This window comes from Clostridium sardiniense (genome assembly GCF_016907995.1).
Lineage (GTDB): Bacteria > Bacillota > Clostridia > Clostridiales > Clostridiaceae > Clostridium > Clostridium sardiniense.
In genome coordinates this window covers 1-57,671 of the sequence record NZ_JAFBDA010000010.1, presented here as the reverse complement: position 1 = coordinate 57,671, position 57,671 = coordinate 1, and the positions used below count along the sequence as shown (strand labels likewise).

The window sequence follows — 57,671 nt, the reverse complement described above, 5'->3', positions numbered from 1 at the left end:
TCATTTGAGCATTTATTCTATTTAATGCATCATTATTACTTAATTTATCTCTAGATTTTAATCTTTGAAGTTGAGTTGAATTATCTGCTGTAACCAGTATAACATAATCCATCTCATCATGAAGCTTTGTCTCTATCAATGTAGGAGCATCTACAATTACTATTTTTTCCCCTTCACTTTGAAGCTTTTCTATATTATTCATTATTTCACTTTTTATATAAGGAAGTATTATGTTTTCATACTTTATTCTTTGCTTTGGAAATCTAAATATATGATTACCAAATTCCTTCCTTCTAAAGTCTCCTCTCCAATCAAAGAAACCTTCCCCAAATTCTACTCTAACTTTATCTAATATCTCAGGATATTTTACTAAAACATCCTTTGCAACAATATCGGCATCAATCACTTTAAATTTAGCTTCTTTAAGCATTAAAGATATTGTGCTTTTTCCTGTACCAATTCCACCAGTAAGCCCAATTCTTATCATGTTAAACCATGTCCTCCTTTACTTAGTGCTATACCATGTATCACCGAAATTCACATCTACATCTAGTGGAACACTAAGTTTATAAACATTTTCCATCTCTTCTTTTACTAATTTTTCCACTATATCAAATTCATCTTCTTCTACATTTAGTATAAGTTCATCGTGTACTTGAAGTATTAATGTACTTCTTAGATTTTCTTTCTTAAGCCTATTGAATACATTAATCATTGCTATTTTTATTATATCTGCTGCACTCCCTTGAATTGGTGCATTCATAGCAAGTCTTTCCCCTAATGCTTTAACAATCTTATTTGATGATTTAATTTCTGGTATAAATCTTTTTCTATTTAAGATTGTAGTTACATAACCAGTTTCCTTAGAGTCTTTTATTATGTTGTCTAAGTATTCCTTTATTTTAGGATATCTATCAAAATAAATACTCATATATTCTGAAGCTTCTTTTTTAGTAATTCCAAGATCTTGTGCAAGTGAAAAATCACTTATTCCATATACAATCCCAAAGTTAACTGCCTTTGCACTTGAACGCATTAAAGGTGTTACTTCATCTATTGGAACATTGAATACTTCTGAAGCTGTTTTTGTGTGGATATCGCTATGATGTTTGAAGGCATTTATCATATTTTCATCTCCACTTATATGAGCTAAAACTCTAAGTTCTATTTGTGAATAATCGGCAGATAAAAGTTTATCTGACTTTTCTTTAGTTATGAAAATCTTTCTTATTTCTCTTCCCATTTCATATCTAATAGGAATATTTTGAAGATTTGGCTCTGTACTTGATAATCTCCCTGTAGTTGTTACAGTTTGATTAAAGCTACTATGAATTGAACCATCTACATCTATTAAAGCTTTCATTCCTTCTACATAAGTAGAATTAATTTTAGTCATCTGTCTATAATAAGTTATTTTATCTATTATAGGATGCTTATCTCTTAATTTATCTAAAACATCTACGTTAGTTGAATATCCTGTTTTAGTTTTCTTTATAACAGGAAGGTCTAACTTTTCAAATAAAATTTTACCAAGTTGCTTTGGTGAATTTATATTAAACTCTTCATCTGCAAGAGCATAGATCTCACTTTGAACTACTTCAATTTCCTTTTTGAATTTTACTGCAAGTTCATCTAAAACATTCTCATCAACTTTAAATCCTTCTTCTTCCATATCTGCAAGTACAGTTATCAACGGATGTTCTACATTATAATAAAGTTCTTCCATATCTTCATTCTTAATTTTATCCTTAAGAACTTTATATAAGGCGTGCATATAGCTTACCCCTTCTATTAATCCTTCTTCACCTTTTTTAATTTCATCACCAATATATGTTGCTATAACTTCATTTAATGGATATTGTCCCTTTGAAGAATCTATAATGTATGCAGCTATTGCTGTATCAAAATCAAAATTTTCAATTGTTATATCCATTCTACTTAATATTTTAATTAATGTTTTAGCATCATGTATTACTTTTTTCTTATTTTTATCTTCAAAGAAAGACTTTAATATTACTAAAGTTTCCTTTTCATCCCTTTTTATACTTTCTTCAAAATCAAATGATACTCCATTATTATCTTCACCAAAGTATATTTTTTTTAACTTTCTTTTTGAGTTTAAGGCAGCTTCCTCTATTAAATAAGCTATGTAGTAAGTTTTATCTTCTTTTAATAATTCTTTTATACTCTCTAAAGACTCTATCTCTTTAGTATTTACTTCTACTCTTTCTTCTTCCCCTATAAATTTTACAAGAGAAGATTTCATTTGAAGCTTTATTAATAGCTCTTTTAATCCTTCTTTATTAATTATATTTTCATTGCTTATATCTTCTATCAGATTATCTATTGGAACTTCAGTCATTATTGTAGCAAGTTTTTTACTAAATATTGCTTGTTCACTATAGGTTTCAAGATTTTCTTTTATCTTCTTACCGCTTATATTATCAATATTTTTAAGCACTTCCTCAACTGAACCATACTCTTTTATTAATTTATATGCAGTCTTTTCTCCAACCCCTGGAACACCTGGTATATTATCTGATTTATCTCCCATTAGCCCCTTAACATCAATAAATTGTGTTGGAGTAACTCCAAACTCTTCAATGAATGATTCTTTATTGTACTCAGCTGTTTCTGATACTCCTTTTTTAGTAATAACAACATTTATATTTTCATCTGCAAGTTGAAGTGCATCTTTATCTCCTGTAACAACATACACTTCCATACCTTCATCGGCTGCTACCTTAGCAGTTGTACCAATTATATCATCAGCTTCGAATCCATCTAATTCATATATCTTTATGCCAAGTAAAGCTAATAATTCTTTAACTAATGGGAATTGCTCTGCAAGTTCTTCTGGCATTTTCTTTCTTCCAGCTTTATAATCCCCATATTCTTTATGTCTAAAAGTTGGTGCTTTTTTATCAAAAGCTGCAACTATATAATCTGGATTTATATCATCCTTCATTTTTAATAACATATTTGTAAAACCATATATTGCATTAGTGTGAACCCCTTCACTGTTTGTAAGAGGGGGTAATGCATAAAAGGCTCTATTCATAAGTGAGTTTGAATCTAATATAAGTAACTTTTTCATAGTTCCTCCCTATCTAAGCCTTAAGCTCATTTCTGTGATTATATTTATAATTATATCCTAGATGCTCCATTATAACACTTCAAATTATAACAAAAGTAACATAGATATTAAAAAATACTAAGATCTAGTTCTCTAGATAGATCTTGTAATACTTTTAGTCCAGCTATACTGTTTCCCTTTTCATCTAAGGCCGGACCATATACTCCAATTCCCATATTCTTAGGAACTGACGCAATAATTCCTCCACCAACTCCACTTTTAGCTGGTATTCCTATTCTTACTGCAAATTCTCCTGAAGCATCATACATACCACAAGTAACCATTATAGACTTGACTATTTTGCAGATTTCTTTATCAATTAATCTTTCGCCACTCCATGGTATAATACCATCATTTGCAAGAACTGCTCCAAGTCTAGCTAAATCCTTTGCATTTGCTTCTATAGAGCACTGTCTAAAGTAAAGATCTAAAACTTCTTCAATATTCCCATCTAGTATTCCGCTACTTTTCATAAAATACGCTAATGCTCTATTTCTATTTCCTGTCAACTTTTCTGATATATAAACTTCTTCATTTATAGTTATATTAGGATTATTTGTAGCCTTTTTCATAAACCCTATAAGTTTTTTTAGTTTTTCCTCTTCTGTTCTTCCTTTTATAAGAGAAGTTGTAACTATTGCGCCTGCATTAATCATAGGATTATATGGTCTACCTGTTTCAGTTGTTTCTAATTTAACTATTGAATTAAACCCTTCACCTGTTGGTTCAACATTAACCTTCTTAAAAACATTTTCTTTTCCATTATCCTGTAACGCAAGCATTAAACCTACTATTTTTGAAATACTTTGTATTGTAAATTTTTTATCACAATTTCCCGCGAAATATTCATCTCCATCTAAATTTACTATTGCAATGCCTAAATCATTTACATCTGCCTTTAATAATGCCGGAATATATGAAGCTAGCTTCCCTTCTTTGCCGTAGACTTTATTTTTATCTACTAATCGTTGTAGTATATCAAACATGTTAAAGCACTCCATTCTTCTTACTTAATTAAACAAATTCAAGTAAATATATTATATTACTTATTAAGTTTACTTACAAGAAATATACTTCTTATTTATTTACACATTATTTTGCATATTCTTTACTTTATATGGTAAAATAATATTTAAAATTTAGGAGGTGTTCTTAAAATGAATAACTTTGAAAACTTATTAAAAAAATATGCTAATTTAGTTGTATCTAAAGGTGTTAATCTTCAAAAAGATAGACTATTATTTATTAGCTCACCAATAGAATGTTCTAACTTTGCAAGACTTCTATCAGAAGAAGCATTTAAAATTGGTGCAAAAGATGTATATATAAATTATTCTGATGAACTATTTACAAGAATAAGATTTGAGAATGCAACAGTTGAGACACTATCAAATGTCCCTCAATATGAAATCGATAAATACAATTACTTCGTCGATAATGGAGCTTCTTTTATCTCTATTTCAGCAAGCGACCCTTCATTATTTAAGGGAATAGATTCTAAAAAAATAAGTAGTTCAAGTAAAGCTAAAAATATAGCTCTTAGAAATTATTCCAATAAATTAATGAATAATGAAAATGCTTGGTGCGTTATTTCACTTCCTACTAAGGCATGGGCTACTAAGGTATTTAAAGATGTCTCTGAAGATGAAGCTATAAATAAATTATGGGATGCTATTTTCTCTGTTATGAGATTAAACTCTGAAGATCCAAATAAAGCATGGCAAGATCATTGTAATAAATTAAAAGAAAATATAAAAACTCTTCAAGATTACAATTTTGAAAAGCTAATATTTAAAAATTCTTTAGGTACTAATTTAGAACTAGAACTTGCTCCAAATCATATATGGTCAGGTGGTTCAGAATTTACTAAAGGATCAGTTGAATTTATTGCAAACATGCCAACCGAAGAAATATTTACAACGCCAAAAAGAAATGGAATAAATGGAATAGTACATTCTACAAAGCCTCTTAATTATGGTGGTAATCTAATAAATAATTTCTCTTTCACTTTTAAAGATGGTAAAATTATAGATTTCACTGCTGAAGAAGGTTACGATTCATTAAAAGAACTTTTAGATACTGACGATGGTGCTAGATATTTAGGCGAAGTTGCTCTTGTACCATACGATTCACCAATTTCAAATTCAAATATCCTATTCTATAATACTTTATTTGATGAAAATGCATCATGTCATTTAGCTGTTGGTAAAGCTTATCCATCATGCATAAAAGGTGGCGAAGATATGAATGATGAAGAACTTATTAAAGCTTCATCAAACGTATCATTAACGCATGTAGATTTTATGATTGGTTCAAAAGATTTAGATATATTGGGTATAACTGCAGATGGAAAAGAAGTTCAAGTATTTAAGGGTGGTAACTTCACTTTCTAAAATCAACTCATTATTCCTATAAAATTAAAAAGCTGTAAGACTTGTGTTCTTACAGCTTTCTCTTTAATATATTATAATTTTTATATACTCTATTAAGTAAGTCTTTTAAATTGTTTGAAGTTTCTTCAATAATTTCCCCGTTTGGTATCTTTCCACCTTCTAATTTAACATTATAAGCTTTATCACCAGAACCATTAAGCTTAAATGTGACGTTGGTTTTATCCTTTTTAAGATTTTCTATCATCTTATAATACTTCAAATAATTTTTTATATCCATACTACCTCTCTAGAGAATTTTTATACTATTTTAATTTTATTCTACGCTAATCTTATCTTTATCTTCTTTTGGCTTTGAATGAGATTCTACCTTTTCTCTAAAGTTTTTTATCTCATTTTCAAGCCCATCAACCAAGAAAGAAAATCTTTTCTTTATTCTCTTTTTAAATAAGAAGTTTTGCATAAATGCGTTTATACTTCCAAATATTCCTGTTGTATTATCACTTTCTTCTAATGAAAATAAAGTTTTATTATCTTCTGTTTTCTCAAAAGTATATGTTGAAACAAACATCATTTTATCTCTAACAGATGTTATTTGATAAAGTTCATTTTTTTTAAAATCTGTTATCTCAACTCTTATATCAACTTTCTTATTAGAATATGCACCTGTCTTTTTTGTAACTGCACATCCTATTGGATTCTTCTCATTAAATTTTGGAAAATCCCTTTTAGCTGTCTTTATAAATATATTGAATACTTCCTCTACTGGATAATTTAACTCTACTGTATTTTTAAAACTCATAATTTTCCTCCCAAGTTAAAGTCTAAAATTATACTACAATACTCCTTTATTTATAATATTATATAATATCGTTATAATCTTCAATAAGAGTTTTTTTAACTTTATAATTTAAAGAAGGCATAAGCTTAAAGCTTATGCACTTCTCATTAAATTAATTTTATTATTCATTATTTCCAATTTTATTTGCGGCTATAACAAATGGAGCCCATATTACTAGTGCAAGTATAAATAGTAATAATGCTAAAAGTGTAGCTCTAAAATCTCCATTAGTTGCTAAGAATGCTGACAGTATTGGTGGACAAGTCCATGGAATAAATGCACTTATCTTAGATACCAGTCCAGCTTGCGTTGCAAAATATGCTATAGTACATAATATACCTGGTATTATAGCAAATGGAATGAAGTAAATTGGATTTAATACTATTGGTAAACCAAATATAACAGGTTCATTAATTTGGAATACACCTGGTACAATTGCTAATTTAGCCAGTTCTCTACTTTCTTGTCTCTTAGAGAATATAAATATAGCTAAAAGTAATGCTAAAGTACCACCTGATCCGCCTGGCATAGCGTATACGTCAACAAAGTTTCTAGTAAATATGTGTATAGCCTCTTTACCCTGGTTAACTGCTTCTATATTAGCATTTAATGTTGGTAAATACATAGTATTAAGAGCTGGTTCTACCATGTTTAGACCATGTAATCCGAAGAACCAGAAGAATTGTGATAATGTAATTAATCCGATATAAGCGAATGGTGATTGTCCAAACTTAGTTAAAGGTTCTTGTATTGTTTTATCAATCCAAGTTTTGTAATCTACTCCAATAAATGAAATAAACAACATTGAAATAAGTGCAAATACAAATACAGTTACTATAGCTGGTATAACAGCTGAAAATGCTCTTGAAACAGCTGGTGGTACTTGATCAGGCATTTTAATAACCCAGCCTTTTTTAGTAAGATAACAGAATAATTGTGCTGATAATAGAGCAACAACAAGTCCTGCAAACATAGCAGTTGAGTTAAATGATGCCCAGGATATATTCCCCCAAATGTCTACAGCATGTTCAACATCATCAATCTTTACAATAACACCTTTTAAAGTATCTGGTACCATAGCTAAGTATGCAGCAACTGCTACAGTAGCCCCAGCTAATGGATCAACATCTTGTGATCTACAATATGCATAAGCAACAGTTATAAGTAAGAAAATTGTTGTCATTGCAAGCGTTCCCCACCACATACCAGTAAATACAGGTGATATATACTTATCAATAACAGGTTGTACTGAAGATGCCCATGCATCCATTTCATTTAATTTTTTTCCAACTAATGAGTCCGGTTTTAGTAAAACGTTTAGGAACATAGTTCCAAAAGCTCCAATTAAAGAAATTGGTAAGTAAGCAATAAATCCATCTCTTAGCGCAGCTAAGTGTTTTTGGCTACCTAACTTTGATGCAATCGGCATCATAACTTTTTCAAGCCAAGTAGCAAATCTGTCCATAAATCCCATTTCGGTTCCCCCTTAAAAATTAATAATATTTATATGAATATTTCCTTTCTTACTGATTAGAGTGTCGTCAAATCATTTAAGCATTAGAAAATATACATAACTACTTTAATTTTTAAACCCTTTATGTGTAAAAGATCATTTGTAATCTTTTACATTGCTTATATAATAAATTTATTATATAAGCCTAAATATAATTCCTATAATTTTCACCCTATAAAATTTTATTACTTTATATATATAATAAAGTCTTTGCAAATAAATTTAACAAAGATCTCTTAATCTAATTTTTACTAAAACTTAATTAAAATATGGCTCTAATAATGGTAATACCTTTTCTACTCTTTTTAGCCCAAAATCAACTGGTTTTAAAACTATATATGGTAAACTTTTACTATCCAATTCTGCCTTTAATTTATCCTCCACAAGCATCATCTCTGGTGATATTAGAGTAACTGCTATATCTTCATCCTTTAGGTAATCTTTCATATTAGAATCATTTGTAAATATCCATTCGATTAATAAATTTTCTTTTCTAGTATGCTCAACTATAACTCTTTCAAATGATTTTGATTGACTTGTCCCTTTTGATAAAACTAACACCTTATTCATATTTCCATCCCCATTCTATTTATAAACTTAAGTATTGCTTAATAAATAAACCATATTAGATAATTTTGTTATTATTTACAATTTTATCATAATATTAATAAGGTGTATATGTTTTTGTTAATTTTTAACATTATTTATTAACAACTTTTTTAATTTTATCTTTTTAAATTTTTTACTTATTTCTAAGAGCCTTTGTCCTTATATTTATAATTTTACATAATTCACCCTATTTTGTAAATGCTTTATTGAACAAATTGTAAATCTTTGTTCATTTTTGTAAACTTTTTATATGCATCATATAGAATCTCTGTATATTTTTATGCTTATCTATATAATTTATCACTATTTTTAATAATATTTTTAGTCTAACCTACAATTTATAGGTTAGACTATAATAAACTAAAGTTCTTTTTCTAATCTTTCTCTAATACTTTTTATAAAATCAAAACTATTAACAACTTTTATATCTTTATTTTTTGTAATTAGTGCAAGATCTTTAGTCATTGTTCCTTCTCTAATTGTATCTAAAGTCACTTTTTCTAGAATATTTGAAAATCTTATAAGATCATTTATGGAATCAAGTTCTCCTCTTTTTCTTAAAGCTCCTGTCCAAGCAAATATAGTTGCAATTGAATTAGTTGATGTCTCTTCTCCTCTTAAATGTCTATAATAATGTCTTTGAACAGTTCCATGTGCTGCTTCATATTCATAATTCCCATCTGGCGAAACTAAAACAGAGGTCATCATAGCAAGAGATCCAAATGCTGTTGCTACCATATCGCTCATTACATCTCCATCATAATTTTTGCAAGCCCAAATCATGCCCCCTTCTGATTTTATTATCCTTGCTACTGCATCATCAATTAAAGTATAAAAGTATTCTATTCCTTCTTCTTCAAACTTATTTTTATATTCATTTTCATATATTTCTTTGAAAATATCCTTAAATGTATGATCATATGTTTTTGAAATAGTATCTTTACTTGAAAACCATAAATCTTGTTTTGTATCTAATGCAAAATTAAAACAACTTCTTGCGAAACTTTCTATAGATGACTTTAAATTATACATTCCAAGAACTATTCCATCTCCATCAAAGTTATGAATTAATTGTCTTTTTTCATTTCCTATATCATCAGTGAATACTAATTCACACCTACCCTTTTCTTCAATCTTCATCTCTGAATCTTTATAAATGTCTCCATAAGCATGTCTAGCTATTGTTATAGGCTTTATCCAATTCCTAACGCAAGGTTCTATTGAATCTACACATATTGGAGCTCTAAAGACTGTTCCATCAAGAATTGATCTTATTGTTCCATTTGGACTTTTCCACATCTCTTTTAGGTTGTATTCTTTTACTCTATCACTATTTGGAGTTATTGTTGCACACTTAACTCCTACTCCATATTTTTTAATAGCTTCCGCTGCCTCAATTGTTACCTTATCATCTGTTTCGTCCCTAACTTCTAACCCCAAATCATAATAATCGCTTTTTAATTCAACAAAAGGATTGATTAATTCCTCTTTAATATAGCCCCATAGAATCCTTGTCATTTCATCTCCATTCATTTCAACTAATGGAGTTTTCATTTTTATTTTTGTCATAAACTTGCCCCCTTTTATTAGCTTTTATAACCATTTTTAGGATAATTATACATTACAGAAAATATTAAATCAATTTTATGAAATAAAAAATAGTATGGAAGTAAGTCTACTTAACTTACTCTCATACTATTTTTGTTTAACATTCAAACTTTTGAGCTTCTTCTATAAATTCTTTCATATTATTACTTATAAATTTATCTTTATGTACAATAAGCAATAAATCTCTCTTTATTCTATCTTCATTAAATGTTACCTTGCTAATCTTATCCATCTTTATTTCTTCTCTAATACACTGATTAGATACACATCCAATTCCAAGACCTGCCTCTACACTTCTTTTAATAGCTTCTGTACTACCAAGTTCCATAAATACTTCATATTCTATTCCTTTATCTTTTAAGTACCCTTCAACTATTTCTCTAGTTCCACTGCCATTTTCTCTCATAATAAATTTTTCTTTTGACACATCTTCTTTATTTATAAAAGTTTTATTAGTCCATTCATGTGCATATGGCTCTATAAACACAAGTTCATCTTCCCATATCTTCTCATATATTATTTCTTCAGAATGTACTTTTCCTTCAACAAAAGCAAAGTCAATTTTGTTTTGAAGAATCATCTTCTCGATATTCTTTGTATTCTCTATTATAAGAGATATTTCTATACCTTTATTTACTGATACAAAATCTTTAATTATATCAGGTAATATATATATACCTATAGTTGTACTAGCTCCTATTACTATTCTACCTTGCTCTTTATTATTAATTTTTTTAATATTCTCGATACCTTCATCGTATAAATTAAGTATTCTTCTAACATAATTAAAATAAACTTCACCCTCATATGTAAGACTTAGTCTTTTACCTATTCTATCAAAAACCTTTACGCCAAGTTCCTCCTCTAATTCTTGAATTGCTTGACTTACAGATGGCTGACTTATGTAAAGAGATTTTGCAACCTTTGTCATATTCAAATTAATAGCCGTCTCATAAAATATTCTTAACTTTCTAAAATTCATACCTTCACCTCAAAGTCAAATAAGCCATGGTAATACCATAGCCTATTTTTTATCTTTATCTACTTCTTCGTAATCAACATCAATTGCTTTTGATGTATCAAAATCATCATCATTACTTTCATATTGTCTAGCCTCATCACTTTCATATTTGCTAGTCTCATCATTTGAGCTTCTATAAGTATATGTTTCACTATAATTTTCGTTATCTTTTTTATATTTATTTTTATTAAAATATCCTCTAATTTTGAATATACCCCATAGTACTACTGCTGCTATGATTACATAAGGTAATATCACTATGAATGCTGAAGCAACTAATCCAATTATTACTATAGTTATTATAAGGTACATTGCTATCTTAAAATTTCTATTCATATCCTCATTCCTTTTTAAAGTATCATTTTGTACTATTATACAATTTAATTGTTAAGTTATAAAGATATTTATCTTGCAATTTTATTAACAATAGAAATATATCCTACTATATTTACCTTAAATGTGAAAAGTAGCACTTACTAAGTAAGTGCTACTTTAAATATTTTAAGCTGATTTTTTTTCTTTCTTTGCTATCTTTGGAAGTATAAATCCAAGACCAATTAGTATAAATGGTGTTGCAACATTAAGTATTAGTTGGAACCACCATCCACCAGTGAAGGTATCAACACCTTGTGGTGCCATTCCTAAGATACAGGCTATCGCTGTAAATGCAAAACACCATACACCTACACCTAATGCAAGTTTATCGTTCTTTAAGAACTTGTAATCAGCTTTAAATTTATCTCCAGCTTTCTTAAGTAAGATAAATGCTAAGAATACCCAAAGATATCTAAGTGGCATTACAACCGCATTTAATCTTAATAACCAGTTATATATCTCATTAACATTACCAATTCCTAGTGCTGGAACAATAATTAATATACTAACTAGTATAGCTGTCATTAAATATCCCTTAATTGGTGCACCATGTGAATTTGTTTTTGTTAATCCTCTAGGTACAAAGTTATCATCAGTATCTGCAAGTAGCACTTTAAGTGGAGCATCAATTGAGAATATTAATGCTGAAATTTGTGCTAATGCATTTGCTAATGCATATATAAATAAGAATGTATTTCCTATTCCATAATACTCACCAAGTTTTTGGAATGCATAATATTGACCATTCATCATAAGATCTTTTGGTATATCATTTGCATTAAACATCATTCCCATTGCAAAAGATCCTAATATTGCTGATATTGTAACCATAATTGCAAGTATTATCATTCCTAATGGGAACTCTTTACTAGCATTTTTAGTATTATTTACATATGGTGAAATCTTTTCTGCTCCACCAACTGAGAATACTAGCATTGCAATAGTTGTAAAATATGTGAAATTAAAGTTTGGAACTATTGTATCCCAACTTATATTAGTAGTTGCTATATGAACTCCTCTTATTGCTGGTGCAGCTATCATTAATACTATATAAAGTAATGACATTACAAATGTTGCGACCCCTGCAACTGTTCCTATAGTTTTAAGTGAAGTCATTCCTCTTGATGCTACCCATAAGAAGAATAAGAATATTGCTAAAGTAATAAGCTGTGCATATAATGGATCCATTGATTTTACAAAATCTCCATTTCCTTGTACCGCCCATCCTAAAGCTACTAATAAAGTTTGTGGCTTTTGAGCTAAATAAGGGATATGAACAACCCAATAAGTCCAACCCGCAAAGTATGCTAATGTTGTTCCTTTAGTTTCTCTAATCCATGTACTAACTCCCGCTTTACCATCTTTGAAAACTGATCCCAGTTCTCCAACCATTAAAGCATATGGTACAAAGTATAATCCTATGATAAGGACCCATGATACAATAACTTGTAATCCTTGGTTAGCAAAGTTGTTAACAACATTACCAAATCCCCAAACTGATACAAAGGCCATCATCGCAAGGTTATACCACCTTAATTTTTTACTATCATCTGCCATAGTTATCCCGCTCTCTTTCTGTCATTTCTTAGCTTATTAAGTATAAAAATACTTATACATTATATCAAACTTCTAATAATACGACAAATTTCATAACTCACTTCAATATTTTATAATTTTCTTCATCGTATTTATTTATTACAATCAAAGATTTTTTATTAATAAATCAACAGTTGTTATTATATATTTTTAATAAACAATCAATTATATAAAGGTATGAATAATATATTTTTTAAATAAAAAAGCTATTTTATTAACTTGTGGTTACAAATATTTTATTAAATATTTCTTATGACCCTTAAGTAAATAAAATAGCAATTTATTTTATATTATATTAAAAATTTCAGCATAAATATAACTCCAATAACTACTGTAGTTATACTTATTTCTTTCACTTTACCCGTGAATAATTTAAGTAATATGTATGAAATTACACCAAATATAATACCATCTGAAATACTGTATGAAAATGGCATCATTATCATAGTTAAAAATGCTGGTATAGATTCTGTATAATCTTCTAAGTTTATTTCTCTAATTGGCTCAATCATAAATAATCCAACTAAAATTAATGCAGATGCAGTAACTGCTGGTGTAATTGATGCAAATATTGGTGCAAAGAATAGTGATAATGCAAACATTATTGCAGTTGAAACAGCCGTTAATCCTGTTCTTCCACCTTCTGCTACACCTGAAGCACTTTCTACGAAAGTACTTACTGTACTTGTTCCAACGCAAGCTCCAAAAGTTGTACCTATAGCATCTGATAATAATGCCTTCTTTATGTTTGGAACCTTTCCGTTTTCATCAAGCATCTTTGCTTTAGTTGCAACTCCAACTAAAGTTCCTATTGTATCAAATAGATCCATAAATAATAGTGTAAATAATACTATTAGCATATCCATTGAGAATATATTGTGCCATTCAAAATTAAAAAGAACTGAACTAATTGATGGTGGTGCACTCATTAGTGAAGTTGGCATTGGAGTTATTCCAAATGGAATACCAATTATTGCAGTAATAACCATACCAAAGAAAAGTGCTCCTTTAACTTTTCTAGCTAAAAGAATTGCTGTTATAATTAATCCTATTATAGCAAGTAATCCTTGGCCACTAGTTAACTTACCTAGTGATAATATAGTTCCACCATCAGCTGGATGAACTACAATACCCGCTCCTTCTAGACCTATAAGTGCTATTAAAAGTCCAATACCAACTGATATCCCCTTTTTTATACAATCTGGTATTGAATCAACAATTGCTTCTCTAACATTAAATAATGTTAGTAATATAAATATAATACCTTCTAAGAATACGGCAGTTAATGCAAATTGAAATGAATATCCCATTTGAAGCACTATTGTATATGCAAAGAATGCATTTAATCCCATCCCTGGTGCTTGAGCAAATGGAAGCTTAGCATAAATTCCTGTAAGTAATGTTGCTACAAATGCTGAAAGTGCTGTCGCAGTAAAAACTGCTCCTTGATCCATTCCAGCGGCTGCTAGTATTGATGGGTTAACGATTAATATGTACGCCATTGTCATAAATGTTGTAAGCCCTGCAACAATTTCTCTCTTTGGATTAGAACCATTTTTTGTTATTTCAAAATAGTTATCAAGTAATCCATCTTTTTTGAAGAAGTTTCTCATTTTATCACTCTTTCATTAATATTTTTCGTCCGAGAACTATAATATATTATTTTTCGCCAAATTTCTACCCTTTATACGAATATTTTTAAAACTTTTTGAATTTTTCTATGTATTTTTATTTAAAACACGAATTTTATGACGTTGTGATCACCCTTATATTTCGTATATTTGCAATAAAAAAGGTTAATCTAGATAATTAACTCTAGATTAACCAAATCTTCTAAATATTTATTTTTATCTATTTACTAATGTAACTTCAATATCTTCAATTCTTCTATCCATGATTTTAATTACTTTAAGTTTAAGATTTCCAATAGTAAAATCAAATTTTAAATCCTCTTTCGGTATCTCACCAATTTGAGTAATTATATATCCACCTAATGTATCACAATCATCCTCTTCTATATTAGCATCAAATTCTTCATTAAAGTCATCAATATTAATTGTACCCTTAACTAGATATTTATTATTATCTAGTTTTTTAACCTCTGGTTCAGATATATCATACTCATCATCTATATCTCCCATAACCTCTTCAATTAAATCTTCCATAGTTACAATACCTGAAAATCCACCATACTCATCAATTAAAATTGCCATATGATTTCTATTGGCTTGTAACTCTTTGAAAAGTTCATTAATTCTCTTAGTTTCTGGAACAAAATATGGCTTATGAAGAATCTCTCGTACATTAACATTTTCAAAGCCAACTTTTCTTGCCTCAACAAAAAAGTCTTTAATATAAAGCACTCCTATTACATTATCTACTTCATCTTCATATACAGGAATTCTTGAATATGGGCAATTTACTAAATCATCTAAATATTCGTCTATATTATCTGATATATCTATAAGATAGGTATCCTTTCTAGATGTCATTATCTCTTTAGATAATCTGTCATTAAATTCAAAAATACCATTAAGCATGTCCTTTTCATCTTCATCTATAGCACCTTCAGCTTCTCCTTCTGAAATCAAGGCTTGTATCTCTTCTTTAGATACCTTATCTTCAATTCCATTTTCATTAAATCTTATAAGTTTTAATATAAGTGAAGTTGATATAGATAAAATTTTTATGAATGGTTTTGCTATTATTGAAGTTAAATAAATTATTTTAACAGATGATAATGCTATTTTTTCCTTTCTTTGAAGGGCTATTCTTTTTGGAACAAGCTCTCCTAAAACAAGTGTTAAATAAGAAATTGCTATTGTTACAAGAATTAGTGATATCTGCTTTGTATATGGTAAATTAAAAGAACTTAATTTTTCTGAAACTACAACAGAAATACCTGTTGCTGCAGATGCACTTGAGAAGAATCCTGCAAGAGTTATTCCAACTTGTATAGTTGCTAAAAAATTACTTTGATCCTTCATTACTTTTTCTAATAATTTTGCTTTCTTATTTTCTTCTTCAGCAAGCATCTTTATCCTATTCTTATTTACTGATACTATTGCCATCTCTGCTGATGAGAAAAATGCATTTACTCCTGTCAAAATAAGTACTAATATTAACTGGGGTATAATACTTCCCGGCTCGGGTTCTAACATGTTTGTATTCCTCCTAAAAATGTATAATAAATTGATATTATCATAAATTTTTATAAATTACAATTGTTTATTTTTAGCACTTAACTAATGTATTCTATCCATTTAAATAATCATTCCTGTAAAGTATAGAATTAACCTTTTAGTCCATACTTCAATACTAATTTGATATTAATTGTGAATAAATACTTTCATATTTATACATAATTATTCTTTCTATCGCTTCATATATACATCAAAATTTTTCATGATTTTTTTAGCTTATTTTTTGTATTTTTAGTAACAATGTTCTATTAAAATTAACATATACAAACGTTATTTTCCTTTAATATTAATAGACAAATAATTATAATAAAAATTATAATTAAATTATATTTTTTATTAAATTAATTTTTAGGGGGACATAAAAATGAAAACAAAAAAGATACTTTTCACTCTAATGGTAGCAATGGTTATATCATCTGCTACACCTATAAACAAAGCATTCGCCTCAACTAATACTTCACTTAATTCGTCTAATGCTTCAATTGACATATCTGTAAATAAAGTAAATATGACAGATTCCTTTTCTAAACAATTAACTGAGACAAATGAAGCCTTAAATCAAATAATAGAAAAAACTTCTGACTCTGATTTAGATTCCATTATAAATAATGATATTGTTAAAAGTTATTTACCGTTAAGAGAATTTATATCAAGAGTAGGTGCATCAGAATTAACTAATTTTTATAATGAAAACCAAGATCAACAAAACTTTATAAACTGGCTTATAGGAAGTCCTAAATCATTAACCTTATACCTTCAAGGTGGAGAACCTACTTCTGGGAAAAATATAGATGCTCTTAGGATTTGGTCAAAAATATGGAATAATGATAAAACTTCAAGAGATGGATTTAATCTTAAGCTAGCAATAGCAACATCATTAGAACATTCTAAGCCAATAACTTTCTGGCTAGATAGCACTCAAAAGATTGATCCAGTTAAACGTTATGAATTATTTAAATCATTAAATGATAAAGATGAAATGTTTCCTGTATTTAAAACTCTTGATGTAACACATTTAAGAAAAGTTATTGATGCAAAAATAACTGATTCTGATATACTTTGGGTTAGAAAATATGTAAAAGAGGAACATCCTGACCTATTAAGTCAAGATAAAATTTCAAGCATTGTTTGGAGTATTAAATATACTGACAAAAATCCAGAAGGTAAAAGCATATTTGGACCTGATTTTTATGGAAAACACCCTACATTTAAAACAGTTTTAGATTATGGCGGTGTTTGTGGATCTATTTCTTATTTTGGATCAATGACTTCTAAATCATTTGGTGTACCCTCAAGTCCTGTAGGACAGCCTGGCCATTGCGCAATGATATACCTAAATTCAAATGATAAATGGCAAATAACATATAATATTTCAGGATGGCCTAAATCAAGTGGTGCTACATTAAATGATTGGTCTAATGGTTCTAAAGGATATAATACTTCTTATAATATTTTATTTGAAGATGCTGATAAGAATCAAGAATCTCTTTCTAAAGCAGAGGAATTTAGATGGCTTGCAAATATTTCTACTTCTAAAACATCCTCTATGAAATTACTTAATGAAGCAATAAAAATTTCACCTCTTGATTATGCTGCATGGAAAGATAAAATAGCTGCTATGTTAAATGACCCTAATACTACAACTGATGATTATAGAAACGTAAATGCAAATATATTGAAGACATTTAGTAATTACCCAAAACCAATGGTTGATCTTCTATCTAAAATTAAGGATAAGGTAATTAATAATGATAGAAAAGAACTTAATGAATATATAGTATCTTATAAAGCCGCTTTAGAGTCTTCTACAAATAATGATGCAAAAGCAATTGCTAAAGATTTTTTAAACGATATGAGAAATAACGGTTTATCCTTAGCTTCATTTAGTTTTGATGGCAAAAACGCTGGAAAACTTGAGGGTATAGAGGTAGATACAGAGTATAGCTTAGATGGAGGTAGAACTTATAAAACACCTACTGAACCATCTATGAAATTAAGTAAATCTGAACTTGATTCTATAACATCAGAAAATGGAATTCTTCTAAAAGTTAAAGGTGCAAAAACACCTGTTTTAATTCCTATTCAAAAGGGAGATAAAATAAACGTTTCTGAAAATGATGATGAAAATTTAATTTTTGGCATAGATAAAAATATTGAGTTTTCAATAGATAATGGAACTACTTGGACTAAGTACGATGGTAGTAACCTACCTGATTTAAGTAAAAACTTAACTTTATTAGTACGTATGGCTGCAACTGGCACAAAACTTCCAAGTGAACCTACTAAATTAGTTTATACTGAAAATAAAATGATAGCTGGATTTATTCCTCATTCTGAAATGGAACTTGTTTCATATTCAAGCGAACAAGATAATGGAGGCCAAGCCGCTAAAAATGCTATTGATGGTAATACGAAGTCTTTCTGGCACACAAAATGGGACAGAAGCGATAAGGTACCTTATTTAACTATAAAACTTAATAAAGAATATGATATTTCAAAATTAACGTATCTTCCAAGACAAGATACTGGAGTTAATGGTAATGTTAAAGAATATAACATATATACAAGCCTAGACGGAGTTAATTTTACAAAAGTAGCTAGTGGTACATGGAACTATAACGATAAAAAAGCTCAATCAGTAACTTTCGATAAAACTAAAGCTAAATATATAAAATTTGAAGTAGTTAATGGCGTTGGTGGCTTTGCTTCAGGGGCTGAACTTAATTTATATACAAATTAATATTAATCTAATATAAATAAAAGCAGATAGTTAGAATACTATCTGCTTTTATTTTTTAAACTTCCTTATATATAAAATTTTAAAGAGAACTGTATAAATCAATCTTCTTTAAATATATCTATATAAATGACGCTAGGAATTTCCTATTACGCTTTATTATAGATTTTATTATTAATTATCTCTAATTTTACATTATTTATACTAACACTTTATTTAAAATATGAAAATTATATGTAAATCTTTAAAGCAAAAAGCCTAATAGGAATTAAATCCTATTAGGCTCTAATCAAAACCATTTATAATCTAAATAAGTCTTAAAACTATTTGCTCATTGCTTCTTCTACAGCAACAGCTACAGCAACAGTAGCTCCTACCATTGGGTTGTTACCCATTCCGATAAGACCCATCATTTCAACGTGAGCTGGAACTGATGATGATCCTGCGAATTGTGCATCTGAGTGCATTCTTCCCATAGTATCAGTCATACCGTATGAAGCTGGACCTGCAGCCATGTTATCTGGGTGAAGAGTTCTTCCAGTACCACCACCTGATGCAACTGAGAAATACTTCTTACCAGCATTTACACATTCTTTCTTGTATGTTCCAGCAACTGGGTGTTGGAATCTTGTTGGGTTAGTTGAGTTACCAGTGATTGATACGTCAACACCTTCTGAGTGCATTATAGCAACACCTTCTCTAACATCGTTAGCACCGTAACATCTAACCTTTGCTCTTGGTCCGTTTGAGTAAGCTTTTTCTCTTACTACTTTTAATTCTGAAGTGTAGAAATCAAATGCTGTTTCAACATAAGTGAATCCATTGATTCTTGAGATTACCATAGCAGCGTCTTTTCCAAGACCGTTTAAGATAACTCTTAATGGTTGCTTTCTTACTTTGTTAGCTTTTTCAGCTATTTTGATAGCACCTTCTGCAGCAGCGAATGATTCGTGACCTGCTAAGAAAGCGAAACATTCAGTTTCTTCTCTTAAAAGCATAGCTCCTAAGTTTCCGTGTCCTAATCCAACTTTTCTGTCATCAGCAACTGAACCCGGGATACAGAAAGCTTGTAATCCTTCTCCGATTGCTTCAGCAGCATCAGCAGCTTTTACGCAACCTTTCTTTATAGCTATAGCAGCTCCTAAAGTGTAAGCCCATCCAGCATTTTCGAATGCGATTGGTTGAGTTTCCTTTACGATTGTATATGGATCTATTCCTGCTTCGTCACATATAGCCTTAGCATCTTCTATTTTTTGCATTCCGTACTTATTAAGAACTGGAACGATTTGATCTATTCTTCTTTCATAACTTTCAAATAATGCCATGATTAAATTCCTCCTTACAAATTAATTTAAATTATGCGTGTCTTGGATCTATTAATTTAACAGCGTCTTCTACTCTTCCGTATTGTCCTGCTGCTTTTTCCATTGCTTCGTTAGCGCTCATTCCCTTAGCAACGAATTCCATCATTTTACCTAAGTGAACGAATTTGTATCCGATAATTTCATTATCTTCATCTAAAGCAACTTCTGTTACATAACCTTCTGCCATTTCAAGGTATCTTGGTCCTTTAGCAACTGTTCCGTACATAGTACCAACTTGTGATCTAAGACCTTTTCCTAAATCTTCAAGTCCAGCTCCTATAGGTAGTCCACCTTCTGAGAATGCAGTTTGAGATCTTCCGTATACGATTTGTAAGAATAATTCTCTCATTGCAGTGTTTATAGCATCACAAACTAAGTCTGTGTTTAATGCTTCTAATATAGTCTTTCCTGGTAATATTTCTGAAGCCATAGCAGCTGAATGAGTCATTCCTGAACATCCTATTGTTTCTACTAATGCCTCTTCTATTATTCCATCTTTAACATTTAAAGTAAGCTTACATGCTCCTTGTTGAGGTGCACACCAACCTACTCCATGAGTAAGACCTGAGATATCTTTTACTTCTTTAGCTAAAACCCATTTTCCTTCTACAGGAATTGGTGCTGGTCCATGATTAGGTCCTTTAGCGATTACACACATTTCTTGAACTTCTGTTGAATACATCATATTCTAATTTCTCCTCCCTAATTATTAGATTATAAACCGTTTTTATGTACAAAAACTTAGTTTACATTTCTAGCTAGGTCAAAAACTGCCCCGGTGGGTTAGTTTTATCCTACATACATTTTAGCAAATGTACATCCATCTAACAACTAAAATATTAACTTTTTTCATATTTTTGATAAATTTATTTATATAATTGATATTTCTTTCCACATCTGATATAATATTTAACGTTGGTAACAATTATTTTACTGAGTAAAACATTATACTTTGCCACCATGGCGGAACTGGCAGACGCACATGACTCAAAATCATGCGGTTTTACCGTGTGGGTTCGATTCCCACTGGTGGCACCAAATCAAAATACCAAACTCGTAAAGCATTGAAAATACTTACTTTCAAAGTTTTACGAGTTTATTTTTCATTAAAAGTAGTGCAACAGTAGTGCAACCTAAATTTTTTTAAAATTTTCAAATAAAAAAGAAAGGCAAAACCTTTCTTTTCTTAATCTTCATTTTCATTATAATTTTCGTTTACTAACTTTGTGAATCTAGTTCCTACTGTTCCATTGTTCGATAATCCTCTTGTCTCAAGCGCAGTATATTGATCAAATAGACCACTTGATTCTGCATTAGATGAACTATCATCAAATAAACCGCTTTTTTCTTCATCTGACATTTAGTTTCCTCCTTTTAAAATAAAATCAATAATTTAATACTTAAAAATATAAAAAATGATATTATTAATAATATTATTCCTATATTATTTAACATAATTTTTTTATTATTTACTTTCTGATTATGTTCATATGCCTGCAAATAAGCTCTTAGTATATCAAAAGCTATTAATCCCTCATCTTTAGCTTGTACATCTATTTTTGAAAAATTTTTTAATTCTATCCTTCTATATTCCTTAGATAATAATAAATATATAAAAATAATTATTGACAAAACTAAAAATAAAGAACTTAATGTTTGTAATCCTATAAAAATATAAATTTTATTTTGTGCATTCTCTAACATAGATTTAAAGTCAATTCCACTATTTGTAAATAAAAATCCACATAAAAATATAGCTACAGTCATTAATATAGGTATTCTATTTTCAACGGTTTTCATTCTATCATTTTCTCTATCGTATTCCGATTTAATTGTTTCTAATAATACCTTAGATGATTTATATTTTTCATTATTCATATTTTTTGCATTATTTTCTTCTTTTTCTTTATTATTCAAAAATATCACTCCCACTGGAATTTTATCATATAATTACCTAAGGAACAATATTATATATACATTAAAGAACATAATTTTATATGTATATTACAATATACATTTTTATAATATGAAACCCACTCAAATGAATGGGCTTCTTTTAAATTATATACTTCCAAGTACATCTCCTATATTAATTATAGAAAGTTGTAATCCATATTTGCTACTTAATAGCTCTAATTCAACCTCCATTTTACTCATTGGAGAAAACTTCTTTAAATCCTCTATATCTTTATGAAGTATTTTGTACATATTCCCACTAGTAAGCTCCAATAGGTCTACTAAAATATATGCTTTTTCCTTTCCTTTTCTTAATTCTACTTTTGCTACTAAAAATTCACCTTTAAATTTCATAATCAAATACTCCTTAATTTAATTCTTATAACCAAACTTATTAAGTTGAATTAAAAGGCCAATTATATTTCAATTGGTACTATTTTTAAATATTTTCATTATTAACCTCCATATCAAAATAAGTTACATTTCCACTCCTATATAACCCATCTTTTGTATATCCAATAGAATAATTATTATTGTATCTTACCTTATACCCTTTAAATTCTTCTAATATATTCTCTAAAGGTCTTTTATCTAAATACGTTTCTATAATAGGCTTATGCAATGTTTTATTACTATACCCAAATACCCTATATCCTTCTAAGTCTTTATCTTCTAAGCTCTTTACAATATAGGTTGCTACATATAATGCTATATTTGTATTTCCTTCTTGATCCAGTGCTCTTATATCTACAAATCCGTATTTCCAATACTTCTTACTAAACTCTTTCTCTAATTGCTTATGCTCTTCTGATTTTCTTTCCTTGCTGCTGCATAAATTTATTTCTATTGGAATATTGCAAAGCAAATGATAATGTAATCTATTGTTTTTATCTCCATATTCTAATACCCAAAGATATTTGATCTCCTTGTACTTTTTTCTTAATTTATTGAAAAGGTTATTTAAATACTTCTTACTTTGCTTATAATCAGTTTCTTTAGCAAATGTTAAAGTAATGAAGGTTCTCATATCACTATTACACTTTATTAACCTTATAATCTTATTCCTAGAGTTATTTAAATTATCTATCCTATTTTGTTTTTTACTTTTCTTATTTTCCAATATATCATCAGTTGTTAACTGATCTTGCTCTTCTCCTCGCTCTATAAACCTATAAAACTCCTCTTCCTTACCTCTTTCACCAACTGTATAATGGTTGAATTTATATATCTCCACTCTGTTACCACACTTTATAACCTTTAAGTTATACATAAACCTCAAGCCTTTATAATTACTTAATTTACACCCCTGATAAAATTACTTTTGTATGAATTATTCCACTACTAACAAGTTATATATTATTTAATATTATGATTTGTTACTCAATCTTCACTTTTATTATTTAAGAGCTCCATAATTTAAAGCATTATAGTACTTCTCTAAATCTTATCACTATAGTTATTTATACTTCTACTTTAAATTGGCTTTATAATCCTTTATATTTCAAGCAATCTAACGCCTTCCATAACTAAAAACGTCTTTCCTCTTCCTCTCGCTAAACCCAAGGGTTGAGCTGATCGTCAATCGTCAAGAAGTTTTTAGTTATTCCAGTTGTTGATATTCTAAAACTGAAAAGCTTATAAATACAACTAGAAGAAGAAAGATAAATAACCTCAAATTAAAGATTAGAAAGGTAAATCAAACTTTAATTATTTCACTCTTAAATAATAAATGTTTTCCCATAGTACAAATCATCACTAAATAATGCAAATTCTTGTTTTTTTAATTTCTTTTCTATGTTTGTTCCTAATACTACTTGAATAGAGCTAGTATCAATTTGCCTAAAAGTACACCTTGCGTTAAATAAAGATTTAAACTTACAATTTTCCTTTGTTGCTTCTTGGATTATTCCTATAATAAAGATGTTATAATGCCTTCCTACAGATAATATCTTTTTTAATATATCTGATATTACTTTATCCTGTAGTGTTTGCATTTCTTCTATAACTACATATAAAGGTTTTTCATGGTATTGTATGTCAGTATATAAGTTAACCAAGAATTTTATTATATCTTCACCTATAATAAATCGTCCTTTAAAGTTCGGATAATCTTCCCTATATCCATTTAGAATTATTACATTAGCTCCACTATATTCTAATTGGTCTATAGCCATGCTTACACAACAGCTTTTACCTGTTCCAGATAGACCAGATATTATAAGATGACACGTTTTTCTCATATCAACAGTTATATCACCTTCATAGTTATGTCCTAATATGCATGTATAAGGCTCATATTCAAGCCTAGAATAACCCCTATCCTGTAATTCATCAGTATATATACATAACCTACAGATTCCCTTTACAACCTTTAAATTAACCTCATAAGCCTTGAAAATTGTTTGTATATACTCTATTTCTTTTTCTAGTTCTGAATAACTACATATTCCTACTAAATCAATATCAATAGTAAACCCATATTTAGCAAATGTTATATTTTTAACTTTTGGTGCTGCTCCATCATTATCAATTAAGTTTTTCCTCTTAAATATTTCTGTAAAAGTTTTCTTTATTAACCTCTTTAGTTGGTACTCTTGTAATTTTTTAATATTAATCATATAAACACTCACACACTCCACCATTTTAACTACCTATTAACCCAAATATCAAAAAATTTGCTCTAAGCATAAAATATAATTTCGGTCTTTGTAGTTGCTTTATAATTCATTTATATGCATTTAACAGTTAAAAGTTTCTTAATGAATATAAAAAATTCAAAAAAATAAAGGGTATTTATTTACCCTTTGTTCTCTCCTTATATTCTTTATAAAGCAAAGATTTTATAAAAGCACTGTCTCCACCAACTGCTCCATTTTCTTTTACCCACTCATAAAGCTTCTGCTCCTCTTCCGAAAGTAGCCTAAAGTTTACCGTTATCCTCTTTTGTTTATTTTGATCACTTTTATTTATATCTGACATAAGAACACCTCAATATACAACTTTTATCTGTTAATAATATTATATGCTCTCAAGGCTATTTATACAATATTTGGAACTTAATTAACTCAAAAAAAATACTCGTACATTTAATACGAGTATTTTCTTTATAACCTTCGTCAGCTTTATAAGTTGCTTAATAGCAACAACGTTATTTTAATTTTTCTATTAACCTAATTATACCATACCACCTAATATTATACCATAACTTCCATTAGCTAATATGTTTTATATTATTATATAACTTAACTAAACACTTATTAAATAACTCTTTTCTACAATAATCTGAAGAATAACCTAATATAGTACCTATTTCTCTCCACATTTTTGGATTTCTATCTAAATATCTTAGTTTTAATACTTGCTGTTCTTGTTGGTTCATTTCCCGGTATGCCCTCTCTATATTAGTTATTAAACTTTCCTTGTATGTTTTTATATCTTTTAATCTCTCTATTCTTTGATTATCCTCTTCATATTTTAACTCTATATCTATACATTTTATTTGAGCTTTTAACATATTATAGTCTTTTAAAATAACTTTGATACTTTCTCTATTCTCCTTAGTCAATTTCATACTTAATACTATTCTCCTTATAATACTTAACTATTAACTGCTCTACCTCTTCCATACTGTAATATCTCTTATTCTTATCTCTAAATACTACTCCTAGATTTATATAAAACTTAAATACTGTATATATACTTATCTTCTCACGTACAGGCTTCTTTATTATTTGCCTTCTCTTTTCTAGGACCTTACATTGAAATAATCCTAACTTTTCTATATCTATTAAGTAATCTTTATACCTTTCTCCTCTTACAGCCTTCATATAAGCTCTTTCCCTTTTATACACTTCCTCTAATTCAAGATTCATTGTCTTAGCCCTATTTAACATTACTTCTCTATGTGATATAACATTCCCTCCTATAACAAAAGGATAAGAACTTAATTCCTATCCCCATATTCTAGACTTATTTAGTTCACTCTCATAATCTACTTCCCTTATAACATTATTATAAGTTCTATTCGACCTTAAGCGTTCTCTTATCCTAACCCTTCCCCAAGTGCTATTTCTCATTTTTCTTATAGCTCTATCTTTAGACTGCCTTATTTTATCAGAAGAGGTTTCTAATATATCTGCTATACCTTCCATAGTTAATGGATCAGTTTCCCAGCCATAATATAATTTCAATACTTCTCTTTCATGTAATGTATTAGTATTATTCATAACTCCCTCCAATTCGTCTCTTAACTCCTGTAAATATATTTTCTCTTGTATATTCTCTATATCATTCCTATTGCTCTCTAACAAGTCAATTAATTCGCTCTCTTCTTCACCAACTGGTTTATTAAGACTTGTTTCCTCATTTGTATCTCTATTAGTTATAAACCTATGCATTTTTGAATATACCCAATGGAAAGCATATGTTATAAAGGTTGCCTTTTTCTCATTATTAATATCATATCTATCACAGACCATTATAAAACCTATATTCCCCTCCTGGATTAAATCATCTTTATCTACTGAACTTATACCATCAGTATAAAATTTATTTGCTATCTTATATATTAAATTTTTATTTTTATCCAACAATTTCTCTAATGCCTGTCTATTCCCTTGCTGATACAATACTACTAGCTCCTCATTATTCATCTTTCCACCTCTCTTATTGGAAATACACTATTTAAATCAATGTATATTTATTAATTAACTCTATCATTTTTATTATTTTATCTTCATTACTCCAATATGATTCAAATTCTTTTGATATCTCTCTTTTTAAATCTTCCATATTTATACTTACTTTTTCTTTTTTGGGTAAGCATTTGTCAGCATAAACGTTACTTTTAATCCTAACATTTCCTAACAGCCATCTTAGTATTTCTTAGTATAAATGCTCCTTTTGATACTATCATTCTCCATCATTAAATCTTAGGGTGCGTTACTCTTAATGTCAACATTTGTCAACATTTTATACTAGCATTTACTAGCATTAACGTTCCTTTTAAACAAGGTTTTACAAGGTTCTAATCCTACCCTATATAAGACTTTAAGTCTTGTAATTCCATTGTAGTACTCCATTACTTTTTAATGTTGTACTACATAAACTTGTATGCAACGTTCGTTATTTTTGTATGCAACGTTCACTATATTTAATCTTGCTATTATGAGCTATATTCTTAAAGTTAGACTTTAAGTACTTCATTGACCGCGTTTTTTAAATTGCAAAATTCAATAGCAACGCTCCTTTTGAATTGCATTTTTTATTTTTAATAAAACTGACTTAATTACATATTAAATTTACTCAACATATCATCTATTCTTTTAAGTAACTTTTTATAATCAACCATTATTCCAATATCAATATTTAGATTTCTTATTACACCATATTTATTTTCTCTAGCCTCTAAAACATCATATAAATATTGTGTAATAACAGATTCATAAAATTTAATAGTTTCTAACTCTTTAAAAGTACTCTCTATAGAAATAAGTTTGTCTTTCATTTCTTCCAACTTATTTTTTAAGCACTCGCTATAATGCAAATTTATCTTATTATTAATATTCTCATACTGATCTCTTTCCATTACTTTATCTTGCTTAATGTTATTAATTGTTATTTCTGTTGTCTTGTTTAATGATGAATCAATTTCTTTCTTAATTAAATTATTAAATTCATTTTGCTCTTTCATTGTTTACTCCTTTTCTTTCTCTAATATATTTACCTTACGTTCCCAATAAGTATCATTATATTTTTTAACCTTATCCTTATTTTTCTTACGCCATTCTCTATAATAAGCATTTCTTTTTTCTCTTGCCTTATCTTCCATTCTTAATGCTCCTTTATATAATTTTAGATAAATAAAAAAACCACGAGAATAATACCAGTACTTACTGATAATTATTTCCCGTGGCCTATATAACGCCTTCCACTTTTATTAAGTGGGGTACTTAACATATTCTTTAATCTTTTTCTTTATCTTAATTATACCATTTATGTTAATACTACTCAATATGAATTATATATAATTTAAGGTCAGGTTTTGTTAGGTTCTATATAGTTTTTAATGTTAGCTTTTATTAATCTCTTTATAATTTTTAATGTCTAGTTTTGACAAGTATCTATTTTATAAAATCTCCTCTAACTTTTCTTTAATACTATTTATTACTTTCATTTTTTCCTCACTATCTTTTGCTATATCAGGATGATATTTCTTAGCCATAGCTCTAAAACCTAATTTTATAAATTCTTTTGCTACATCTTTTGTAGTGTCATCAAAATTTACTGAACTCATACCACTACTATAACTACTTGAATATGAGCCATAGTATTTTTTATAATCTTCGTATGCTTCTTGAAACTCTTCATATGCTGTTCGATTTTCCTGATGCTCCTTCTCTAATAAATCTATTTTAATATTCAAATATTTATTATAAATTAAGTTAACTATTTCTTCATTGCCTATATCTTTATCCTCTAAAGTATTGTTTATAGTTTTATATATAACCTCCTGCTTAATTATATTAATATCTTCTTCTTGTAGTGTCATTATATATTTATCACTACTTTTTACTTTACCTGTTTCTTTATCTCTATATCTATTACATAAATAAAACTTATAAGTTTTTCCGTATTTATCTTTACCTCTTTTTACTGAACAAAACATACTATATCACTCCTTTTGTAGTATCAATAAATCTTTACCACTACATTTAATTTAAAAGAAGAGGGTCCAACATAATGCAGAACCCTTTTAAACTTACTCTATATCAATATATATTCTTTTATATTTGCCCTTGTCATATTGTTTACTAATATTATTTATTTTGACTCCTGTTGATAGAGCTACTATAATTCTGTTTCTCTCTTCTAAAGTTTCATAACTTACCATTATTTTCACTATTTAATTTCCCCTTTTACTTTTTCTGCTTTTTCAAAAAATACTACTGCTCTAATTCAGTTGTAAAAAATCCAATATCTAACTCATTATCTTTTGCCGCTTGCTTTAAATCCTCTTCTGTATATATGCCATAAGAATTTAACGCTTCCCAAATCTTCTTTTGGTCCAATACTCTCATCCCTTTCTTTCTTTAGTTTTTCCCATCCTAGTAGTGTGTTAGGATCTACTTCTAACGCTATGCAAAGTTTTATTATTACTTCTTCTGTAGCTTCATGCCTTCCATTTTCTAGTTCTGAAATATAATTTTGACTTATTCCAGATCTATCCGCTAATTCATATTGACTTAGTTTCTTTTCTACTCTTATCTCTTTAAGTTTCATCATAATTCCTTTTATTATCTGGCAATATTTCACAAACATAAGCCTTATCTGTTAGCTTTACTCCCTATATTACAGCTTGCAGAATATACTACCTTTTCACCTATTGTTATTTTAACAATTCCCTCTAATAAACTTAATAGATCCTTTTGACCTGATATATCTTTTTTTAACCCTTTTTCCATCACTTTATCCCCCTCAAATATTTCCTATTGATTTATATAAGGTTACTGTGATAATCTTAAATTGCCGTAAAGAGTGTTCACAGTAACACTTGAGCTAATGGTTTTAAACCATTGGCTCTTTTATTTATTCAATCTATAATTATTTTCCATCCCTTTAATTTCATATATATGAACTTTTGATTTTTCTCTAATTCTTCCACCTAAAGCCTTATCTATTTTAATCAGATCATCAATAAAGAACTCACTGCTAACCATAATAGGCATTTTAGAGCTATATCTATAATTTATAATTTCTAGCATTATTCTTATATCCGAATCAGTATATCCTCCTTTAAATAAATCATCTATAACAAGCATTTGAGCCCTTTTATATCTATTTACCTTTCTTTGATACACTTCTGAATTTAACATATTTTGTTTTAACTCTATTACTGCATCTATATATGACATATAAGCTATATCAAGGCCTTTATTAGATATAAAGTTATTTATTAGTGCTGATATTAAATGTGTTTTGCCACTTCCACTCTCACCTAATAAGGCTAATGAATCATTATCAGAACCTTTTATCTTTTCAAAACTTAAATAATAGCTTGTAGCGATATCCTTCATTTTCTTTGCTTCCTCATTCCATGGAATAAAATCTTTAAATGATTTTCTTAGTTGTTCTCCACTTAATCCTGTTTTAGCTAATGCTCTTATTAATTTTTCATCCTCTTGGCACTTACATTTTGAATACATGTTTTTTTCTTTGTCATAGATAAAACCCAACCCATTACATAAAGGGCACCTATTTAAGTCCTGCTCTTGAGATTTCTTCTTCTGTGTAACTTCTGACATTTGTTGATATTTCTTTGAATTTAAAGTTTTCTGTACCCTCTGTAAAACGTCCTCTATCTTTGGCGATACGTCCTTTGGTATATTCATTTTTATCCTCTCCTCTCTTCCAATCATCATAATTAGCTTTATTTGAGCCTTCTTCCATAAATGTACTTATACCATTCTTTCTATTTAAAAAATCATTTAGACTCCATTTATAATTGAAATAGAATGTACTATTCAATATGTCACTATAAACATTAATAGCTTGTACTATATCTTTTGTTAAGTAAACTTTTAAAGCTTTTTCTATTGCTTTTTCAATTACTAAGGTTAAGCTCCTATGCTTTATTATTTCTTTAGAGTTCCAATAATCAAATATTAATTTAACATTTTCATTATTCTTTGCACTATATATATTATTAGACATATCTTTAGATATATCTTTAGAAGGTGGGTCCTCTAAAGGCTCCTTAATCGGTTCCTTTAATGGTTCCTTACCATTTATAATTTTAGTATTTTCAACGCTTTTGAATGGTTCTTTTAATGGTTCTTTTAATGGTTCCTCTAACGGTTCCATTCTTTTAATACTTTCAGCATAAATCATTTTATATTTACTTGGCGTTTTAGGTGGTTTTCCCTTGCTAATTAGCTTTATATAGCCTTTTTCTTCTAACGATTTCAATGTAGATAATACTTTCTTATCTCCTATGCCTGTATCATTGCTTAAAGTTCTTTTGCTGCAAAAACATTCAAATTTTTCTCTACCTTCATATTTATCTTTAGTAAAATTTGTACTTTTACATAAATGGAAATATACAAGAACTTCATCATTACTTAGTGATGATGATATATTAAAATAATTTCTTAGCACCTCCTTTTCATACACTTTAATACCCCCTTTATCTTTCTTATGCAAATATCCACTTGAAGGCTTTTAAATCCTTCCAGTTAGGCTCTTTATTTAACTCTGTACATAACTCTATATACTTCTTAAAAAGCTTTAAATCCATCTATATACCTCCTAAAACGTCCTGCCAATGTTATTTATTATCCATTCATCAATGCGTGAACTTACAACCATACACTTTTTTCCAAACCTTATACAAGGAAATCCAGCTACGTGAGTTAATTCTCTTAACTTTCTTTCTCCTATACCTGTTAGCTCTGAACAATGTTTTACTGTTATTAACTTCTTTTCTTCTGTAACGTTTCTTATATGCTCTTCTTGAATTGCACTTACATCTACCATTTTCATACCTCCCTATTGCATTATTCTTCCTCTGAAAAGAATAATTCTTGTATTGTTGAATCTAATGCTGCTGCTAATTTTTCTAATATATAAACCGGTGTTGTTTTTATTCCTTTTCTCTCAATATTAGAAATAGTAATCCTTCCTACACCAGATTTTTTTGAAAGATTTTCTTGAGTTAATCCTTTTTTGACTCTTTCTATTTTAAGCTTTAACATTTTACCCCTCCTTAAGACTAACCTTTTGTTAGTTCTTGATTTTATATTACACTTTCATTAAGTTAGTGTCAATAACTTTTTTAATATTTTTATATACATTTTGTTAGTGTTAATATAAAATATAAACGAGGTGATATTTTGAATATAGGTGAAAATATAAAAAAAATCAGAAAAGAAAAAGGTCTAACTCAAAAAGATTTAGCAACTTCTCTCGATGTAAGTACTATAACAATTCAAAATTATGAAAATAATAGAAGAGAGCCTAGATTAGAAACACTAAATAAAATTGCTTCTATACTTGAATGTGATTTATACGAATTAATGGGTTTAACTGAAACTCTTGCTAAAATAGATGCAGAAATTGATAAATATGAAAAACTTGCAGTTTTGCATGAAAAAGACAGACCTATAGAAACTGCATCTTTAAAGAACTTTGATAAAAATAGCATAAAAGAGTTATTAACTTCTACTGTAATTGACATGATGTTTTTATCTAAGGATAGCTCTTGTTTATATTATGATATAGATAGCTTTTCCAATTCTGAATTAGAGGAAATAGGAAACTTTATTTATATTGCTTATGATTTAAAAGTAGCTGAAATATTAGATAGGCATAAATCTAAAAACACTATTGTAAATTCAAATAAAAAACCAGTAACCTCAAAAAAAGAAGAGAAGTAATTCCCCTACTTTGCAACAACATATAAAGTATTTATAAATGAGGTGATAATATGGCAAGAAAAAAAGGAAATGGTGAAGGATCTATTTATAAATATAAAAAGAATGGTGTAACTTACTATAAAGGTTTATTGACTATTGGTAGAAATGAAGAAGGTAAATTAATAAGAAAATCATTCAATGCTAAGAAAAGAGAAGATGTAGTTAATGCTATGACTAACTATAAAAGCCAAATGTTAAACGGTGAACTTTCAACTAACGATAAAATAACTTTAGCTGAATGGTACCACACTTATATATTTGAATTTAGAAAGAATGATTTAAAACCTTCAACATTTGAAAGGTATTATAGTATATATAAAAACTATATTTTAAACTCTCCATTAGCTAATATTAAGTTAGTGGATCTTAGAACCGTAGATATACAAAAATACTATAATAAGCTTTTATCAGTAGATCATAAGACACCTTCTATAGTTAGTACAGTAAATAGATATGTTACTACGGTCTTACTTGAGGCAGTAAAACAAGGAATAATTAAAAAGGCTTATTCTACCTTAGTAAAAATACCTAAAGTAGAATACAATAGTGATTATTCAGTTTTATCTCTTGAGGATCAGCGTAAATTTATTGCAGCAATACAGAATCATAAATTTAAAGTATTATTTTTAACTGCCCTTGGTACTGGGTTACGTGAAGGTGAATTACTAGCTTTAAAATGGAATGATATTGATTTTATAGAGAATACTGTATCAGTAAGCAAGACTATAAAAAAAGTGCCTATAATTGAAAAGGATGGTTCTAGGAAGTATAAAATAATAGAACAGGAACCTAAAACAAAAAGCTCTATAAGAATTGTTCCTCTTCCTAATAATATAGTTACTGAATTAGAAAAACATAAATCAAATCAAAACATAGAAAAAATGAAAAATAGAGATATTTACAATGATATGAACTATGTATTTGCTGATAAATTCGGTAATCCATTAGAAAGTAAACGCCCAAACAGGAATTTTCAGAGTGTTTTAAAGAGTATAGATATAACACCTATAAAATTCCATTCTCTTCGCCATACTTATGCTACGCGTTTATTTGAACAGAATGTACCAATTAAAACAGTGCAAAAATTAATGGGTCATAAAGATAGTAGTACTACTTTAGATATTTATACTCACGTTATGCCTAGTGAAAAAATCAAAGCAGTCGAAAAAATAAATAATTTATTAAGTATGTAAGCCCAGTAATAATGGGCTTTTTCTTTGTTTTAAAAGTAGTGCAACGGTAGTGCAACCTAAGGTAAAAAGCTTGTCCTAAAAATCAATTTTATTGTTTTTCTTAAATTTAAAAATGGCTTATTTACTGACTTTATTAACATATGCAAAATTATTGCTACCCCCTAGACCATTTCCCACTGGTGGCACCAGAGTAAAAAAGAGCTATAAAATAGTTTTAAAACTATTTTATAGCTCTTTTTCATTTAATTATCTTTTTTAACTCTATATCAGTACACTTAATTTTAGCTTTAATACAACTGAAGAATTATAAAATTCCCTTTAAAAGAAAATCTATAATTCTAAATTAATTCTGTTACAACTTTATACATTAAAAATAATATTCCACATCCAACAGCTACCCATGCTACTTGAGTAATCATAGTATATAAAGATTTCTTTTCATCACCCTTATTTTTCATATAAGCAAATCCCCTTTATTCTTTATACCTCTCAATAAGTTTTGATAAGAATTTTACAGTTTTTATTGGTGCCTTTCCAATCGATGTTTCCCCTGATAATAAGAAACCATCTGCCCCCTTTGCTATTGAATTATATATACTATCAACTTCAGCAAGATCTGCTGTTTTTCCACGCTTCATACTGTTTAAAATATGAGTTCCTATTATTATTTCACCATCATAATCCTTCAACTTTTCAAAAACCATATTTTGATATATAGGTACATCTATTATACTTCCCTCCGGTACCAAATCTCCTCTTCCTATCAATATTCCTCCCACATCTTTAGATATTGACACTATATCATCTATCCCTTTAGGCGTCTCAACTTTAGCCCATATAGTTGGCATGTACCAATTTGACTCTTGCTCTCTTATAAAATCTTTCACCCTACATATATCAGATACACATTCAACGAAAGATTGGCATATTATATCTACTTTATTTTTAACTCCCCAGGCAATTGCAGTTTTATCTTTCGATGAAAGTCCTATATTATTTCTAGAAAATCCTTTTATATTACATCCTTTTCCAGCTCTAACTATTCCGCCTTTCTTTACTCTAACATGAACCCCCTTATCATCTGTATAAAGTATATCAAATCTCATAGTATCATCTTTCATTGAAATGCTTTTCATTTTTTCATTCCTAAGAATTTTATTTTTTATATTTAAAGGAATTACCCTCATTTTTCCCTTCTTAATTGAATATCCCTCATTTATATAAGTGTCTTCTCCGCAAAATATTATTTCTTCACCATTATAAATCTTATATATATATGGTAATTTATCTGATATTCTTATCTTTCTTCCAGGCAAATCAACCATTATATGTATATCTTCTTTTAGCTCCTTAAGTAACTTATACCCTTCGTCAAACTCTTCAATTGATCCATGAGAAAAATTAAATCTAAATGTAGAAACACCTGATGAAATCAGCTCTTGAAGAACCCATCTTTCTTTTATACTGGGCCCTATAGTAGCTACTATCCTCATTTTTCTCCCCCCTTTTTACTAATTACTATATACTACTGCATTAATCCCTATTTTATCCATTAATTATTATTAAGATATTATAAATTTTATTTACGTTCTATAAATCTTATATATTCTATGCAAGAAATTATATTTTGTACTATATTTTCTTTTTGCATATCAATATTTTGTAAATTCATCTTAATAATAGAGGTTGATGCTTTAGTATTTTTTATCAAATAAAATTCTTCTCCATTATTAAATTTAGCATTAGATACCCCAAGTTTATCTATGCATTTTATAAATTCTTCAGAAAATTTTTTTGATAATTCTGTATCTTCATAATAAACATCTACTATATTATTTCCTTCATTAATTTGTGCAGATATTAGAAAATCTAAATTAGATGTATTTGCAAGGATTGTCTTTCTAAATACTTCTTCTCCAATTGATTTCTTTTCCTCCAAAGACATATCAACTACATAATACCCCTTGCTCTTGAGTTGATTCCTTACTGCCCTGGAAATATCAGAATTATTTATATCTATTCCAATTTTCATAGTAATACCTCCAAGGATTGAATTTTATTATATTATATTCAAGGTCTCTTAAAATGTTCTAAATTTACATAGATTAGAATAAGTTATTAAAGAGATTGGATAAAGGAGGTTTCTATTTTTGAGACGCATTAAACTTTTATTTTTAATTGTTGCCCTCTTATTTCTACAGGGATGTAGTTTAAATACTGCAAGATATATAAACTTTGAACAAAGTCCTTCAAAAAGTTATTACACAGAGAAAATAAAAGAAAACTTGAAAAATAATGAAGATTATACTCTTCAAGTATTTGATACTAATCTTTATAAATATTTCCCTGTTGATAAAGAAGATTTAGGCATATTAAAAGATTTTCTAAATAATTTATCTGATGAAGATTTTTTAGAGGAATATTCTCCTAAGAATAAAGAAAAATTTAGACTTATAGTTAATTTTTCTAATGAAAAATATATTATAAAAATTTATGATAATAAGACTTCTACTATTACTCCATGGGATGGTAATTATAGTGAAGACATAATTGATATGAGTAACCTTCCTACACATTTCAATCTATATGATTTTTGTAACTATGTACAACATAAAAAATAGGAGTGCAGAATTCAATTTGCACTCCTATTTTTAATTTAATTCATCTAGTATTTTAAATATCCTCTTATTTAATAATGGATGTATCTTATTTGGGGCTATCTCAGCAAGCGGTTTTAATACAAATTCTCTCTCTTCCATTCTTGGATGAGGAACAGTAACATACTCATCATCACTTACTAAATTATCGTAGAAAATTATATCTAAATCAATTATTCTAGGTCCCCATTTTATAATTCTCTCACGCTTCATCTCTTCTTCAATCTTTAAAAGTGATTCCATAAGCTCTTTCGGAGAAAGTATCGTTCTTATCTTAATAGCTCCATTTAAAAACTCCTCTTGTTCCTTAAATCCCCAAGGTTCTGTCTTTATAAATGTTGAAACTTTATCTATGCTTACTCCATTTACATCTTCTAAATAATTTATAGCTTCTCTTAAGTTCTTTTCCTTATCACCAACGTTACTTCCTATTGAAAGATAAGCTTCATGCCATCCTCTATTAATTTCAATTGCAGCATAATTTAAATGTCTTCCTATAGGTGCCCACGGCTTCTTAACTTTAACTTTCACATTTTTTATCATTCTATATTCTTTTAAAATATATTCAGCTACTCTCTCCCCAACAGTTTCTATAAGATCATAACTTCTCTCACATACAACTTTTTCTACTCCATATACTAATTCACCATAATGCACTGAAGAAGTAAGATCACCAGTCTTTCCTGCTCTTGAAAGATCTAACTCTAACTCAATATCAAATATGAATTTTTGTCCAAGGATCTTCTCTTCTTCAAATACACCGTGATTTGCAAAAATTTCAACATCTTTTAAATAAATTTTATCCATAAATATCCCTTCTTTATCTAGCTTTTAACATAGCATCTGTCATAACGCACGCTCTCTTATTTTCTAAAACATCATGTACTCTTATAAATTCGCATCCTTTAACAATTCCAAGAACAGTAGTTGCTATAGTTCCCTCAACTCTTTCATCTACTGGTAAATCTAATGTTAATCCTATCATTCTCTTTCTTGATGTCCCTAAAAGAACTGGGTATCCAATAGCTTTAATAAGCTCTAAATTATTCATAACAATTAGATTTTCTTCTAAAGTCTTTGCAAAGCCTATACCTGGATCTAAAATAATATTTTCTCTTGATACTCCAGCATCTAAGGCTATATTTATACTCTCTATTAAATCAAATATAACATCCTTCATTAGATCCTTATACTCATCTTCTTCTCTATTATGCATTAGTATACAAGGTACGTTATATTTTGCTGCAACACTTGCCATATTAGTATCTTTTTTAAATCCCCAAACATCATTTATTATATCAGCACCAGCTTTTATAGCCGCTTCTGCTGTAGCACTTTTATAAGTATCTATAGATATTGGTATATTAAAGTTATCTTTTATAGCTTTTATTATAGGTACAACTCTTTCAATTTCCTCTTCAGTAGATACTACTTCAAAATTAGGTCTTGTAGACTCTCCTCCAACATCTATAATATCAGCACCATCTCTTATAAGTTCTTCTACCTTTTTAATTGCCGCGTCTACGCTATTGAATTTTCCTCCATCTGAAAAGGAATCTGGTGTTACATTTAATATTCCCATTACGTATGTTCTCTCACCTATATTAAACTCTTTATTTCCTATTCTCATATTACTCCACTCCTTAAACTAATACTTTATTAAATTATTTTTCTTATTACTATCCCAATAACATTTATCATAACTCTTACAACTAAAACAATTTCTAGATAGCTTGTCACTATCTTGAATTAGTTTATTAAAGGAGTTCTCACCATTAATCTCTCTATGTTTCTCTATCCCATCAATTATTAGCGCTCTCTCTTCATTATTAAAGGATGTATCATTTAGTATTTGCTTTGCTAAAATAACACTTCCTTCATGGTGTGGTACTCCTTCTGTATATTGAAGCACCCTACCCAGGTCATGCAAAAGAGCAACTGCATAGATAATCTCTTTTGATATCTTAATATCTTCTTCAAATGATTTTATATAAGCAATTCTTGCAAGATCTAAACTATGATCTAGCCCATGTCTACAAAACTCTCTATCCTTCTCTAACTTATCTAAAAGTCCCATATTTTTTTTAAAAGTTTCATTATTTAAAATCTGATTTACTCTCTTCATTAAATCAGCCCCTATCTCATTAATGAAAGTATTTCACTTCTAAGTCCTCTATCCTCTTCACAAATACCTCTATAAGTAGTTGTTATAGTTTTTGTTCCTGGCTTTTTAACACCCCTCATAGTCATACAAGTATGTTCACCTTCAATCATTACAACTACACCTTTTGCATCTAGATATTTCATAATATCATCTGCTATATCAGAAGTTAACTGTTCTTGAAGTTGTGGCTTTCTAGAATGTATATCTACAGTTCTTGCAAGCTTTGAAAGTCCAGCAACCTTCCCATTTGGTATATATGCTATATGGGCCTTACCAAAGAATGGTACGAAGTGATGCTCGCACATTGAATAAAATACTATATCCTTTTCTATAACTAAATCATCTCTAGAAACAGTAAATGCTTTACTTAAATATTCTTCCGCATCTTTATTAAGCCCTGAAAAAATCTCTTCATACATTCTTGCTATTCTATCTGGTGTTTCTATTAATCCTTCTCTATTTGGATTTTCTCCAATTCCTTCTATTATAAGCTTTACGCCTTCAATTATCTTCTCTTTGTTCATCATATATTCTTTGCCCTCCATCTTTACTGCTAATATGTTCTTTATACTTATTGCTTATCTTTTTTGTAATTACATGTGTATTAAATTGTAATTCCCCTATAGATTTAATTTTCATTATACCAATTAAACTGTTAGTTACAAATACTTCTTTCATATTTTTTAAATCTTTCAGAGTAATGTTACACTCTATAACATTAAAGTTTCTAATTACCCATTCTCTAACAGCCCCATTTAATAGCCCATTTGAACAATCAGGAGTATAAATTTTTTCATCTCTTATACAAAATATATTTGAAACAGATGATTCACATAAATGACCTTTTTCATTAAAAAATACTACATCATCATACCCTTCTTTATTTGCCTTTCTTTTCTCTAATATATTCTCTATATAATTAGTTGATTTTATCTTAGGAAGTATAGATGTTGAATTTCTTAAAACATCTGATATTTTAAGTGAAAATCCCTTCTCATAAATTTCTTCTGTATATGGATTCTCTCTTGTTGTTAAAATTATATTTTTGTCAGTAACTGTTATTTTCAATACTTTATCTCTAATATTTAATTTATTTATATATTCTACTATTTCTTTCTCTTCTATTAAAGGTTCCATATCTAAAACCTCAAGAGCTTTTTTTAGTCTATTAAGATGAAAACCTAAAAAATATGGATTTTTCCCACAAAGAATTGTTTCAAATGCTCCTTGTCCAAAAAACACTCCATTATCTAACTTTATATTATCATCATTAATTATAATTTCCCTCATCTTAACACCTTCATTAATGCTCTTGCTTTTTGGAGTGTTTCCTCATACTCCTCTTCTTCATTAGATTCCCAGGTTATACCTCCTCCAACTCCGAAGTATGCTTTATCTTCTTTTTTTAATATAGTTCTTATAACTATATTAAAATCACTATTTCCTCTTAAATCAAAATATCCTATACTTCCTGTATATATATTTCTTTTTACTCCTTCAAGCTCTTCTATAATCTCCATAGCTCTTATTTTAGGTGCTCCTGTTATAGATCCTCCTGGATATGCTTCTCTCATACATTTTACTGCTGAATTCCCACTTTCTAATACGCCCTCTATTGTTGAAACTAAATGAAATACTGTTGCATATTCTTCTATTTTAAATAGTTCAGTAACATCAACAGAATTAGGTTTGCAAACTTTACTTAAATCATTTCTCTCTAAATCAACAATCATAAGTAACTCTGATTTATCTTTTTCACTATTTTGAAGCTCTCTTCTATAATAGTTATCTTCTTCTTTATTACTTCCTCTAGGTCTAGTTCCTTTTATAGGACGCGTACTTACTTTTCTATCTTTTATTTGAATAAATCTTTCTGGTGATGAACTTATAACTTGAAAATCTTTATAGTTTAAATACGCAGAAAATGGTGCTTCATTTATACTCCTAAGCTTTGAATATATCTTAAATGCCTCTTCTGTACATTCACAATAAAATCTTTGCGTCATATTTGCAATATATATATCACCATTTCTTATATACTCTTTCATAGTAGATACTGCATTTATATATTCGTCCTTTGTAAAGTTTGAATGAAATTTCGTATCACCTTCACAAATATCTATTTTGTCTAAAGATTTAGCCTTTAATATTTTACTTTCTATAATATCTATACTTTTATCTTCATCATCTTTATCAATTTCTAATCCTAAAGAAGTTATGTACGATTTTTTATTTATTAAATCAAATATTATTATATTATTGTATAATATAAATCTCATATCAGGAATTTTGAAATCTTCTTTAGCTGTATTTGGCAATCTCTCTATCATTCTTCCTGCATCATATGAAATATAACCAATATATCCACCTAATAATGGAATCTCACTTTGTACATTTAATTTATATTTATCTATTCTCTTTTCTATTTCTAAAAATCCATCTTCACTTTCTATTTGCTTTGAATTTATATAGCATTTTCCATCTATAACTTCAAACTTTTCAGTTGGATTTATTCCAATAAATGAATATTTTGATAAATTCTTATCTTCCTTTGAACTATCTAAGAATATACTATCCTCTTCATTGCTAAATATAGAATATATATCAAAAGGAGATAAATTAGTTATAAGTTCTTTAATCTTAAATCTCATATTATCTTCTCTCCTTATGCTCTTCACAAATTTTTATAAAATTTTTAAGAATTGAATACCCTTCTTCTGTAAGTACTGCTTCTGGATGATATTGAACTCCATATATAGGGAATTCTTTATGTCTAATCCCCATAATTACTCCATCTTCAGTTATAGCAGTTATTTCTAATTCACAAGGTAAATTTTCTTTTTTAATTATTAGAGAGTGATATCTTGTTACCTTTATCTTTTCAGGGATTCCCTTAAATATTCCTTGCCCATTATTTAATATAGGAGATATCTTTCCATGCATAGGTCTTTCTCCTTTTACAATCTCTCCTCCAAAGTAATGACCTATACTCTGATGTCCAAGGCATATTCCTAATATAGGGATTCTATCTTTAAATTTATCTATTATATTTAATACTTCTCCAGCCTCCTTTGGACTTTTAGGTCCTGGAGAGATTACTATTCCATCAGGCTTAATTTTACTTATAATATCTTCAGTAATTTCATCATTTCTATATACTATTACTTTCTCTTTTAATTCATTGAAATACCTTACTAAGTTATAAACAAATGAATCATAATTATCTATCATTATTAACATAATTTTGTTCCTCTTCTAACCAAATTTTATTACAAAAATCCTTTTATTGTGCTAAAATACTTATAATATTTAAATTATATCATAGCTTTTTATCTTAAAAAATATATTAGGATAAGAAAGGAGTTGAAGTTCCATGACAAAGGTTGATTTTCACGTACACACAAGTGCCTCAGATGGGGTAATTAGCCCCAAAAAGGTAGTAGATAGAGCATATAGAAATGGAGTATCAATACTTGCAATAACCGATCATGATACTGTAAATGGCCTTCCTGAAGCAATAAACGAAGCAAAAATTAAAGATATAAAAATAATACCAGCTGTAGAATTTTCATGTAATCACAATAATGAAAGTATACATTTATTAGGCTTTTTTAAAGATGATAGTTATAAATCAAAGGAATTTCTTGAAATATTAGATTCTATAAAAAGAAGAAGAATTCTAAGAGCAGAAGAAATGGTTAAAAAGCTATATGATATCTTTGAAATAAAAATAGATTTTAAAGATGTCTTAAAGTATGGTGAAAGCGTAATTGCAAGACCACATATAGCAAAAGCTATAATGGATGCTGGCTACCCATATACACAGGACTATATTTTTGATAACTTCATAGGTAAGGATAGACCTGCTTATGTACCAACTAACAAAATCACAATTAAAGAAGGTATTGATATACTTCATAAATTTAATGCCATTGTAGTTTTAGCCCATCCTATACTAATTAAAAATTCTCCATTAGAAGAGTTTTTAAAATTTGATTTAGATGGTATCGAAGCTGTATACTTCTTAAATTCTAAAGAGGATGAAGAATTCTTATTATCTTTTGCAAGAGAACATAATCTTTTAGTAACTGCAGGTTCAGATTGCCATGGTGATTTTATAAATGATAAACGTCATGGAGATATTGGTGACATGCCTTTAGATGATGACCTTTTAGGTAAATTAATGAAAAGATTAAGCATATAAAACATAAAGTAAGTGCCTACTATAACTTAATATAGATAGGCACTTTTTTATCTAACAAACAAATCTTAAATTCTTTTTTATTCTAACTTTTTTTGTTTTTCTTGACCTTTATCATCAATATACCATTTACAACTAGTTGTTGGGTTACTCAATATTCCAGCCATTACTAAAATTGAAAGTATAGTATTAACTATCTCTTGATAATTTCCTGGTAGAATATCAATTCCAAATCCTTGCATGATCATAGGAATTAATGCTGCTACAGAAACCCATAATCCATAATTTTTAAAACGTGATGCATCAATCATAATATATCACCTTCCTTTTTGGTATATTATATGATTTTACATTACATATGTTGCTATATATAAAATAAAGAGAGCATTTTTATGCTCTCTTTATTTTATATAATTTAAGCTTCCTTTAAGAAAGCAACATATCCCTTTTTAGTTTCAAAAATATCAACTTTTGATGCGACTTCCCATGGCGCATGCATATTTTGTAGTGCCACTCCACAGTCTATTACTTCCATATTGTATTGAGCCAAGATATAAGCGATTGTTCCACCGCCACCTTGATCGACTTTTCCAAGTTCTGCTGTTTGGAATGATACATCATGCTTTTCCATCATAGCTCTAAGTTCCGCCATATATTCTGCATTTGCATCATTACAGCCTGACTTACCTCTTGCACCAGTGTATTTATTAAATACTATTCCATTTCCAAAATATGCAGAATTCTTCTTTTCCATAACTGATGGATAATTTGGATCGAAGGCTGCACTAACATCAGATGAAAGCATCTTTGAATTAGTTAAACATCTTCTTAGTTTTATATCTGAATAATCTCCGACTCTATCCATAACCTCTGCTACTATATTTTCAAAGAATCTAGATTGCATTCCTGTTGCACCAATACTTCCTACTTCTTCTTTATCAACAAGTAAGCATACACAAGTCTTATCTATCTTATCCATTTCTGTTATAGCAATTAATGAAGTATATGAACATACTCTATCATCTTGACCATATCCCATTATCATACTTCTATCTAATCCATAATCCCTAGCACGACCTGCTGGCACAACTTCAATTTCTGCTGATAAGAAATCCTCTTCTTCAAAATTGTATTTTTCTTTTAATATTTTAAGTATGTTAGCTTTTACAGCATCTTTTTCTTCTCCGTTTAAAGGCATACTTCCAATTAGTACATTTAAATCTTCGCCTTCAATAACTTTTGCTGCTTTTTTATCCATTTGATTAGCTGCTAAATGGACTAAAAGATCTGATATTCCAACAACTGGGTCATTATCATCTTCACCAACTACTATATCAATTTTACTTCCATCTTTTTTAACAACAACACCATGAAGAGCAAGTGGAAGTGTAACCCATTGATACTTCTTAATTCCACCATAATAATGAGTATCTAAAAATGCTAAATCAGTATCTTCATATAATGGATTTTGTTTTAAGTCTAATCTTGGTGAATCTATATGCGCCCCTAATATTTTAAGCCCCTTCTCCATACTTTCTTCACCTATTACAAATAAAGCTAATGTTTTCCCCATATTATTTGCATATACTTTATCTCCTGGCTTTAATCTCTCATTTGATTTAATTATTTTATCTAGATCCTTAAAACCATTCTCTTCTGCTATTCTAATTGACTCTACAACACATTCTCTTTCAGTCTTACATTTTGATATGAAATCTTTATATCCTTCATTAAAATTAAAAATTTCTTTTATTCCTTTTTCATCATACTTTTGCCAAGCATTTTTTGCCATATTATAGCCCTCCCTTTTCATTTTTATAATATATATTATTATCTATTAATAGAATTAATAATCTTTTTTTAATTATCGCTTATTTGACTTATTCTACTTTCTATAATATCAACAGGTGTTTCATTAGACATTAATGAATATCTAAAGTTTACAGCAGCTGCTTCTATTATTACTGCGATATTTCTACCTGGTCTTATAGGAACAGTTAATTTCCTAACAGGTGCCCCCAAAATATCCATATACTCGTAATTTGTTCCAAGTCTATCGTAATCTCCTTCATCTTTCCAATGTTCAAAATGCATAACAAGCTTAATATCTTTTTCTTGAAGGACAGAACTTAAACCATATAATGAAGATACATCAATTATTCCAATTCCTCTAACTTCAAGCATACCGATTGTTATTCTAGGAGAGGATCCAATAAGTTCCCCATCAATTTCTTTTATATCAACAGCATCATCTGTTACTAATCTATGACCTCTTTTTATAAGTTCGAGTGCAACTTCACTTTTGCCAATCCCACTCTCTCCAGTTATTAATATACCTATACCGTAAACGTCTACTAATACTCCATGCAGTCTAGTTTCTGGAGCTAGCTTGTCAGACATATACATAGTAAGTTTACTAATAAATTTAGTTGTAACTAAATTACTTCTTAAGACCCATACCTTTTGTTTTTCTGCATATTTTATTAGTTCTTCATGTGGTACAAGGTCTCTTGTTATAATTACACACTTCATATCAAAGCTAAAATACTTCTTTAATCTTTTTTGCCTTATTTCAACTTGCATATCATCTAGAAAACTCCACTCAGCTTTACCTATAACCTGTATTCTCTCTGGTGTAAAATAATTATAAAATCCTGATAATTGAAGTCCAGGTCTATTAACATCACTTACACTTATTTTTTCTCCTGCATTACCTTCTACTAATATCTCTAGTTCAAAATCTTTAATTAATCTTTCAACAGTTACTGCCATCCCTAACCACCCTTTATTATTTCTTTTTGTTTGGTTTTATACCCGCAAGCTGGGCTTTAAAGTTTCTTTTTACACTATCTATATATCTTTGTCTTAATTTTTGTTGTAATTCTTTTTCTTCATCATTTAGCCCATCTTCTTTACTCTTTTTATATAATTCATTTATTTTTAAAGTTACCTCATCTATACTCATTTCATCTATATTATCTTTTTTGTTATCCATTTTACTACTCCTTATATTTAAGCTACAATTTTTTCTTATATTTATTTTACCTATAATTACTTGTATAATCAACTTTAATCATCAATGATTTCATCTTTTCAACATCTTGTTAACATTTATTACTTTTTTTATACAACTTAATGCGACAAATAAATAATAAATATCTACAAATTAACTTCTCTATATATGTTTTTCATCTTTTTAAACGCATAAAAATTACATTTTTTGTCACTTTTTGTATAGCAAATAAGTTTTACATTCTTCCTATAAATGGTATAATATGACTATAAAATCATTAATTTTACAAAGTGAGGTGTACATTATGACAATTAAACGAATGCGAAAGAAAATAAAAAATAGAAAACTTCTATTAAATATATTATTAAAATTTGTAAAACCTTCTAATAAGTTTATGGTTATGCTTTCTCAAAACTTAGATAGATACGTGAGTCGCTATCAAATGCGCTTGTACAAACTTCACAAGAAAGCAAATACTAATGTTAAAAACGTTGATATACTAGCTGCTTAAAATACCTATGTGTATAAAAAAAATACCTCTGAAAAGAGGTATTAATTTTGCAAATATATCATCCCAACATGCCGTTTGCCTATATATTCAAGACCTGCGCCTCGCAGGTGGGTTTCGCTCATATTATCTCTGTCATCTCCTGTCATAAATGAAGCAAAAGCTTGGAGCCCGACATTATTAATATTATTGCAAATCCCGAATATCATATGTAGGTTGAATATGATAAGCTTGGCGAACATCTCAGGAATGCTATGACTTTATTATAACACATTTTTTTATCATTTCAAGTATTTATTTATAATAAAAAAACGTCAATAAAACCCTTTAATCGCCTATAAGTAATCGTTTAACATTTCTTCTAGTTCTATATCGCAATCTTCTGTACAAAATACTGAAATAAATTTTATATAATCTTTATTATTTCCATCTATATTTAACTCGTGAGCCATGCCTTCAAACTCAAGTTCATCATTTATTTCTTCAATAGTACTCTCAATATTATCTTTAGCAATATCTAAAAGATATGGTATAAACCAATCTCTATTCCATTCATCACTACCTTCTTCAAGGTCACTTTCTTCATTTGCATAAGCCTTTGCAGCGTTAAGCTCCTCGTTATCAAAATCATAGAAAAATTCTAGTACTACTCTATCATCTTTAACTAAAACTTCTTGAATTTCTGTTAATCCATTGTCCTCTAATATCTCAATAATATCAAAAGCATTCATTCTTACAACTCTCCTTTTAGTATAAAAGCTTTTTATATTCTTTTTTTACTGCTAAAAATTCTTTATCATCTTCAACAAGGTTTAATTCTTCTTTATCATCAACCTTATCTATTCTAAATATAAACATATCCTCTGCTTCTTCTTCAACTGGTGTTAATAAAAGATATTCTTGTTCTTCAAGAAATATTCTAGCTACTGCTTCAAAATCTACTTTATTACCATCTTCATCTCTGAAAGACATTATTTCCTTTTCTTCCATATGTACGCCTCCTAATATTTATTCTTTTCCTATTATAAATATAAATTCTTATAAACACAAACCTAATATAGGTAATTTTTTTAAAAGGGTTGGAATATTTTTTATTCTAACCCTTTTTTATTATTTTAATAATATTTTTTGTATTTTTATATTCTCTATTGTTAATTTATTAATTTAGTTACTTCATCTAACGCCAAGATATATTCACTATGGAGTGCTCTTGTAAGAGATACATATAAAAGCCTTTGATCTAATGCACTATCCTTATTGTAAATATTATCGCTTGGATTGAAAAGTATACTGCAATCAAACTCTAATCCCTTTGTTAAATAAGATGGAATAATTATATTATCTGCTTTAGATTCTTTTTCTTTTCCCTTTATTCTTTGGAATTTGTATCTACATTTCTTCTTTAATAATTTTTCTATTTTTTCAGCCTCTTTTGAATCCTTTGTTATTATAGCAATACTATTTTTACCTGACTCTCTAACTTTATCTATTATATCCTCTACAGATTTAATTATTTCACTTTCATCCTCTAATTTTAATATCTTTGGTTTTTCTCCATGTCTTAAAACTGGCTTTGCATCCTTTAGCCCTAAATTCTGAGCTTTTAATGCTCCCTTTGCAAAATCTATAATCTCTACTGTTGAACGATAACTTTGACTTAAGCTTATAAAAGTAGCTTTTCCTCCGAATAATCCATCAGTTATATCTTCCCACTTCTTAAGTCCTTTATAATAATATATTCCTTGAGCTAAATCTCCAACTAAAGTCAATGAATTACCTCTAGCTAATTCATTGACTAAGTACACTTGAAAAGGGCTGTAATCTTGAGCTTCATCTACTACTATATGTTTAAACTTTTCTGAATCATCTATTCCCTCTAATAATAACCTTATATATAGAAGTGCTGCTAAATCATCTTCATCTACATAGCCTTCTTTATCTCTATTATTAAATTCATCCTTCATAAATTTAGCAAGAGGATCTGGAATCTTACCATCAGTTGAAATTTCAAATAAGTCTTCATCATTATAGAAGCCTCTATAAATATCACTTGGATTTATCCCTCTCCATGCCTTGAAATATTCATTTATAATAGATTTAGAGTTCTTTTTTATTCCATCTTTTATAGAATCTCTCTCGTCATAAGCTTCTATAAGTTTCTTTCTTCTATCAACTGAATCATCTTCATTTATTTTTATCTCCCGTATCTTAACATCCCATTCTATATTTACTCTCTCAAGAACAATTTCAATTTTTTCTTTAAGCTTTAAATTTAAATATCTTTTTATTTCATCTTTTCTTTTATTTATAGGATAAGCTTTTAAATCTTTTAAGTATAATCTCATTATCTCTTTTCTAGTAAACAATACTTGGCCGAATGCTTCTATATTCTTAATTTCTAATGCTCTACTCTCTATTAGAGTTACATATCTATCTAACATTGTTTTAAATAATAATGAGCCTCTTATTTTTGCTGAATTGACAATCAATTTTTTTGTTGTAGAATCTTCTTCTTCCATTATAGCTTTTAGCTTCTCATCTTTATTATATATCTTCCCCTTTATTTTAGCCTTTGTCTTAGCTATTTCTTCAAACGTACTTTGCTTTACTTCATGTGCCCCAAGACTTGGTAAAATATCTGATATATAATCTAAAAACAGTTTATTTGGAGCAAGTACTAATATATCTTCTCCACTCATATTTTCTTTATATCTATAAATAAGATAAGCCAATCTATGAAGGGCTATTGTTGTCTTTCCTGATCCTGCTGACCCTTGAACTATTATAGGAAGATTTCTTGGCCATCTTATAATGTCATTTTGCTCTTTTTGAATTGTGGCTACAACTTCTTTAAGTTTTTTACCTCTACTTTCTTCAAGGTTTATTTTAAGAAATTCATCAACTAATCCTTGGCCTTCTTCTCCATTTATCATAAGTTCATTTATACTTTCATCAAAAACTCTTTCAATATCTCCATCCTCATTAAATAAGAACTTTCTCTTTAATGAAAGTTCTCCATCAATAATTCCTACAGGCGCCTTATAATAAGCTTCTCCCCCTGTACCACTATAATAGAGATCTGCAACTGGAGCTCTCCAATCAATTACAACTTCCTCACCATTTTTTGAACTGCTTATTCCATGCTTTCCAATATAAATATTTTCAATTTCCGCTGATCTTTTTTCTCTAAAATCAACCCTACCAAAGTAAGGGCTATTATATGCCTCTTCATATTTCGCTATATCACTTTTGGCTAAATTCATAGCCTTTTCAATAGACTCTTTTTCAAAATTATATTTACCCTTTAGTTCTTTGCTAAGCTCTGTAAATTTTCCCGTTACCTGCTTAACATATTCTTCTTTTTCTATAAGCTCTTCATCTATAAGCTTTCTTTTCTCTTCTAGTATAATTTTCTCTTCTTTTAATCCGTTACTACTCACAATAAATACCTCTTAATTTTTAGTTTAAAATTCTTAGTTTAGAATTTTTAGATAAAAACACTTAGTATATATTATATACTTAAATAGAATCTCACGCTATGATATTATCTGAAATCATCTATGTTTCTAATAAATATTATATTTTAACTAATTTTAATAAAATTGTAACCAAGAATGTCCTCATATTGTAACCAAGAACATCCCTACATAGTATATATTTATACTAAATTACCAATACATTAGGAGGATTTACAATGCGAAAAAACACTAAACCTTTTTTTACAAAGAAGAAAAAACTAATGAAAAAACAAAAGATAATATTATTTTCTTTTATTGCTCTATTGCTTATATGCATACCATTATTTATATCTATAATTTATAAACCTAATAATGCAACAATTGCTAAAGCAGAAAATAAAGAAACCAGTCCCAATATCAATAACAATTCCGCTACCGAAACTAAAGAACCTAAACTAGATAATAGCGGATATCTAGCATTGAAAGACGACCCAAATGCAGATGATGCTTCAATTGTTTCTGAGAATGTAACTGGATTGATAACAGGCACTAAAAAATACCCTGTCAGAACAGATGGAAAAAAAGTTGTTTATTTAACTTTTGATGACGGCCCATCAACAACTAATACCCCTAACGTTCTTGAAACTTTAGATAAATATAACATTAAAGGAACATTCTTTGTTATCGGAACCTCTTTAGACGCCAATGATAAAGCCAAAGATATTCTAAAAGATATCGCTAAAAATGGACATGCTATAGCTAATCATACATATAGTCACAACTATTCATATCTTTATCCAAATAGAACTATGAATGTAAATAATATTATGAATGATTTAAATAAAAATTCTGAATTAATGAAAAGCATTTTAGGAAAAGATTTTTCTACTAGAACTATTCGATTACCTGGAGGTTATTGGTCTTGGAATGGTAAACAAGCTTTTAAAAATAAAATTGGTGAACTTGGTCTTCAAAATATAGATTGGGATACTCTAAATGGAGATGCAGAAGGTAAAAAGAAAAACTCTCAAGAATTATTTAACTTTCTTAAAAAAAATGTAAATAATCTTGGTGAAAAAGCAGATAGTATTGTAGTATTAATGCATGATACATATGGAAAGGCCGAGACTGTAAAGTCTTTACCTCAAATAATAGAATTTTTCAAATCTAAAGGATTTGAATTTAGAACAATGAAGTAATCATTAATATTATTTCCTAAAAAAAGAAATCAATAGTTAAATTAAAAATCTAATTTTTATTTGTACATAATATAATAATATTCTCTTAAGAACCATTCTAAATTTTCATAGCTGTTTATAGCTATAATTTATATAAAAAGTTCTTATAATTTTCTAAAAAAGATAGTGAATTATACCTCAAAGGTTATTTTCACTATCTTTTTATATCTTTTCGATGAGATTTCTCTTTTTTATTCATTTAATTACACTTTAATAGGTACTTACTATGAAAAGCGAAAAATTATAAAACACATTGATTCATTATTAAGAATATCTTTACTAATAACTTTAGGAACTTTATTAGATATAATACCCAAAGAAGTATTACAGTTATCATCTTTTGTAGATAATAAAAATATTATTATCATTCTATATCTGTTATGTATAATCTATTGTTATCATTATATCCATAGGTTAATCCAATTTTATTACCTTCCTTAAATATAGTTATACCTTCACTTTCGCCCTTTTCTTTTATTTTATATGTTTTCTTTATTTCATCACTTTTAGAATCTATAAAGGTAACTTTATTATTTGTATATAAAATTATATATCCATCATAATATTCTAACCCCTGTGGTACACCCTGATTTTTTATACTTATTTGTTTTTCTACTTTTCCATTAAAATCACATATTGATATTATATGATTTTCATTGTCATTTATAGAAGTATGTATTATGAGTTTATCATCATCATTATCTATTGCTACTAATCCTGAATTACCAAGTTTACTATAATCTAAATCCTTACTTATATAGGTCTTATCACCACTCATTTTCACTTCATATATATGAGTTTTATTTTTTCCTCCACCATTTGCAACATATATACTATTATTTTTCGTTCTATAAGCTAATCCAGCAGCATGACCTATCTTTAATAAGCCACTTCTTTTAATTTCATTTCCGTTGTTATCATAAGCAATTATTTCTCCATTATCATTATTTCTATCAAACCCAACATAGAATATATTGTTATTATATGTAAGTCCTTGCATATTTCCTTTATCATTGATGTTAAATTTCAATTTAGAAACTAATATATCATTATCACTTTTTAATTTAATATCTTTTTTTTCAAATCCATATACACTAACTGTCATGCCAATTATCATAAATAAAATAATCAAAGCTACTATTTTTTTCATAAGTTCTATCTCCCCATATTTATATATAAAATTAAACTTTTTTACCATATTATTATATCCATCCACTATAAATAAATCCAAAACACATTGTATATTTTCTATGAACCTAAAAAGAGTAGGAGTAATAACTATAGTTATTACTCCTACTCTTTTTCTAATAATTGAATCCTATAAAATATATTTTAAACTTTCTCTATATAGATCTATAACACTATCTTTTAACTTCATTACTTTTAAAGGTTCTAATCATTGATGATCAATGTAGCAAAGGCTCGCGCATATCTATTATTTTTATCTTTAGCAGTATAAACAATTGAGTACTTACCAGGCTTGTTTAGTTCAGCTTCATTCCATCTTTTTTCTCCATCTTCTATAGAATACTTAACTTCTAAATCATTACCTTCTGTATCTTTAGCCACTACTCCTGATAGCAGATCCGGAATGCTATCCCCTTTAGAAATAGTATACGTATCATTACTTAAATCAATTTTAGGAGAATTTTTTTCATATTCAGCTTGCTCTTTCATTTGTTCCTCAGTTTGATAATACTTAACATAATCAATTACATAATCCATAGGGAAAGTAGTAGTCTCATCCGCATATCCCGGCCAACTACCTCCAACTGCTAAATTTAGTTTGATATAGTGTGGCTTATTAAAATATTCATTATCTCTAATGTCTATTCTATTATAAACATATCCATCTACATACCACTCAATAAAATCTTTTGTCCAATTAATACCAAATATATGATAATCATCAGAAAATCTTTTACCTAAATCATAACTTCCGCCCTGCTTTTTATATCCATCATTATCGTTAGTTCCATAATGAAGAGTTCCATAAACTATATTATCTGAAGTCCCCGGTTGATTTTGATTTTTTCCTATAAGCTCCATAATATCGATTTCACCACAATTTGGCCAGTTAGTTCCTTCTTGTATTAAACCATCATGATTAAAATCTGATCCTAATGTCCAAAATGCTGGGAAAGCTCCTGCTCCGCTAGGTAGCTTTGCTCTCATTTCAATTCTACCATAAAGAGCTTCTTTTCTTCCAAATGTCTCTATACTTCCAGAATCATATTTTAATACTCTCTTTTCACCATTTCCTTTTATAATAGTTTTCGGTACATCTTTCTTTGTTGCACGTAAATATAAATTTCCATCTTTCACAAACACATTTTCTTTACTATTTACATACTCTTGCTCTTCTGTACCACGAATATGTCCTAGTTCATAACGCCAATTAGCAGATTCTAGAACATCTCCATTAAAATTATCACTCCAAACTTCAGTATATTTATCTACTGAAAAAGAGCTTTCAATTAAATTTACATTATCCACATATAGTGTACTATTTACTAAATCATTATAATTTGGATCATTAGTTTTTATCCATTTTACATACTGTAGCAATACCTTTTCATTGTCTCCTGAATTAAATTTAAGCTCGACCTTCTTCCAGTTACCTTCTGCTGAAAGTACTTTTATATCTTTTATTAACTTACCAGAACCATCTCCCCCCTCTCTAACGCTCAAGAAACCGTAAGAGTCATTATAGTCAGACTTTACATATGCAGATAACGTGTAGTCAGTATTCTTTTTAACTAATACATTTTGACCAATGAATCCACTATTTGTTCCTGCAATAATGCTACCACTATAATTTCCATTATCATAACTAATTCCTTCAACAATTTTTCCTTTATTACCAAACCAGTTATTGCTTTTTTCTTCAAAATCACTATCTTTTAAATAGTTAAGTTCAATAATATTTCTATAATTATTATCTGAGGATTGGACAACATCAAAACCAGAGAATGAAAAACAACCTGTTAACACGCCTAGTAATAATGTAGAAAATTTCAACTTCCTTTTCATATATTTAATTCTCCTTTCCTTATAGAAAATAATTTTACTAATCTAATTATTGATAATTTCTAGTCTATAACTACAAACAATCTAATACCTTTACTAACCCAAGTTATTATCTAAGTATAGATCTTGCTATCATAGACACAGTGTGCCTTTGTCCTCTAATTGCTTTGCTCATAGCAAATATATTTTCTATAGGTGCTAATCCAGCATAACCTGCATCTCCAATATGTTGTATATCTATTCCTAAAACCTTATTTCTAACAGCAATCTCACGAACTGTCGCTTCATCAGATCCCTCTTGGCTAGTTCCAATTGCACTCATAACTAATGCATCCTTTGAATGTGCTAATCTAACTGCTTCTTTTACTTCTTCATCACTAAGTCCCCATACAGTTCCAACTGCAGGAACTAAAATTATATCAGCACCAGCATCTATAAATTCTTCAATTGCTTTTAAATCCACAACAGCCTCACTAACTCCAGCGCCATGCATTTTACCAGCTATAACTAATCCATTAAATATTTCTTTTGCTATTTTTATTGATTTTACTATTTTTTCATTAGTAACACCACTTCCTGGATTACCAGTTAAGCAAATAAAATCGAAACCTAATTCATTTGCTTTTTTAAAATTATCTTCTGATGCTTTACGCCCATTTGGAATTTCTAATTTTTCCTCGGCCATGTCTGCATTATCATCAACTGGCTCTAAATTAAGCCCTATTGGTCTTCCAACTAATCTTTTTAAATCATGAATTACATCCTTATTAGGCTTTACATTTACTAAATTAAATTGATCATACATTCCAAGTACTATTGGATTTTCTACATCAAATGCATTTAAAAGTATTAAATCTGCTCCAAAAGCTCTTGCTACTTCTGAGTTTGTAATATCAGAAATTACTGGTTCACGTACAACTACATTCTCACTTAATATAGTTCTTCCCTCACTCGCTTTAATACTTTGCTTTAACTCCTGTGCTGTAAAGCTATTTATGTCTGAAGTATTTGCATTTAATAATCTTTTTACCATATTTATCACCTCATATATTTTTCAAGAATTTTTAAAAATACCTTTTTGTAAATTTATTATTCTTTCATAAATTAAATACTTTCTAAAGAATTTTTTTGCCATGTTTTATCTAAAGTCTTAAAGAATAAATAATATATTGCTAAATCTAAAACAATTAGTACAATCTGTAAGAGTGCACCACTTATCCTACCACCTGTAGCTAGGTATCCACTAATAATCGGTGGCATTGTCCACGGTACAGCTATACCTACGGTTTTCGCTACTAATCCACTAGACATAGCAAAATAACTTATTATTGAATTCATTACTGGAGCTAACACAAATGGTATTATAAGTGTCATATTTAATACAACTGGAATACCAAACATTGCAGGTTCATTTATGTTAAATAGACCTGGTACAAAAGCTACTTTACCAATTGCCTTTGCTTCAGCACTCTTTCCTAAGAAGAATATTAATGCTACTAAAGCTAATGTAGCACCACCTCCACCTATATAAACAAATAAATCCATAAATGGTCTAGTTATAATATTTGGAACTTCATTACCTGCTTGGAATGCTAAACGATTTACATCTGTATTCATTATCCAAATTGGATCCATTACAGCATTTGTAATACTTCCTCCATGTATTCCTGAAAACCAAAATATACTATTTAACAATACAGCAACAATAGTTCCTCCTAATGTTCCTCCTAATACGCCTAACGGTCCTCCTAAAACTTGCAGAATAATATCATGGATATTTTCTATTCCAGATTGACTTAGTATTAACTCAATTAAAAAGGCTCCTGTAATTACTACAAATCCTGGGATTAGAGCTGTAAAACTTTTACTAACTGCAGGTGGTACTGTATCAGGTAATTTAATAACAATATTTTTATTTACAAAGTATTGATAAATTAATCCAGTTAATAATCCAATAATAATTGCTACAAATAATCCTCTACTTCCTAAGTAAGTTAAAGGAACACCTTCACCAACATCTTTTAAAATTAAATTTGGAGTAACTACTAACCAAGCACCTAAGGCAATAATACCTGCTCCTAAACCATCTACTTCATATTGTTCTGACATACTCTTAGCAATTCCAAATACAGCTATTAGTCCCATAATTCCAAAAGTTGAATTAACAACATGTCCCATCTTTGTACCTAAATTAAAATAGCCTTCTAACCACTCTGGATAACCCTCTATAGGTAAATTAGCTAGAATTAGAAATACAGATCCAATAATAATAAGTGGCATTGATAAAGTAATTCCGTCACGTACAGCTATTAAAGCTTTATAACTACCTAGCTTTGCAGCAATTGGTGCTAATTGATTTTCTAAAAAATTTTGAAATTTTCTCATATTTTCTCCCCCTTTTATTTTAGAAAACGTTTTCTAAAGACCTTTAAAAAAACTAAATTTATTGATAAATTAAATTTTAATTTGTTTTGTCTATATTTTTATACAGTTCTACTATTTCCTTTGCAAGGTCTGTGAATGTCATAGCAGTCATTAAATGATCTTGGCTATGAATAGTTAGTAAAGTGATTTCAGTATGATTCCCTTGCGCTTCCTCAGTCAACATATTAGTCTGCGAATGATGCGCATTTACTAGAGACTTTTCTGCATCAGAAATTTTTTTATAAGCTAATGAGAAATCTCCTTTTTTTGCAGCTTGAATTGCTTCCATTGCATCACTTTTTGCATTTCCTCCATGTATAATTAGTTCCATAATAACTTCTAAGTTTTGGTTACTCTCCATTTTAAATCCCCCTAAAATTTTACTATCCTTTTATTAAAGATAATGCTTGATCTAATACCTTTGCTCCATTCATCATTCCATAGTATTGCATATTTATAACATCAAATGGAATTCCTTTTTTAGTTAATATAGGTTCAAAATGATCTTTCATAAAACGAATTTGTGGACCTAAAAGCATTACATCAATATTTTTGTGTTCAACATTAGCATCTGCCTCAGGAGCTGATACTGCAAAAATATCAATCTCTAATCCCTTTTCTTCTGCGACCTTTTTCATTTTTGTTACTAATAAGCTTGTACTCATTCCTGCTGAACAAACTAACATAATGGTTTTCTTTTTCATTTCAATTCACTCCTTTAACTTATCATTTGATTAATTTAAATTACTTACAAAAATTTTATATCTTCTTGTAAATAATATTCAATTAATTATAAAATATAACTAATATACTTATAATATATTATAAATATATTAGTTAGTCAATAATATTAATTATAAAAAATAAATAATTATAAAATAAAATCATTTTATAATGGTATCTTTCTATTTTTATTTATCAAATAATATAAAATTCAATCTATTTTACTTGTATAAAACTATAT

63 protein-coding genes, 1 tRNA gene and 1 other RNA gene (1 of these 65 running past the window's edge) are annotated in these 57,671 nt (G+C 28.5%); 8 read left to right on the top strand and 57 right to left on the bottom strand.

What is annotated here, in order from left to right; genetic code table 11:
* The 3 genes from coaE to glsA all read right to left on the bottom strand — a co-directional run.
* Window positions 1-487, bottom strand: partial view of a dephospho-CoA kinase gene (gene coaE, locus JOC62_RS10085; protein WP_204595144.1) — the 5' portion only. The gene continues 113 nt to the left of window position 1, outside the view; the window shows 487 of its 600 coding nt (coding positions 1-487); it begins with the start codon at window positions 485-487; its stop codon lies beyond the left edge, outside the window.
* Between the two features lie 18 nt (window positions 488-505).
* On the bottom strand, window positions 506-3,097 hold the full coding sequence (polA, locus tag JOC62_RS10080) for a DNA polymerase I (protein ID WP_204595143.1): 2,592 nt from the start codon (window positions 3,095-3,097) through the stop codon (window positions 506-508).
* A gap of 107 nt (window positions 3,098-3,204) precedes the next feature.
* Window positions 3,205-4,122 carry a glutaminase A gene (gene glsA / locus JOC62_RS10075; protein ID WP_204595142.1) on the bottom strand — a complete coding sequence of 306 codons (918 nt, stop codon included), beginning with the start codon at window positions 4,120-4,122 and terminating at the stop codon, window positions 3,205-3,207.
* 171 nt (window positions 4,123-4,293) lie between these two features.
* Between glsA and JOC62_RS10070 the strand changes: the two genes are divergently transcribed.
* The gene (locus JOC62_RS10070) at window positions 4,294-5,529 is read left to right on the top strand and encodes an aminopeptidase (protein WP_204595141.1); all 1,236 of its coding nucleotides are present in this window, start codon (window positions 4,294-4,296) and stop codon (window positions 5,527-5,529) included.
* A 49-nt stretch (window positions 5,530-5,578) separates the two neighbouring features.
* Here JOC62_RS10070 and JOC62_RS10065 read toward each other — a convergent pair whose 3' ends face one another.
* The 10 genes from JOC62_RS10065 to JOC62_RS10020 form a co-directional block, all read right to left on the bottom strand.
* The gene (locus tag JOC62_RS10065; RefSeq protein WP_204595140.1) at window positions 5,579-5,806 is read right to left on the bottom strand and encodes a hypothetical protein; all 228 of its coding nucleotides are present in this window, start codon (window positions 5,804-5,806) and stop codon (window positions 5,579-5,581) included.
* Window positions 5,807-5,842: 36 nt separating this feature from the next.
* Window positions 5,843-6,328, bottom strand: coding sequence for a DUF3284 domain-containing protein (locus tag JOC62_RS10060; RefSeq protein ID WP_204595139.1), 486 nt, complete (start codon window positions 6,326-6,328; stop codon window positions 5,843-5,845).
* 160 nt (window positions 6,329-6,488) lie between these two features.
* Window positions 6,489-7,841, bottom strand: coding sequence for a PTS sugar transporter subunit IIC (locus JOC62_RS10055; protein ID WP_204595138.1), 1,353 nt, complete (start codon window positions 7,839-7,841; stop codon window positions 6,489-6,491).
* Window positions 7,842-8,138: 297 nt separating this feature from the next.
* The gene (locus JOC62_RS10050; protein ID WP_204595137.1) at window positions 8,139-8,450 is read right to left on the bottom strand and encodes a hypothetical protein; all 312 of its coding nucleotides are present in this window, start codon (window positions 8,448-8,450) and stop codon (window positions 8,139-8,141) included.
* Window positions 8,451-8,849: 399 nt separating this feature from the next.
* Window positions 8,850-10,058 (bottom strand): NADP-dependent isocitrate dehydrogenase, encoded by a 1,209-nt coding sequence (locus tag JOC62_RS10045; RefSeq protein WP_204595136.1) that lies wholly within the window; start codon window positions 10,056-10,058, stop codon window positions 8,850-8,852.
* Between the two features lie 136 nt (window positions 10,059-10,194).
* The gene (locus tag JOC62_RS10040; RefSeq protein ID WP_204595135.1) at window positions 10,195-11,079 is read right to left on the bottom strand and encodes a LysR family transcriptional regulator; all 885 of its coding nucleotides are present in this window, start codon (window positions 11,077-11,079) and stop codon (window positions 10,195-10,197) included.
* Window positions 11,080-11,121: 42 nt separating this feature from the next.
* Window positions 11,122-11,454, bottom strand: a complete 333-nt coding sequence (locus tag JOC62_RS10035; protein WP_204595134.1) for a hypothetical protein — start codon at window positions 11,452-11,454, stop codon at window positions 11,122-11,124.
* A gap of 165 nt (window positions 11,455-11,619) precedes the next feature.
* Window positions 11,620-13,050 (bottom strand): amino acid permease, encoded by a 1,431-nt coding sequence (locus tag JOC62_RS10030; RefSeq protein WP_204595133.1) that lies wholly within the window; start codon window positions 13,048-13,050, stop codon window positions 11,620-11,622.
* Between the two features lie 329 nt (window positions 13,051-13,379).
* Complete coding sequence (locus JOC62_RS10025; protein WP_204595132.1) at window positions 13,380-14,702, bottom strand: NCS2 family permease; 1,323 nt, start codon at window positions 14,700-14,702, stop codon at window positions 13,380-13,382.
* 234 nt (window positions 14,703-14,936) lie between these two features.
* Window positions 14,937-16,250, bottom strand: coding sequence for a hemolysin family protein (locus JOC62_RS10020; protein ID WP_204595131.1), 1,314 nt, complete (start codon window positions 16,248-16,250; stop codon window positions 14,937-14,939).
* Between the two features lie 406 nt (window positions 16,251-16,656).
* Between JOC62_RS10020 and JOC62_RS10015 the strand changes: the two genes are divergently transcribed.
* Complete coding sequence (locus JOC62_RS10015) at window positions 16,657-19,032, top strand: discoidin domain-containing protein (protein ID WP_204595130.1); 2,376 nt, start codon at window positions 16,657-16,659, stop codon at window positions 19,030-19,032.
* Between the two features lie 320 nt (window positions 19,033-19,352).
* On the opposite strand, the gene JOC62_RS10010 is transcribed toward JOC62_RS10015, so the two are convergent.
* Together JOC62_RS10010 and JOC62_RS10005 are read right to left on the bottom strand one after the other, a co-directional pair.
* Window positions 19,353-20,354 (bottom strand): GGGtGRT protein, encoded by a 1,002-nt coding sequence (locus JOC62_RS10010; RefSeq protein ID WP_204595129.1) that lies wholly within the window; start codon window positions 20,352-20,354, stop codon window positions 19,353-19,355.
* Window positions 20,355-20,385: 31 nt separating this feature from the next.
* Window positions 20,386-21,078 (bottom strand): iron-sulfur cluster assembly scaffold protein, encoded by a 693-nt coding sequence (locus tag JOC62_RS10005; RefSeq protein WP_204595128.1) that lies wholly within the window; start codon window positions 21,076-21,078, stop codon window positions 20,386-20,388.
* 269 nt (window positions 21,079-21,347) lie between these two features.
* Between JOC62_RS10005 and JOC62_RS10000 the strand changes: the two genes are divergently transcribed.
* Window positions 21,348-21,431, top strand: a tRNA-Leu gene (locus JOC62_RS10000).
* A gap of 148 nt (window positions 21,432-21,579) precedes the next feature.
* On the opposite strand, the gene JOC62_RS09995 is transcribed toward JOC62_RS10000, so the two are convergent.
* From JOC62_RS09995 to JOC62_RS09910, 19 genes are all read right to left on the bottom strand, one after another.
* Window positions 21,580-21,753: a hypothetical protein gene (locus tag JOC62_RS09995; protein ID WP_204595127.1), complete on the bottom strand. Its 174-nt coding sequence runs from the start codon at window positions 21,751-21,753 to the stop codon at window positions 21,580-21,582.
* Between the two features lie 14 nt (window positions 21,754-21,767).
* The gene (locus JOC62_RS09990; RefSeq protein WP_204595126.1) at window positions 21,768-22,310 is read right to left on the bottom strand and encodes a hypothetical protein; all 543 of its coding nucleotides are present in this window, start codon (window positions 22,308-22,310) and stop codon (window positions 21,768-21,770) included.
* A 144-nt stretch (window positions 22,311-22,454) separates the two neighbouring features.
* The gene (locus JOC62_RS09985; RefSeq protein ID WP_204595125.1) at window positions 22,455-22,703 is read right to left on the bottom strand and encodes a hypothetical protein; all 249 of its coding nucleotides are present in this window, start codon (window positions 22,701-22,703) and stop codon (window positions 22,455-22,457) included.
* Between the two features lie 85 nt (window positions 22,704-22,788).
* The gene (locus JOC62_RS09980; protein WP_204595124.1) at window positions 22,789-23,619 is read right to left on the bottom strand and encodes a rolling circle replication-associated protein; all 831 of its coding nucleotides are present in this window, start codon (window positions 23,617-23,619) and stop codon (window positions 22,789-22,791) included.
* 448 nt (window positions 23,620-24,067) lie between these two features.
* Window positions 24,068-24,967, bottom strand: coding sequence for a hypothetical protein (locus tag JOC62_RS09975; protein WP_204595123.1), 900 nt, complete (start codon window positions 24,965-24,967; stop codon window positions 24,068-24,070).
* A gap of 175 nt (window positions 24,968-25,142) precedes the next feature.
* Complete coding sequence (locus JOC62_RS09970; RefSeq protein WP_204595122.1) at window positions 25,143-25,328, bottom strand: hypothetical protein; 186 nt, start codon at window positions 25,326-25,328, stop codon at window positions 25,143-25,145.
* Window positions 25,329-25,560: 232 nt separating this feature from the next.
* Entirely contained in the window at window positions 25,561-25,920 is a 360-nt protein-coding gene (locus JOC62_RS09965; RefSeq protein ID WP_204595121.1) for a DNA-binding protein, read from the bottom strand.
* Window positions 25,907-26,221 carry a hypothetical protein gene (locus JOC62_RS09960; RefSeq protein ID WP_243425051.1) on the bottom strand — a complete coding sequence of 105 codons (315 nt, stop codon included), beginning with the start codon at window positions 26,219-26,221 and terminating at the stop codon, window positions 25,907-25,909. Before JOC62_RS09960 ends, JOC62_RS09965 begins: the two co-directional genes overlap by 14 nt.
* Window positions 26,222-26,299: 78 nt before the next feature.
* Window positions 26,300-27,001: a sigma-70 family RNA polymerase sigma factor gene (locus JOC62_RS09955; RefSeq protein WP_204595119.1), complete on the bottom strand. Its 702-nt coding sequence runs from the start codon at window positions 26,999-27,001 to the stop codon at window positions 26,300-26,302.
* Between the two features lie 635 nt (window positions 27,002-27,636).
* Complete coding sequence (locus JOC62_RS09950; RefSeq protein ID WP_204595118.1) at window positions 27,637-28,041, bottom strand: hypothetical protein; 405 nt, start codon at window positions 28,039-28,041, stop codon at window positions 27,637-27,639.
* 3 nt (window positions 28,042-28,044) lie between these two features.
* A complete protein-coding gene (locus JOC62_RS19365; RefSeq protein ID WP_279381517.1) occupies window positions 28,045-28,179 on the bottom strand; it encodes a hypothetical protein in 135 nt (44 codons plus the stop codon).
* A 297-nt stretch (window positions 28,180-28,476) separates the two neighbouring features.
* Window positions 28,477-29,016, bottom strand: coding sequence for a molecular chaperone DnaJ (locus tag JOC62_RS09945; RefSeq protein ID WP_204595117.1), 540 nt, complete (start codon window positions 29,014-29,016; stop codon window positions 28,477-28,479).
* 93 nt (window positions 29,017-29,109) lie between these two features.
* Window positions 29,110-29,250 (bottom strand): hypothetical protein, encoded by a 141-nt coding sequence (locus JOC62_RS09940; protein WP_204595116.1) that lies wholly within the window; start codon window positions 29,248-29,250, stop codon window positions 29,110-29,112.
* Between the two features lie 86 nt (window positions 29,251-29,336).
* Window positions 29,337-29,633 (bottom strand): helix-turn-helix domain-containing protein, encoded by a 297-nt coding sequence (locus JOC62_RS09935; RefSeq protein ID WP_204595115.1) that lies wholly within the window; start codon window positions 29,631-29,633, stop codon window positions 29,337-29,339.
* A 41-nt stretch (window positions 29,634-29,674) separates the two neighbouring features.
* Entirely contained in the window at window positions 29,675-29,812 is a 138-nt protein-coding gene (locus JOC62_RS09930) for a hypothetical protein (protein WP_204595114.1), read from the bottom strand.
* A gap of 120 nt (window positions 29,813-29,932) precedes the next feature.
* A complete protein-coding gene (locus tag JOC62_RS09925; protein WP_243425050.1) occupies window positions 29,933-30,553 on the bottom strand; it encodes an ATP-binding protein in 621 nt (206 codons plus the stop codon).
* Between the two features lie 49 nt (window positions 30,554-30,602).
* Window positions 30,603-31,520, bottom strand: coding sequence for a helix-turn-helix domain-containing protein (locus tag JOC62_RS09920; protein ID WP_204595112.1), 918 nt, complete (start codon window positions 31,518-31,520; stop codon window positions 30,603-30,605).
* 135 nt (window positions 31,521-31,655) lie between these two features.
* Complete coding sequence (locus JOC62_RS09915) at window positions 31,656-31,883, bottom strand: DNA-binding protein (RefSeq protein ID WP_204595111.1); 228 nt, start codon at window positions 31,881-31,883, stop codon at window positions 31,656-31,658.
* Between the two features lie 20 nt (window positions 31,884-31,903).
* A complete protein-coding gene (locus JOC62_RS09910) occupies window positions 31,904-32,101 on the bottom strand; it encodes a helix-turn-helix transcriptional regulator (RefSeq protein ID WP_204595110.1) in 198 nt (65 codons plus the stop codon).
* Between the two features lie 138 nt (window positions 32,102-32,239).
* Here JOC62_RS09910 and JOC62_RS09905 point away from each other — a divergent pair, with 138 nt between their 5' ends.
* Both JOC62_RS09905 and JOC62_RS09900 read left to right on the top strand, forming a co-directional pair.
* Window positions 32,240-32,782 carry a helix-turn-helix domain-containing protein gene (locus tag JOC62_RS09905; RefSeq protein ID WP_204595109.1) on the top strand — a complete coding sequence of 181 codons (543 nt, stop codon included), beginning with the start codon at window positions 32,240-32,242 and terminating at the stop codon, window positions 32,780-32,782.
* Window positions 32,783-32,832: 50 nt separating this feature from the next.
* Complete coding sequence (locus JOC62_RS09900) at window positions 32,833-34,014, top strand: tyrosine-type recombinase/integrase (protein ID WP_204595108.1); 1,182 nt, start codon at window positions 32,833-32,835, stop codon at window positions 34,012-34,014.
* A 473-nt stretch (window positions 34,015-34,487) separates the two neighbouring features.
* Here JOC62_RS09900 and JOC62_RS09895 read toward each other — a convergent pair whose 3' ends face one another.
* Together JOC62_RS09895 and JOC62_RS09890 are read right to left on the bottom strand one after the other, a co-directional pair.
* Window positions 34,488-35,507: a pyruvate kinase gene (locus tag JOC62_RS09895; protein ID WP_204595107.1), complete on the bottom strand. Its 1,020-nt coding sequence runs from the start codon at window positions 35,505-35,507 to the stop codon at window positions 34,488-34,490.
* An 86-nt stretch (window positions 35,508-35,593) separates the two neighbouring features.
* Window positions 35,594-36,046, bottom strand: coding sequence for a hypothetical protein (locus tag JOC62_RS09890; protein WP_204595106.1), 453 nt, complete (start codon window positions 36,044-36,046; stop codon window positions 35,594-35,596).
* A 118-nt stretch (window positions 36,047-36,164) separates the two neighbouring features.
* Between JOC62_RS09890 and JOC62_RS09885 the strand changes: the two genes are divergently transcribed.
* On the top strand, window positions 36,165-36,635 hold the full coding sequence (locus JOC62_RS09885) for a DUF4883 family protein (RefSeq protein WP_204595105.1): 471 nt from the start codon (window positions 36,165-36,167) through the stop codon (window positions 36,633-36,635).
* Between the two features lie 30 nt (window positions 36,636-36,665).
* Here JOC62_RS09885 and folK read toward each other — a convergent pair whose 3' ends face one another.
* From folK to JOC62_RS09850, 7 genes are read right to left on the bottom strand one after another with little or no spacing between them, the layout of a single operon-like run.
* The gene (gene folK, locus JOC62_RS09880; RefSeq protein WP_204595104.1) at window positions 36,666-37,478 is read right to left on the bottom strand and encodes a 2-amino-4-hydroxy-6-hydroxymethyldihydropteridine diphosphokinase; all 813 of its coding nucleotides are present in this window, start codon (window positions 37,476-37,478) and stop codon (window positions 36,666-36,668) included.
* A gap of 13 nt (window positions 37,479-37,491) precedes the next feature.
* Window positions 37,492-38,301 (bottom strand): dihydropteroate synthase, encoded by an 810-nt coding sequence (gene folP / locus JOC62_RS09875; protein ID WP_204595103.1) that lies wholly within the window; start codon window positions 38,299-38,301, stop codon window positions 37,492-37,494.
* An 18-nt stretch (window positions 38,302-38,319) separates the two neighbouring features.
* Window positions 38,320-38,796, bottom strand: a complete 477-nt coding sequence (locus JOC62_RS09870; RefSeq protein WP_204595102.1) for an HD domain-containing protein — start codon at window positions 38,794-38,796, stop codon at window positions 38,320-38,322.
* A gap of 11 nt (window positions 38,797-38,807) precedes the next feature.
* Window positions 38,808-39,362 (bottom strand): GTP cyclohydrolase I FolE, encoded by a 555-nt coding sequence (folE, locus tag JOC62_RS09865; protein ID WP_204595101.1) that lies wholly within the window; start codon window positions 39,360-39,362, stop codon window positions 38,808-38,810.
* Entirely contained in the window at window positions 39,337-40,125 is a 789-nt protein-coding gene (locus JOC62_RS09860; protein WP_204595100.1) for an aminotransferase class IV, read from the bottom strand. Before JOC62_RS09860 ends, folE begins: the two co-directional genes overlap by 26 nt.
* Window positions 40,122-41,486: an aminodeoxychorismate synthase component I gene (gene pabB / locus JOC62_RS09855; protein ID WP_204595099.1), complete on the bottom strand. Its 1,365-nt coding sequence runs from the start codon at window positions 41,484-41,486 to the stop codon at window positions 40,122-40,124. The genes JOC62_RS09860 and pabB overlap by 4 nt, the downstream gene beginning before the upstream one ends.
* Before the next feature lies 1 nt (window position 41,487).
* Window positions 41,488-42,075 carry an anthranilate synthase component II gene (locus tag JOC62_RS09850; protein WP_204595098.1) on the bottom strand — a complete coding sequence of 196 codons (588 nt, stop codon included), beginning with the start codon at window positions 42,073-42,075 and terminating at the stop codon, window positions 41,488-41,490.
* Window positions 42,076-42,208: 133 nt separating this feature from the next.
* Between JOC62_RS09850 and JOC62_RS09845 the strand changes: the two genes are divergently transcribed.
* On the top strand, window positions 42,209-43,039 hold the full coding sequence (locus JOC62_RS09845) for a PHP domain-containing protein (RefSeq protein WP_204595097.1): 831 nt from the start codon (window positions 42,209-42,211) through the stop codon (window positions 43,037-43,039).
* Window positions 43,040-43,116: 77 nt separating this feature from the next.
* Here the strand turns inward: JOC62_RS09845 and JOC62_RS09840 are convergent, their stop codons facing one another.
* From JOC62_RS09840 to helD, 8 genes are all read right to left on the bottom strand, one after another.
* On the bottom strand, window positions 43,117-43,347 hold the full coding sequence (locus JOC62_RS09840; RefSeq protein ID WP_204595096.1) for a phage holin family protein: 231 nt from the start codon (window positions 43,345-43,347) through the stop codon (window positions 43,117-43,119).
* Window positions 43,348-43,451: 104 nt separating this feature from the next.
* A complete protein-coding gene (locus tag JOC62_RS09835; RefSeq protein WP_204595095.1) occupies window positions 43,452-44,849 on the bottom strand; it encodes an aminopeptidase in 1,398 nt (465 codons plus the stop codon).
* Between the two features lie 47 nt (window positions 44,850-44,896).
* Window positions 44,897-45,808, bottom strand: coding sequence for an HPr(Ser) kinase/phosphatase (gene hprK / locus JOC62_RS09830; RefSeq protein ID WP_204595094.1), 912 nt, complete (start codon window positions 45,806-45,808; stop codon window positions 44,897-44,899).
* A 16-nt stretch (window positions 45,809-45,824) separates the two neighbouring features.
* Entirely contained in the window at window positions 45,825-46,031 is a 207-nt protein-coding gene (locus JOC62_RS09825) for a DUF896 domain-containing protein (protein ID WP_243425049.1), read from the bottom strand.
* Window positions 46,032-46,617: 586 nt separating this feature from the next.
* A non-coding RNA gene (gene ssrS / locus JOC62_RS09820) (6S RNA) lies at window positions 46,618-46,810 on the bottom strand.
* Between the two features lie 82 nt (window positions 46,811-46,892).
* On the bottom strand, window positions 46,893-47,288 hold the full coding sequence (locus JOC62_RS09815; RefSeq protein ID WP_204595093.1) for a hypothetical protein: 396 nt from the start codon (window positions 47,286-47,288) through the stop codon (window positions 46,893-46,895).
* A 16-nt stretch (window positions 47,289-47,304) separates the two neighbouring features.
* The gene (locus JOC62_RS09810) at window positions 47,305-47,547 is read right to left on the bottom strand and encodes a DUF1292 domain-containing protein (RefSeq protein WP_204595092.1); all 243 of its coding nucleotides are present in this window, start codon (window positions 47,545-47,547) and stop codon (window positions 47,305-47,307) included.
* Between the two features lie 161 nt (window positions 47,548-47,708).
* Entirely contained in the window at window positions 47,709-49,997 is a 2,289-nt protein-coding gene (helD, locus tag JOC62_RS09805) for an RNA polymerase recycling motor HelD (protein WP_204595091.1), read from the bottom strand.
* Window positions 49,998-50,251: 254 nt separating this feature from the next.
* Here helD and JOC62_RS09800 point away from each other — a divergent pair, with 254 nt between their 5' ends.
* Entirely contained in the window at window positions 50,252-51,214 is a 963-nt protein-coding gene (locus JOC62_RS09800; RefSeq protein WP_243425048.1) for a polysaccharide deacetylase family protein, read from the top strand.
* 403 nt (window positions 51,215-51,617) lie between these two features.
* Here the strand turns inward: JOC62_RS09800 and JOC62_RS09795 are convergent, their stop codons facing one another.
* The 6 genes from JOC62_RS09795 to JOC62_RS09770 form a co-directional block, all read right to left on the bottom strand.
* Window positions 51,618-52,403, bottom strand: coding sequence for a hypothetical protein (locus JOC62_RS09795; RefSeq protein ID WP_204595090.1), 786 nt, complete (start codon window positions 52,401-52,403; stop codon window positions 51,618-51,620).
* Between the two features lie 242 nt (window positions 52,404-52,645).
* Complete coding sequence (locus JOC62_RS09790; protein ID WP_204595089.1) at window positions 52,646-54,286, bottom strand: family 16 glycosylhydrolase; 1,641 nt, start codon at window positions 54,284-54,286, stop codon at window positions 52,646-52,648.
* 106 nt (window positions 54,287-54,392) lie between these two features.
* Window positions 54,393-55,316 (bottom strand): DUF7916 family protein, encoded by a 924-nt coding sequence (locus JOC62_RS09785; RefSeq protein ID WP_204595088.1) that lies wholly within the window; start codon window positions 55,314-55,316, stop codon window positions 54,393-54,395.
* 71 nt (window positions 55,317-55,387) lie between these two features.
* Window positions 55,388-56,668: a PTS cellobiose transporter subunit IIC gene (gene celB / locus JOC62_RS09780; RefSeq protein WP_204595087.1), complete on the bottom strand. Its 1,281-nt coding sequence runs from the start codon at window positions 56,666-56,668 to the stop codon at window positions 55,388-55,390.
* Window positions 56,669-56,744: 76 nt separating this feature from the next.
* On the bottom strand, window positions 56,745-57,068 hold the full coding sequence (locus JOC62_RS09775) for a PTS sugar transporter subunit IIA (RefSeq protein ID WP_204595086.1): 324 nt from the start codon (window positions 57,066-57,068) through the stop codon (window positions 56,745-56,747).
* 22 nt (window positions 57,069-57,090) lie between these two features.
* Window positions 57,091-57,411, bottom strand: coding sequence for a PTS sugar transporter subunit IIB (locus JOC62_RS09770; RefSeq protein WP_204595085.1), 321 nt, complete (start codon window positions 57,409-57,411; stop codon window positions 57,091-57,093).
* Window positions 57,412-57,671 lie beyond the last annotated feature (260 nt).

Excerpts from the sequence above, each read along its gene's own strand:
- polA (WP_204595143.1), bottom strand. The coding sequence starts at position 3,097 with ATGAAAAAGTTACTTATATTAGATTCAAACTCACTTATGAATAGAGCC.
- glsA (WP_204595142.1), bottom strand. The coding sequence starts at position 4,122 with ATGTTTGATATACTACAACGATTAGTAGATAAAAATAAAGTCTACGGC.
- JOC62_RS10070 (WP_204595141.1), top strand. The coding sequence starts at position 4,294 with ATGAATAACTTTGAAAACTTATTAAAAAAATATGCTAATTTAGTTGTA.
- JOC62_RS10065 (WP_204595140.1), bottom strand. The coding sequence starts at position 5,806 with ATGGATATAAAAAATTATTTGAAGTATTATAAGATGATAGAAAATCTT.
- JOC62_RS10060 (WP_204595139.1), bottom strand. The coding sequence starts at position 6,328 with ATGAGTTTTAAAAATACAGTAGAGTTAAATTATCCAGTAGAGGAAGTA.
- JOC62_RS10055 (WP_204595138.1), bottom strand. The coding sequence starts at position 7,841 with ATGGGATTTATGGACAGATTTGCTACTTGGCTTGAAAAAGTTATGATG.
- JOC62_RS10050 (WP_204595137.1), bottom strand. The coding sequence starts at position 8,450 with ATGAATAAGGTGTTAGTTTTATCAAAAGGGACAAGTCAATCAAAATCA.
- JOC62_RS10045 (WP_204595136.1), bottom strand. The coding sequence starts at position 10,058 with ATGACAAAAATAAAAATGAAAACTCCATTAGTTGAAATGAATGGAGAT.
- JOC62_RS10040 (WP_204595135.1), bottom strand. The coding sequence starts at position 11,079 with ATGAATTTTAGAAAGTTAAGAATATTTTATGAGACGGCTATTAATTTG.
- JOC62_RS10035 (WP_204595134.1), bottom strand. The coding sequence starts at position 11,454 with ATGAATAGAAATTTTAAGATAGCAATGTACCTTATAATAACTATAGTA.
- JOC62_RS10030 (WP_204595133.1), bottom strand. The coding sequence starts at position 13,050 with ATGGCAGATGATAGTAAAAAATTAAGGTGGTATAACCTTGCGATGATG.
- JOC62_RS10025 (WP_204595132.1), bottom strand. The coding sequence starts at position 14,702 with ATGAGAAACTTCTTCAAAAAAGATGGATTACTTGATAACTATTTTGAA.
- JOC62_RS10020 (WP_204595131.1), bottom strand. The coding sequence starts at position 16,250 with ATGTTAGAACCCGAGCCGGGAAGTATTATACCCCAGTTAATATTAGTA.
- JOC62_RS10015 (WP_204595130.1), top strand. The coding sequence starts at position 16,657 with ATGAAAACAAAAAAGATACTTTTCACTCTAATGGTAGCAATGGTTATA.
- JOC62_RS10010 (WP_204595129.1), bottom strand. The coding sequence starts at position 20,354 with ATGGCATTATTTGAAAGTTATGAAAGAAGAATAGATCAAATCGTTCCA.
- JOC62_RS10005 (WP_204595128.1), bottom strand. The coding sequence starts at position 21,078 with ATGATGTATTCAACAGAAGTTCAAGAAATGTGTGTAATCGCTAAAGGA.
- JOC62_RS09995 (WP_204595127.1), bottom strand. The coding sequence starts at position 21,753 with ATGTCAGATGAAGAAAAAAGCGGTTTATTTGATGATAGTTCATCTAAT.
- JOC62_RS09985 (WP_204595125.1), bottom strand. The coding sequence starts at position 22,703 with ATGAAATTTAAAGGTGAATTTTTAGTAGCAAAAGTAGAATTAAGAAAA.
- JOC62_RS09980 (WP_204595124.1), bottom strand. The coding sequence starts at position 23,619 with ATGTATAACTTAAAGGTTATAAAGTGTGGTAACAGAGTGGAGATATAT.
- JOC62_RS09975 (WP_204595123.1), bottom strand. The coding sequence starts at position 24,967 with ATGATTAATATTAAAAAATTACAAGAGTACCAACTAAAGAGGTTAATA.
- JOC62_RS09970 (WP_204595122.1), bottom strand. The coding sequence starts at position 25,328 with ATGTCAGATATAAATAAAAGTGATCAAAATAAACAAAAGAGGATAACG.
- JOC62_RS09965 (WP_204595121.1), bottom strand. The coding sequence starts at position 25,920 with ATGAAATTGACTAAGGAGAATAGAGAAAGTATCAAAGTTATTTTAAAA.
- JOC62_RS09960 (WP_243425051.1), bottom strand. The coding sequence starts at position 26,221 with ATGAATCTTGAATTAGAGGAAGTGTATAAAAGGGAAAGAGCTTATATG.
- JOC62_RS09955 (WP_204595119.1), bottom strand. The coding sequence starts at position 27,001 with ATGAATAATGAGGAGCTAGTAGTATTGTATCAGCAAGGGAATAGACAG.
- JOC62_RS09950 (WP_204595118.1), bottom strand. The coding sequence starts at position 28,041 with ATGAAAGAGCAAAATGAATTTAATAATTTAATTAAGAAAGAAATTGAT.
- JOC62_RS19365 (WP_279381517.1), bottom strand. The coding sequence starts at position 28,179 with ATGGAAGATAAGGCAAGAGAAAAAAGAAATGCTTATTATAGAGAATGG.
- JOC62_RS09945 (WP_204595117.1), bottom strand. The coding sequence starts at position 29,016 with ATGTTTTGTTCAGTAAAAAGAGGTAAAGATAAATACGGAAAAACTTAT.
- JOC62_RS09935 (WP_204595115.1), bottom strand. The coding sequence starts at position 29,633 with ATGATGAAACTTAAAGAGATAAGAGTAGAAAAGAAACTAAGTCAATAT.
- JOC62_RS09930 (WP_204595114.1), bottom strand. The coding sequence starts at position 29,812 with ATGGAAAAAGGGTTAAAAAAAGATATATCAGGTCAAAAGGATCTATTA.
- JOC62_RS09925 (WP_243425050.1), bottom strand. The coding sequence starts at position 30,553 with ATGTATTCAAAATGTAAGTGCCAAGAGGATGAAAAATTAATAAGAGCA.
- JOC62_RS09915 (WP_204595111.1), bottom strand. The coding sequence starts at position 31,883 with ATGGTAGATGTAAGTGCAATTCAAGAAGAGCATATAAGAAACGTTACA.
- JOC62_RS09910 (WP_204595110.1), bottom strand. The coding sequence starts at position 32,101 with ATGTTAAAGCTTAAAATAGAAAGAGTCAAAAAAGGATTAACTCAAGAA.
- JOC62_RS09900 (WP_204595108.1), top strand. The coding sequence starts at position 32,833 with ATGGCAAGAAAAAAAGGAAATGGTGAAGGATCTATTTATAAATATAAA.
- JOC62_RS09895 (WP_204595107.1), bottom strand. The coding sequence starts at position 35,507 with ATGAGGATAGTAGCTACTATAGGGCCCAGTATAAAAGAAAGATGGGTT.
- JOC62_RS09890 (WP_204595106.1), bottom strand. The coding sequence starts at position 36,046 with ATGAAAATTGGAATAGATATAAATAATTCTGATATTTCCAGGGCAGTA.
- folK (WP_204595104.1), bottom strand. The coding sequence starts at position 37,478 with ATGGATAAAATTTATTTAAAAGATGTTGAAATTTTTGCAAATCACGGT.
- folP (WP_204595103.1), bottom strand. The coding sequence starts at position 38,301 with ATGAGAATAGGAAATAAAGAGTTTAATATAGGTGAGAGAACATACGTA.
- JOC62_RS09870 (WP_204595102.1), bottom strand. The coding sequence starts at position 38,796 with ATGAAGAGAGTAAATCAGATTTTAAATAATGAAACTTTTAAAAAAAAT.
- folE (WP_204595101.1), bottom strand. The coding sequence starts at position 39,362 with ATGATGAACAAAGAGAAGATAATTGAAGGCGTAAAGCTTATAATAGAA.
- JOC62_RS09860 (WP_204595100.1), bottom strand. The coding sequence starts at position 40,125 with ATGAGGGAAATTATAATTAATGATGATAATATAAAGTTAGATAATGGA.
- pabB (WP_204595099.1), bottom strand. The coding sequence starts at position 41,486 with ATGAGATTTAAGATTAAAGAACTTATAACTAATTTATCTCCTTTTGAT.
- JOC62_RS09850 (WP_204595098.1), bottom strand. The coding sequence starts at position 42,075 with ATGTTAATAATGATAGATAATTATGATTCATTTGTTTATAACTTAGTA.
- JOC62_RS09845 (WP_204595097.1), top strand. The coding sequence starts at position 42,209 with ATGACAAAGGTTGATTTTCACGTACACACAAGTGCCTCAGATGGGGTA.
- JOC62_RS09840 (WP_204595096.1), bottom strand. The coding sequence starts at position 43,347 with ATGATTGATGCATCACGTTTTAAAAATTATGGATTATGGGTTTCTGTA.
- JOC62_RS09835 (WP_204595095.1), bottom strand. The coding sequence starts at position 44,849 with ATGAAAAGGGAGGGCTATAATATGGCAAAAAATGCTTGGCAAAAGTAT.
- hprK (WP_204595094.1), bottom strand. The coding sequence starts at position 45,808 with ATGGCAGTAACTGTTGAAAGATTAATTAAAGATTTTGAACTAGAGATA.
- JOC62_RS09825 (WP_243425049.1), bottom strand. The coding sequence starts at position 46,031 with ATGGATAACAAAAAAGATAATATAGATGAAATGAGTATAGATGAGGTA.
- JOC62_RS09815 (WP_204595093.1), bottom strand. The coding sequence starts at position 47,288 with ATGAATGCTTTTGATATTATTGAGATATTAGAGGACAATGGATTAACA.
- JOC62_RS09810 (WP_204595092.1), bottom strand. The coding sequence starts at position 47,547 with ATGGAAGAAAAGGAAATAATGTCTTTCAGAGATGAAGATGGTAATAAA.
- JOC62_RS09800 (WP_243425048.1), top strand. The coding sequence starts at position 50,252 with ATGCGAAAAAACACTAAACCTTTTTTTACAAAGAAGAAAAAACTAATG.
- JOC62_RS09795 (WP_204595090.1), bottom strand. The coding sequence starts at position 52,403 with ATGAAAAAAATAGTAGCTTTGATTATTTTATTTATGATAATTGGCATG.
- JOC62_RS09790 (WP_204595089.1), bottom strand. The coding sequence starts at position 54,286 with ATGAAAAGGAAGTTGAAATTTTCTACATTATTACTAGGCGTGTTAACA.
- JOC62_RS09785 (WP_204595088.1), bottom strand. The coding sequence starts at position 55,316 with ATGGTAAAAAGATTATTAAATGCAAATACTTCAGACATAAATAGCTTT.
- celB (WP_204595087.1), bottom strand. The coding sequence starts at position 56,668 with ATGAGAAAATTTCAAAATTTTTTAGAAAATCAATTAGCACCAATTGCT.
- JOC62_RS09775 (WP_204595086.1), bottom strand. The coding sequence starts at position 57,068 with ATGGAGAGTAACCAAAACTTAGAAGTTATTATGGAACTAATTATACAT.
- JOC62_RS09770 (WP_204595085.1), bottom strand. The coding sequence starts at position 57,411 with ATGAAAAAGAAAACCATTATGTTAGTTTGTTCAGCAGGAATGAGTACA.